The organism is Gemella morbillorum (assembly GCF_900476045.1).
GTDB lineage: Bacteria > Bacillota > Bacilli > Staphylococcales > Gemellaceae > Gemella > Gemella morbillorum.
The window spans coordinates 634,385-690,568 of the sequence record NZ_LS483440.1 but is presented as its reverse complement, the minus strand read 5'-3'; the positions used below and the strand labels follow the sequence as shown (position 1 = coordinate 690,568).

Annotated in this window: 71 protein-coding genes and 1 tRNA gene (1 of these 72 running past the window's edge); 7 read left to right on the top strand and 65 right to left on the bottom strand. The window is 32.7% G+C overall.

What is annotated here, in order from left to right:
* Positions 1-50: 50 nt before the first annotated feature.
* Positions 51-1,136, top strand: a complete 1,086-nt coding sequence (locus DQN46_RS03415; protein WP_111743025.1) for a branched-chain amino acid aminotransferase — start codon at positions 51-53, stop codon at positions 1,134-1,136.
* A gap of 76 nt (positions 1,137-1,212) precedes the next feature.
* On the opposite strand, the gene DQN46_RS03410 is transcribed toward DQN46_RS03415, so the two are convergent.
* Positions 1,213-2,013: a formate/nitrite transporter family protein gene (locus DQN46_RS03410; protein WP_004632240.1), complete on the bottom strand. Its 801-nt coding sequence runs from the start codon at positions 2,011-2,013 to the stop codon at positions 1,213-1,215.
* A gap of 298 nt (positions 2,014-2,311) precedes the next feature.
* Positions 2,312-3,865, bottom strand: coding sequence for a ribonuclease Y (gene rny / locus DQN46_RS03405; protein WP_004632243.1), 1,554 nt, complete (start codon positions 3,863-3,865; stop codon positions 2,312-2,314).
* Positions 3,866-4,233: 368 nt separating this feature from the next.
* Here rny and rplK point away from each other — a divergent pair, with 368 nt between their 5' ends.
* Together rplK and rplA are read left to right on the top strand one after the other, a co-directional pair.
* A complete protein-coding gene (rplK, locus tag DQN46_RS03400; protein ID WP_004632244.1) occupies positions 4,234-4,659 on the top strand; it encodes a 50S ribosomal protein L11 in 426 nt (141 codons plus the stop codon).
* A 13-nt stretch (positions 4,660-4,672) separates the two neighbouring features.
* On the top strand, positions 4,673-5,365 hold the full coding sequence (gene rplA / locus DQN46_RS03395; protein ID WP_004632247.1) for a 50S ribosomal protein L1: 693 nt from the start codon (positions 4,673-4,675) through the stop codon (positions 5,363-5,365).
* Positions 5,366-5,496: 131 nt separating this feature from the next.
* Here the strand turns inward: rplA and DQN46_RS03390 are convergent, their stop codons facing one another.
* Genes DQN46_RS03390 through DQN46_RS03380 form a run of 3 tightly spaced genes read right to left on the bottom strand, consistent with a single transcriptional unit; the run spans position 5,497 to position 7,313 of the window.
* Positions 5,497-6,228 (bottom strand): hypothetical protein, encoded by a 732-nt coding sequence (locus tag DQN46_RS03390; protein ID WP_004632248.1) that lies wholly within the window; start codon positions 6,226-6,228, stop codon positions 5,497-5,499.
* A complete protein-coding gene (locus tag DQN46_RS03385; RefSeq protein WP_004632251.1) occupies positions 6,221-6,937 on the bottom strand; it encodes an ATP-binding cassette domain-containing protein in 717 nt (238 codons plus the stop codon). The genes DQN46_RS03390 and DQN46_RS03385 overlap by 8 nt, the downstream gene beginning before the upstream one ends.
* A complete protein-coding gene (locus DQN46_RS03380) occupies positions 6,918-7,313 on the bottom strand; it encodes a GntR family transcriptional regulator (RefSeq protein ID WP_004632253.1) in 396 nt (131 codons plus the stop codon). Before DQN46_RS03380 ends, DQN46_RS03385 begins: the two co-directional genes overlap by 20 nt.
* A 154-nt stretch (positions 7,314-7,467) precedes the next feature.
* Between DQN46_RS03380 and DQN46_RS03375 the strand changes: the two genes are divergently transcribed.
* From DQN46_RS03375 to arsS, 3 genes are all read left to right on the top strand, one after another.
* Positions 7,468-8,151: a TIGR04283 family arsenosugar biosynthesis glycosyltransferase gene (locus DQN46_RS03375; protein ID WP_004632255.1), complete on the top strand. Its 684-nt coding sequence runs from the start codon at positions 7,468-7,470 to the stop codon at positions 8,149-8,151.
* A 135-nt stretch (positions 8,152-8,286) separates the two neighbouring features.
* Positions 8,287-8,625: an arsenosugar biosynthesis-associated peroxidase-like protein gene (locus DQN46_RS03370; RefSeq protein ID WP_004632256.1), complete on the top strand. Its 339-nt coding sequence runs from the start codon at positions 8,287-8,289 to the stop codon at positions 8,623-8,625.
* Between the two features lie 8 nt (positions 8,626-8,633).
* A complete protein-coding gene (gene arsS, locus DQN46_RS03365) occupies positions 8,634-9,578 on the top strand; it encodes an arsenosugar biosynthesis radical SAM (seleno)protein ArsS (protein ID WP_111743024.1) in 945 nt (314 codons plus the stop codon).
* Positions 9,579-9,717: 139 nt separating this feature from the next.
* Here arsS and DQN46_RS03360 read toward each other — a convergent pair whose 3' ends face one another.
* From DQN46_RS03360 to DQN46_RS03305, 12 genes are all read right to left on the bottom strand, one after another.
* A complete protein-coding gene (locus DQN46_RS03360; RefSeq protein ID WP_111743023.1) occupies positions 9,718-11,547 on the bottom strand; it encodes a trypsin-like peptidase domain-containing protein in 1,830 nt (609 codons plus the stop codon).
* 213 nt (positions 11,548-11,760) lie between these two features.
* Positions 11,761-11,991, bottom strand: coding sequence for an acyl carrier protein (locus tag DQN46_RS03355; RefSeq protein WP_004632261.1), 231 nt, complete (start codon positions 11,989-11,991; stop codon positions 11,761-11,763).
* Between the two features lie 3 nt (positions 11,992-11,994).
* Positions 11,995-12,981 (bottom strand): phosphate acyltransferase PlsX, encoded by a 987-nt coding sequence (gene plsX / locus DQN46_RS03350; protein WP_004632262.1) that lies wholly within the window; start codon positions 12,979-12,981, stop codon positions 11,995-11,997.
* Positions 12,974-13,609 (bottom strand): class A sortase, encoded by a 636-nt coding sequence (locus DQN46_RS03345; RefSeq protein ID WP_111743022.1) that lies wholly within the window; start codon positions 13,607-13,609, stop codon positions 12,974-12,976. The genes plsX and DQN46_RS03345 overlap by 8 nt, the downstream gene beginning before the upstream one ends.
* A 9-nt stretch (positions 13,610-13,618) precedes the next feature.
* On the bottom strand, positions 13,619-15,628 hold the full coding sequence (gene recG / locus DQN46_RS03340; RefSeq protein WP_111743021.1) for an ATP-dependent DNA helicase RecG: 2,010 nt from the start codon (positions 15,626-15,628) through the stop codon (positions 13,619-13,621).
* A complete protein-coding gene (gene sdaAA, locus DQN46_RS03335; RefSeq protein WP_004632268.1) occupies positions 15,621-16,493 on the bottom strand; it encodes an L-serine ammonia-lyase, iron-sulfur-dependent, subunit alpha in 873 nt (290 codons plus the stop codon). Before sdaAA ends, recG begins: the two co-directional genes overlap by 8 nt.
* 10 nt (positions 16,494-16,503) lie before the next feature.
* Positions 16,504-17,172 (bottom strand): L-serine ammonia-lyase, iron-sulfur-dependent subunit beta, encoded by a 669-nt coding sequence (gene sdaAB / locus DQN46_RS03330; protein ID WP_111743020.1) that lies wholly within the window; start codon positions 17,170-17,172, stop codon positions 16,504-16,506.
* Positions 17,173-17,174: 2 nt separating this feature from the next.
* Positions 17,175-18,845, bottom strand: coding sequence for a ribonuclease J1 (gene rnjA, locus DQN46_RS03325; protein WP_004632272.1), 1,671 nt, complete (start codon positions 18,843-18,845; stop codon positions 17,175-17,177).
* The gene (locus DQN46_RS03320; RefSeq protein WP_004632275.1) at positions 18,838-19,056 is read right to left on the bottom strand and encodes a DNA-dependent RNA polymerase subunit epsilon; all 219 of its coding nucleotides are present in this window, start codon (positions 19,054-19,056) and stop codon (positions 18,838-18,840) included. Before DQN46_RS03320 ends, rnjA begins: the two co-directional genes overlap by 8 nt.
* A complete protein-coding gene (locus DQN46_RS03315) occupies positions 19,056-20,633 on the bottom strand; it encodes an aminotransferase class V-fold PLP-dependent enzyme (RefSeq protein WP_111743019.1) in 1,578 nt (525 codons plus the stop codon). Before DQN46_RS03315 ends, DQN46_RS03320 begins: the two co-directional genes overlap by 1 nt.
* 193 nt (positions 20,634-20,826) lie before the next feature.
* Complete coding sequence (locus DQN46_RS03310; RefSeq protein WP_004632279.1) at positions 20,827-22,017, bottom strand: NAD(P)/FAD-dependent oxidoreductase; 1,191 nt, start codon at positions 22,015-22,017, stop codon at positions 20,827-20,829.
* Positions 22,018-22,047: 30 nt separating this feature from the next.
* The gene (locus DQN46_RS03305) at positions 22,048-22,407 is read right to left on the bottom strand and encodes a HesB/IscA family protein (RefSeq protein ID WP_004632282.1); all 360 of its coding nucleotides are present in this window, start codon (positions 22,405-22,407) and stop codon (positions 22,048-22,050) included.
* A 154-nt stretch (positions 22,408-22,561) separates the two neighbouring features.
* Between DQN46_RS03305 and DQN46_RS03300 the strand changes: the two genes are divergently transcribed.
* Positions 22,562-22,816 carry a NifU family protein gene (locus DQN46_RS03300; RefSeq protein WP_111743018.1) on the top strand — a complete coding sequence of 85 codons (255 nt, stop codon included), beginning with the start codon at positions 22,562-22,564 and terminating at the stop codon, positions 22,814-22,816.
* A gap of 73 nt (positions 22,817-22,889) precedes the next feature.
* Here DQN46_RS03300 and DQN46_RS03295 read toward each other — a convergent pair.
* The 48 genes from DQN46_RS03295 to DQN46_RS03075 all read right to left on the bottom strand — a co-directional run.
* Positions 22,890-22,963: transfer RNA gene (locus DQN46_RS03295), tRNA-Arg, on the bottom strand.
* Between the two features lie 323 nt (positions 22,964-23,286).
* The gene (locus DQN46_RS03290; protein WP_111743017.1) at positions 23,287-23,466 is read right to left on the bottom strand and encodes a hypothetical protein; all 180 of its coding nucleotides are present in this window, start codon (positions 23,464-23,466) and stop codon (positions 23,287-23,289) included.
* Entirely contained in the window at positions 23,459-24,190 is a 732-nt protein-coding gene (locus DQN46_RS03285) for a hypothetical protein (RefSeq protein WP_111743016.1), read from the bottom strand. Before DQN46_RS03285 ends, DQN46_RS03290 begins: the two co-directional genes overlap by 8 nt.
* Positions 24,191-24,585: 395 nt before the next feature.
* The gene (locus DQN46_RS03280; protein WP_111743015.1) at positions 24,586-25,431 is read right to left on the bottom strand and encodes a CHAP domain-containing protein; all 846 of its coding nucleotides are present in this window, start codon (positions 25,429-25,431) and stop codon (positions 24,586-24,588) included.
* Positions 25,432-25,433: 2 nt separating this feature from the next.
* Entirely contained in the window at positions 25,434-25,727 is a 294-nt protein-coding gene (locus DQN46_RS03275) for a phage holin family protein (RefSeq protein ID WP_111743014.1), read from the bottom strand.
* A 1-nt stretch (position 25,728) separates the two neighbouring features.
* Positions 25,729-26,118 (bottom strand): phage holin family protein, encoded by a 390-nt coding sequence (locus DQN46_RS03270; RefSeq protein WP_197712530.1) that lies wholly within the window; start codon positions 26,116-26,118, stop codon positions 25,729-25,731.
* 36 nt (positions 26,119-26,154) lie between these two features.
* Complete coding sequence (locus tag DQN46_RS03265; protein WP_111743013.1) at positions 26,155-26,337, bottom strand: hypothetical protein; 183 nt, start codon at positions 26,335-26,337, stop codon at positions 26,155-26,157.
* Positions 26,324-27,112, bottom strand: coding sequence for a hypothetical protein (locus DQN46_RS03260; RefSeq protein WP_111743012.1), 789 nt, complete (start codon positions 27,110-27,112; stop codon positions 26,324-26,326). Before DQN46_RS03260 ends, DQN46_RS03265 begins: the two co-directional genes overlap by 14 nt.
* Positions 27,112-27,312, bottom strand: a complete 201-nt coding sequence (locus DQN46_RS03255; protein ID WP_111743011.1) for a hypothetical protein — start codon at positions 27,310-27,312, stop codon at positions 27,112-27,114. Before DQN46_RS03255 ends, DQN46_RS03260 begins: the two co-directional genes overlap by 1 nt.
* Positions 27,302-28,903 (bottom strand): gp58-like family protein, encoded by a 1,602-nt coding sequence (locus DQN46_RS03250; RefSeq protein ID WP_111743010.1) that lies wholly within the window; start codon positions 28,901-28,903, stop codon positions 27,302-27,304. Before DQN46_RS03250 ends, DQN46_RS03255 begins: the two co-directional genes overlap by 11 nt.
* 3 nt (positions 28,904-28,906) lie before the next feature.
* Entirely contained in the window at positions 28,907-29,236 is a 330-nt protein-coding gene (locus DQN46_RS03245; RefSeq protein ID WP_111743009.1) for a hypothetical protein, read from the bottom strand.
* An 8-nt stretch (positions 29,237-29,244) separates the two neighbouring features.
* Positions 29,245-29,955: a phage upper tail fiber protein gene (locus DQN46_RS08840; protein WP_111743008.1), complete on the bottom strand. Its 711-nt coding sequence runs from the start codon at positions 29,953-29,955 to the stop codon at positions 29,245-29,247.
* Positions 29,956-31,905: a phage tail spike protein gene (locus tag DQN46_RS03235; RefSeq protein WP_170120629.1), complete on the bottom strand. Its 1,950-nt coding sequence runs from the start codon at positions 31,903-31,905 to the stop codon at positions 29,956-29,958.
* On the bottom strand, positions 31,905-32,630 hold the full coding sequence (locus DQN46_RS03230; protein ID WP_111743006.1) for a hypothetical protein: 726 nt from the start codon (positions 32,628-32,630) through the stop codon (positions 31,905-31,907). The genes DQN46_RS03235 and DQN46_RS03230 overlap by 1 nt, the downstream gene beginning before the upstream one ends.
* Entirely contained in the window at positions 32,627-35,890 is a 3,264-nt protein-coding gene (locus DQN46_RS03225; RefSeq protein WP_111743005.1) for a tape measure protein, read from the bottom strand. The genes DQN46_RS03230 and DQN46_RS03225 overlap by 4 nt, the downstream gene beginning before the upstream one ends.
* Positions 35,891-35,917: 27 nt before the next feature.
* On the bottom strand, positions 35,918-36,496 hold the full coding sequence (locus tag DQN46_RS03220) for a bacteriophage Gp15 family protein (protein WP_111743004.1): 579 nt from the start codon (positions 36,494-36,496) through the stop codon (positions 35,918-35,920).
* A gap of 2 nt (positions 36,497-36,498) precedes the next feature.
* Positions 36,499-36,861 (bottom strand): hypothetical protein, encoded by a 363-nt coding sequence (locus tag DQN46_RS03215; RefSeq protein ID WP_111743003.1) that lies wholly within the window; start codon positions 36,859-36,861, stop codon positions 36,499-36,501.
* Between the two features lie 17 nt (positions 36,862-36,878).
* On the bottom strand, positions 36,879-37,334 hold the full coding sequence (locus DQN46_RS03210; RefSeq protein ID WP_111743002.1) for a phage tail tube protein: 456 nt from the start codon (positions 37,332-37,334) through the stop codon (positions 36,879-36,881).
* A 14-nt stretch (positions 37,335-37,348) separates the two neighbouring features.
* The gene (locus DQN46_RS03205) at positions 37,349-37,738 is read right to left on the bottom strand and encodes a minor capsid protein (RefSeq protein ID WP_197712529.1); all 390 of its coding nucleotides are present in this window, start codon (positions 37,736-37,738) and stop codon (positions 37,349-37,351) included.
* Entirely contained in the window at positions 37,735-38,079 is a 345-nt protein-coding gene (locus DQN46_RS03200; RefSeq protein WP_111743000.1) for a minor capsid protein, read from the bottom strand. Before DQN46_RS03200 ends, DQN46_RS03205 begins: the two co-directional genes overlap by 4 nt.
* Positions 38,079-38,417: a putative minor capsid protein gene (locus tag DQN46_RS03195; RefSeq protein ID WP_111742999.1), complete on the bottom strand. Its 339-nt coding sequence runs from the start codon at positions 38,415-38,417 to the stop codon at positions 38,079-38,081. The genes DQN46_RS03200 and DQN46_RS03195 overlap by 1 nt, the downstream gene beginning before the upstream one ends.
* Entirely contained in the window at positions 38,407-38,796 is a 390-nt protein-coding gene (locus tag DQN46_RS03190) for a head-tail connector protein (protein ID WP_111742998.1), read from the bottom strand. Before DQN46_RS03190 ends, DQN46_RS03195 begins: the two co-directional genes overlap by 11 nt.
* 28 nt (positions 38,797-38,824) lie before the next feature.
* Positions 38,825-39,079: a hypothetical protein gene (locus DQN46_RS03185; protein ID WP_111742997.1), complete on the bottom strand. Its 255-nt coding sequence runs from the start codon at positions 39,077-39,079 to the stop codon at positions 38,825-38,827.
* A 12-nt stretch (positions 39,080-39,091) separates the two neighbouring features.
* On the bottom strand, positions 39,092-39,979 hold the full coding sequence (locus tag DQN46_RS03180) for a phage capsid protein (RefSeq protein ID WP_111742996.1): 888 nt from the start codon (positions 39,977-39,979) through the stop codon (positions 39,092-39,094).
* 16 nt (positions 39,980-39,995) lie between these two features.
* Positions 39,996-40,562 carry a phage scaffolding protein gene (locus DQN46_RS03175; protein WP_111742995.1) on the bottom strand — a complete coding sequence of 189 codons (567 nt, stop codon included), beginning with the start codon at positions 40,560-40,562 and terminating at the stop codon, positions 39,996-39,998.
* A gap of 129 nt (positions 40,563-40,691) precedes the next feature.
* On the bottom strand, positions 40,692-40,880 hold the full coding sequence (locus tag DQN46_RS03170) for a hypothetical protein (protein ID WP_111742994.1): 189 nt from the start codon (positions 40,878-40,880) through the stop codon (positions 40,692-40,694).
* On the bottom strand, positions 40,873-42,576 hold the full coding sequence (locus DQN46_RS03165; RefSeq protein ID WP_111742993.1) for a phage minor capsid protein: 1,704 nt from the start codon (positions 42,574-42,576) through the stop codon (positions 40,873-40,875). Before DQN46_RS03165 ends, DQN46_RS03170 begins: the two co-directional genes overlap by 8 nt.
* On the bottom strand, positions 42,560-44,005 hold the full coding sequence (locus tag DQN46_RS03160; protein WP_224207439.1) for a phage portal protein: 1,446 nt from the start codon (positions 44,003-44,005) through the stop codon (positions 42,560-42,562). Before DQN46_RS03160 ends, DQN46_RS03165 begins: the two co-directional genes overlap by 17 nt.
* A gap of 61 nt (positions 44,006-44,066) precedes the next feature.
* On the bottom strand, positions 44,067-45,371 hold the full coding sequence (locus DQN46_RS03155) for a PBSX family phage terminase large subunit (protein WP_111742991.1): 1,305 nt from the start codon (positions 45,369-45,371) through the stop codon (positions 44,067-44,069).
* Positions 45,364-45,789: a terminase small subunit gene (locus tag DQN46_RS03150; RefSeq protein WP_111742990.1), complete on the bottom strand. Its 426-nt coding sequence runs from the start codon at positions 45,787-45,789 to the stop codon at positions 45,364-45,366. Before DQN46_RS03150 ends, DQN46_RS03155 begins: the two co-directional genes overlap by 8 nt.
* Before the next feature lie 220 nt (positions 45,790-46,009).
* Positions 46,010-46,399, bottom strand: a complete 390-nt coding sequence (locus DQN46_RS03145; protein WP_111742989.1) for a sigma-70 RNA polymerase sigma factor region 4 domain-containing protein — start codon at positions 46,397-46,399, stop codon at positions 46,010-46,012.
* A 27-nt stretch (positions 46,400-46,426) separates the two neighbouring features.
* Positions 46,427-46,651, bottom strand: coding sequence for a hypothetical protein (locus tag DQN46_RS03140; RefSeq protein ID WP_111742988.1), 225 nt, complete (start codon positions 46,649-46,651; stop codon positions 46,427-46,429).
* A 14-nt stretch (positions 46,652-46,665) separates the two neighbouring features.
* A complete protein-coding gene (locus DQN46_RS08555; protein ID WP_170120628.1) occupies positions 46,666-46,809 on the bottom strand; it encodes a hypothetical protein in 144 nt (47 codons plus the stop codon).
* The gene (locus DQN46_RS08550; protein ID WP_170120627.1) at positions 46,809-46,985 is read right to left on the bottom strand and encodes a hypothetical protein; all 177 of its coding nucleotides are present in this window, start codon (positions 46,983-46,985) and stop codon (positions 46,809-46,811) included. Before DQN46_RS08550 ends, DQN46_RS08555 begins: the two co-directional genes overlap by 1 nt.
* Before the next feature lie 75 nt (positions 46,986-47,060).
* On the bottom strand, positions 47,061-47,321 hold the full coding sequence (locus tag DQN46_RS03135) for a hypothetical protein (protein WP_111742987.1): 261 nt from the start codon (positions 47,319-47,321) through the stop codon (positions 47,061-47,063).
* Positions 47,322-47,332: 11 nt separating this feature from the next.
* Entirely contained in the window at positions 47,333-47,536 is a 204-nt protein-coding gene (locus DQN46_RS03130; protein WP_111742986.1) for a hypothetical protein, read from the bottom strand.
* Complete coding sequence (locus tag DQN46_RS03125; protein WP_111742985.1) at positions 47,533-47,916, bottom strand: YopX family protein; 384 nt, start codon at positions 47,914-47,916, stop codon at positions 47,533-47,535. Before DQN46_RS03125 ends, DQN46_RS03130 begins: the two co-directional genes overlap by 4 nt.
* 4 nt (positions 47,917-47,920) lie before the next feature.
* Complete coding sequence (locus DQN46_RS03120; protein ID WP_111742984.1) at positions 47,921-48,319, bottom strand: hypothetical protein; 399 nt, start codon at positions 48,317-48,319, stop codon at positions 47,921-47,923.
* Positions 48,320-48,330: 11 nt separating this feature from the next.
* Positions 48,331-48,789 carry an HNH endonuclease signature motif containing protein gene (locus DQN46_RS03115; RefSeq protein ID WP_111742983.1) on the bottom strand — a complete coding sequence of 153 codons (459 nt, stop codon included), beginning with the start codon at positions 48,787-48,789 and terminating at the stop codon, positions 48,331-48,333.
* Entirely contained in the window at positions 48,779-49,015 is a 237-nt protein-coding gene (locus DQN46_RS03110; protein WP_111742982.1) for a hypothetical protein, read from the bottom strand. Before DQN46_RS03110 ends, DQN46_RS03115 begins: the two co-directional genes overlap by 11 nt.
* Positions 49,016-49,019: 4 nt before the next feature.
* A complete protein-coding gene (locus DQN46_RS03105) occupies positions 49,020-49,235 on the bottom strand; it encodes a hypothetical protein (RefSeq protein WP_111742981.1) in 216 nt (71 codons plus the stop codon).
* 5 nt (positions 49,236-49,240) lie between these two features.
* On the bottom strand, positions 49,241-49,426 hold the full coding sequence (locus DQN46_RS03100; protein ID WP_111742980.1) for a helix-turn-helix domain-containing protein: 186 nt from the start codon (positions 49,424-49,426) through the stop codon (positions 49,241-49,243).
* A complete protein-coding gene (locus tag DQN46_RS03095; protein WP_111742979.1) occupies positions 49,423-50,814 on the bottom strand; it encodes a DEAD/DEAH box helicase in 1,392 nt (463 codons plus the stop codon). The genes DQN46_RS03100 and DQN46_RS03095 overlap by 4 nt, the downstream gene beginning before the upstream one ends.
* Complete coding sequence (locus DQN46_RS03090; RefSeq protein ID WP_111742978.1) at positions 50,811-51,092, bottom strand: PDDEXK family nuclease; 282 nt, start codon at positions 51,090-51,092, stop codon at positions 50,811-50,813. The genes DQN46_RS03095 and DQN46_RS03090 overlap by 4 nt, the downstream gene beginning before the upstream one ends.
* 386 nt (positions 51,093-51,478) lie before the next feature.
* Positions 51,479-52,894: a virulence-associated E family protein gene (locus DQN46_RS03085; RefSeq protein ID WP_231941209.1), complete on the bottom strand. Its 1,416-nt coding sequence runs from the start codon at positions 52,892-52,894 to the stop codon at positions 51,479-51,481.
* A 287-nt stretch (positions 52,895-53,181) separates the two neighbouring features.
* Entirely contained in the window at positions 53,182-53,880 is a 699-nt protein-coding gene (locus tag DQN46_RS08630; RefSeq protein WP_197712527.1) for a hypothetical protein, read from the bottom strand.
* A gap of 16 nt (positions 53,881-53,896) precedes the next feature.
* Positions 53,897-55,870, bottom strand: coding sequence for a DNA polymerase (locus DQN46_RS03080; protein WP_111742977.1), 1,974 nt, complete (start codon positions 55,868-55,870; stop codon positions 53,897-53,899).
* A 48-nt stretch (positions 55,871-55,918) separates the two neighbouring features.
* Positions 55,919-56,184 carry the final stretch of a DUF2815 family protein gene (locus DQN46_RS03075; RefSeq protein WP_111742976.1) on the bottom strand. 445 nt of this gene lie beyond the right edge of the window, so only the last 266 of its 711 coding nucleotides appear in the window; its start codon lies off the right edge, out of view; its stop codon occupies positions 55,919-55,921.

Genomic DNA, 56,184 nt, shown 5'->3' with positions numbered 1-56,184 from the left:
TTATAATACATATTAAGTAAATTAAATGGTTACATGAAGGAGATTTATATATGACAAAATTAACAGTAAATGATATCAGAGTAGAGCTTACTACTTCCCCAAAAGAAAAGACACCAGATGATAAATTAGGTTTTGGTAAAGTATTTACAGACCACATGTTCGTTATGGACTGGACTCCAGAAAAAGGTTGGTATGATCCACGTATCGTTCCATACGGTCCAATCCCAATGTCTCCAGCTCTAAACGTCCTACATTATGGTCAAAGCATCTTTGAAGGAATGAAGGCGTATATGGCTAACGGAGAGCCTGTTTTATTCCGTCCTGAGCAAAACTTCAGACGTTTAAATAAATCTGCTGACCGTATTGCTCTTCCTGAACTTGATGAAGAGTTTGCATTAGCAGCATTGAAAAAATTAATTTCTATAGATAAAGATTGGATTCCAAAGTCTGAAGGAACATCATTATATGTTAGACCATTTGTTTTCGGAGCTGAAGAAGCTTTAGGAGTTCATCCAAATAATGAAGTTAAATTTATCATTATTTTATCTCCATCAGGAAGTTACTTTAAAGCTGGTTTACAGCCTAATAAAATCTTTGTTGAACACGAATATGTTCGTGCAGTTCGCGGTGGATTTGGTTTCGCTAAAACTGCCGGTAACTATGCCGGGTCTCTTAAAGGACAGAAAAAAGCACAAGAACTTGGCTATTCTCAATCACTATGGCTAGATGGTGTTGAACAAAAATACATTGAAGAAGGTGGTGCTATGAATATCTTCTTCAAAATTGATGGAGTGTTTGTTACACCGGAACTAAATGGATCTATCCTTCCAGGTATTACGCGTGCATCAGTAATCGAACTACTTAAATCACTGGGAGAAAAAGTAGAAGAAAGAAAATTATCTTTAGACGAAGTTTACGAAGCGTATGACAATGGTAAACTTGATGAGGTATTCTTATGTGGTACTGCTGCTGTAATTGCTCCAGTTGGAGAATTATTCGATGGAACTAAGAAATTAGAAATTATAAAAGATGGCAAACCAGGTGAATGGACAAGTAAAATTTACGACCTACTTACTGGAATCCAACTTGGAAAAGTTGAAGATAAGTTTGGTTGGGTAGTAAAAGTAGAAGAATAATAGATAAAAGAAGCTTAGAAAAAATATTCTAGGCTTCTTCTTTATTTATAAATACTAATTTAATCTTACGTTTTAATTAACTATTACTTTCTGTATTTTTCTTTTTATATGCTAATGTATATAGCCCTGCTACTAAGATAGCTCCACCTAAATAGTTTCCTATAAATACACCTACCATGTTATTTAAAAATTGTCCCATAGTAATGTTTGCTCCTCCAAACATAGCTGCTGGAATTACAAACATATTTGCCACAACGTGTTGGAATCCAATAGCAACGAATGTCATTATAGGGAACCAAACACCTATAATTTTTCCACTCGTATCTTTAGCACAGAATGCAAGCCAAGCTCCCATTCCAACAAGCCAGTTACAACCTATTCCTGAACAAATCATTTGAATATAATTTGCATTAATCTTTGCCTCTGCTGTATGTACAGTTTTTTCAAAAACTGCTCCTTCTGTAAGACCTGTTAGATGTCCTAAAAAGTATGCAACAAATAAAGCTCCAACTAAGTTAGCTAGTGTAATAACAATTAAATTTTTTAATAATAACGACGGTTTTAATTTTTTATCAAATACAGATAACGTAACGGCCATCATATTACTTGTAATTAATTCTCCCCCACCTACTAAAATACATATAAGTCCAATAGGGAATACAGCTGCCCCTAAAAGAGTTCCTAATCCACCCCATTCATGTGGTAATGTCCCTGCTACACGAATATATGCCAGATAACCAACTGAAATAAATGCTCCCCCTAAGAAACCTAAACTAAGCATATATTTAAGATTAGCAGTAGCTTTTGCAACACCTTTCTTACTAGTATATTCATAAATTTCCTGCGGCTCTAGATATGTTTTTGTCATATTTGCCATAATAATTTTTCTCCTTATTTATTTATATAAATTATTATACATTATAAAAACGTTTTTTTCAAACTGTTTTATAATACTTTATTTCTCACCAAATAATCAAAAATTATTTACAAATATTATTCTATTGCTAATAATTTAATATTATTTATATAACAATATCTTTTAATCCACATAAATAAAATTTTACATATATTTATAATCTATTAGATTTCAAATTCTAACCATTACTATATTCAATATTATTACATTAATAAAAATAAAAAAGTGATTGAATTTTAAATCAATCACTTTTTTATTTTTATCTTGCTAGCTTAACAGCTCTTACTTCGCGAATAACATTGACTTTAATATTACCCGGATATTGCATCGTTTCTTCGATTTTATTTTTTACTTCTTTGGCAATTTTATAAGTTTTCGTATCGTCAACTTCTTGAGGGTTTACAATTACACGAATCTCACGACCCGCCTGAATAGCAAAGGTCTTCTCAACACCTTTATGTTCATTTGCAATTTCCTCAAGTTTTTGTAGACGTTTAATATAATGTTCTAATGACTCTCTTCTTGCTCCTGGGCGAGATGCTGAAAGTGCATCCGCAGTGGCAACTATAACTGAAATAGGATTTGTTGGTTCTGTATCTCCGTGGTGCGAAGCAATTGCATTAACCACAATCGCATTTTCCTTATATTTAAGAGCTAACGCAACACCAATTTCAACGTGTGAACCTTCAACTTCATGATCAAGCGCTTTACCAATATCATGAAGCAATCCTGCACGTCGAGCTAATGCAACATCTAAGTCCAATTCAGCAGCAATAAGCCCAGAAATATAAGCTACTTCCATTGAGTGTTGAAGTCCATTTTGTCCATAACTTGTTCTATATTTCAACTTACCTACTATTTTTACTAAATCAGGATGCATATTATGAATACCTAAATCAAATGTAGCTTGCTCTCCTGCATCACGAATTACTTGATCAATATTTCTTTTTGCTTTATCTACAGCTTCTTCAATTTTAGAAGGATGAATACGTCCGTCATCAATAAGTGATTTAATAGCTGATTTAGCCACTTCTCGACGAATTGGATCATATCCTGATAAGATAACTGCTTCTGGAGTATCATCGATAATTAAATCTACCCCAGTTAAAGTTTCTAAAGTACGGATATTTCTACCCTCACGTCCAATAATACGTCCTTTCATATCATCACTGGGAAGATCTACTACTGATACTGTTGTCTCACTAACAACATCTGTAGCAAAACGTTGTAATGACTGAACAATAAGTTCCTTAGCACGTTTATCCGCTGTACTTTTTGCTTCTAACTCTTTATTTCTAATATAGATTGCCATATCTTTGGCCATATCAGCTTCCACTGTAGCCATAATCTCTTCACGAGCTTGTTCTTCTGTTAAGTTTGCAATTCTTTGCAACTCTGTTTCTTGTTGAATCTTAAGTTGACCAACCTCATTACTTTTTTCATCAAGTAATTGAGACTTTTCTTCCAATTTCATCTCTCTAGAACTTAACAATTCATCTTTTTTGTTTAAAAGTTCTGTTTGACGTTCTAATGAAGATTCTTTTTGAAGAATTCTATCTTCTTGTCTTTGAATATCTTGCTTTTTAAATTCTACTTCTTTATTTGCAATATTAATTATCTCTTCAGCTTCTTTTTTTGCAATAGTAGTTTCTTTTTCTACTATATATCTTGCTTCTTTTTTCGCTTCACCAATAATATGTTCTGCATCTTGTTTAGATAATTCTAATCTTTTTTGAATCGAATTTTTTGAAATAATATATCCAAATAAAAGTCCAACAAGTAAAGCTGCAACACTGATTATTCCATAAATCATCTTGCAACCTCTTTCTATTGAAAAAATTTCTTATGATATACTAAATTATTTTATTTAAAACTATACTCAATAAAACGGTTAATACACCATAAGTATAATTTTACACTACTGACACTAAAAAGTCAATACAAGACAAACTTTCAAAACTTACTTTTAAGTATTATTAATCACATAATATATTAATTAATATTTCTGAATTAAAATTAAATATTTCTCATAAAAATATCAACAAAATACTTGCAATATAATTGTTGGTATGTTATCATATTCAAGTATGTAAAAATACAAGACTTGATTGAGTGGGAGAACGTAAATTTATACAACGTTCAAATGACCACATCACGAAAAATATATTAGGAGGTTTTATCGTGGCTAAAAAAATTATAAAAGTAGTTAAATTACAAGTACCAGCAGGTAAAGCTAACCCAGCTCCACCAGTTGGTCCAGCGTTAGGTCAAGCTGGTGTAAACATCATGGGATTCTGTAAAGAATTCAATGCTCGTACACAAGACCAAGCAGGATTAATTATCCCAGTGGTAATTTCAGTATATGAAGACCGTTCATTTACTTTCGTTACTAAAACACCACCGGCTCCAGTATTACTTAAAAAAGCTGCTAAAATTGACAAAGCATCTGCTGTCCCTAACCGTGACAAAGTTGCTACAGTTTCAAAAGCACAAGTTCAAGAAATCGCTGAGCTAAAAATGGAAGATTTAAACGCAGCTTCTCTAGAAGCAGCAATGCGTATGATCGAAGGTACTGCAAGAAGTATGGGTATCTTAATAGGAGAATAGGAGGATAGTTATAATGGCAAAAAAAGGTAAAAAATATCTTGAAGCAGCTAAATTAGTAGATTCTTCTAGTCTATACTCTGTAGTAGAAGCAATCGAATTAGCTAAAAAAACAAGTACAGTAAAATTTGACGCAACTGTAGAAGTTGCATTCCGTCTAGGAGTTGACACTCGTAAAAACGATCAACAAGTTCGTGGAGCTGTTGTACTTCCAAAAGGAACTGGTAAAACTGCTAAAGTTTTAGTATTCGCTAAAGGTGATAAAGCAGCTGAAGCTGAAGCAGCAGGAGCTGACTACGTAGGACAAGGTGAATATATCACTAAAATCCAACAAGGTTGGTTTGATTTTGACGTAATCGTTGCTACTCCAGATATGATGGGAGAAGTTGGTAAAATTGGTCGTGTATTAGGACCTAAAGGATTAATGCCAAACCCTAAAACTGGTACAGTAACTATGGACGTTACAAAAGCAGTTAATGAAATCAAAGCTGGTAAAGTTGAATACCGTGCTGAAAAAGCTGGTGTTGTTCACACTCCAATCGGTAAAGTTTCATTCTCTACTGAAGATTTAGTAGAAAACTTCAAAGCTGTTCAAGAAGCTTTAGCTAAAGCTAAACCAGCTGCTGCTAAAGGTACTTACTTCAAATCTGTAGCTGTTACTACAACTATGGGACCTGGAGTTCGTGTTAATACAGCTGAATTCAAATAAGAATTTAATTTAAAGAGTATTTCTTCGGAAGTACTCTTTTTTATTTCTAACTAATTCAATCCATTATAAGTTAAAAAGCAGAATAATGATATTCCTCTTCATTCAAAATATCTTACTCTGCTTTTTTATGCTTATTTACCAGCCCAATACATACCTTGATACAATTGTAGTGCTAGTGCTAAGGTTATCGCACCTATAAATATTATTTCGTAGCGCCTACTTATAGTTTCTTTTCTTCTTGAATCTGTTATAAATTTGGTACTAAATACTTGAAATATTATTGCCAATACTATTAACATCAATATTTTTACTAAATTAAATTTTGTATTATCAAATGTTGTTAAATACAATCCATTTAATATTATTGTTATTATTTTCACAGCTAATGCGTATAGTAGTAAATCCATTGCTATAAAATTCCAAAATGAACGTTTAGTCAGAATCATTTGAATAATTGCTAAATTTGATATTATTATTACTGCTAGTAATACATATACATATTCTATAATACTTGCTTGGTAATAAGTATATCGAAATGTAAAATCTACTAATACTGCTGGTACTAAAAATATATACGTTGTGAAATATATTTGTTTTACTCTTTCTTTAAATGAAATTGGCAAGTATTCAGTTATAAGCCTTTCTCTATCTTCATACTTTCTTCCATTTATCACAAAGACTATAGATGCTAAAATTGATAATATTACATAATTTTTATTAAACAGTGTAGCAAATATTATCAACAATGTTAGAAAATAATATCCAAAATAAAAGATTTTATAAATTTGTGGGGTGGAATAGTTTCTATTTGAAATAATATTTAACAATGCTCCCCATTTTGTTTCATATTTTACTTTATTCATTTTCTACAACTCCCTTCAATATAGAAATCAAAATTTCCTCAATATTTTTATTACGATATCTATCTTGTAATTCTACTACATCTTCGTCTATAACTATCTGTCCATCTTTTAATACAAGTATATAATCTGCTAAATTTTGAATTACACTAGGATCTTCTGTAACTATTATTGTAATCTTATTTTCTTCCATATACTCTCGAATCAGCGAAAGCATCTCTCTTTTAGCTATTAATCCTACTCCCGCCAATGGATTGTCTAAAACTAAAGCTTGTGAGTCAGTAAAAATTCCTATACCAAAAAGTAAAATCTTTCTTTCTCCTTGAGATAATTCATAAATCTTTTTGTGTTTATAAATATTGTATTTTTTTAAATATTCATAACACTTCTGTTTATTAAATCTAGAATCTAATTTTGAAATTTTACTTATGATTGTTTCCACACTTAATTTATCTGAAAATAATGGATTATCTGCTACGTAAGAATACTTAGATTTTATCTCTATTTCATTTTCATAAAAATTCAAGTCATTATATAAAACCATCTCTTTTTTAATATCTATGCTTCCTAAAATACTTTGTAATAATAGTGTTTTACCACTTCCACTGTTTCCCGTTATTGCATAAACATAACCATTATCAAATGTATAATTAATAGCTCCTAGCTTAAAGCTTCCTTTTTTCACCTCTAAATTATTTAGCTTTATTACCATAATCTCTCTCCCCCAATACTATCTCTATAATTTCCTTTACATCTACCTTTGTTAAACCATCATCAAGTGCCTTTTCAAAAACTTTTTCTATTTCTTTTAAATATTCTCCCTTTTTAATCACCAATATTTCTTCCCTATTTATCTCATTTACAAAATATCCTACTGCTCCTTTTGAATAAATAAGATTTTCTTGTAGCAATACTTCATAAGCTTTTTTTATAGTTATTATCCCTACCTCTAATTCTTTAGATAAAGCTCGGATTGAAGGAAGTTGCATATTTGACATAAGTTCATTTGATAAAATTTTATTTCTTATTTCACTTGCAATTTGTTGGTAAATTGGTATTGATGATAAATTAGAAATTTTTATTTTCATTATTCCACCTCTCTTGTATCTACTGTGATTATACAATAGATACAGTTGTTTGTCAATATTTTCTAAAAACATTTATTTATGAAGATTTTATTTTTTTGTGACTAGATATATGCTATAATATAGACATTAATTATCATTTTTATGGAGGAATTTTATGATTTCTATTATAGTTCCTATTTATAACGAAGAAACAACTATTCGAGACTTTATTTTCAATTTATACTGTTTATACGACATTAAGAAACATGAAGTTATTTTTGTAGATGGTGGCAGCAAAGATAAAACTTTAGATATACTAGAAGAACTTTCTTATTTTGGGTATTCGTACCATGTTTCTGTTAGGAAAGGACGTGCAAATCAGATGAATTTTGGAGCGGAAATTTCTCGCGGTGATATACTTTGGTTTATTCATGCCGATAGCGTTCTTCAAAAAGATGTTATACAAAAAGTTATTGATTGCCCTACTGAGGTTGGCTGTCTAAAAATTAAATTCTATCCAAATAGTTTTCCTATGCGTGTTAATTCTATTGTTTCTAATATGCGCGCAAGTATTACTAACCTAGCTTTTGGGGATCAAGCATTGTTTCTTTCTAGACAAGCTTTTGAAAAAGTTGGAGGATATAAAGATATGCCAATTATGGAAGATTATCGAATTTCAGAAGATTTAAGCGCTAATGGATATAAAATTACAGTTATCGATTCTTCTGTGACAACCTCTACACGTCGCTATAAAGGCCACGTAAAAACAACTATGTGGCAAATGCAAAAATATCAAAAAATGTATCGTCGTGGTGTACCTGTAGAAGAAATCGCCAAGATGTATCGTGATATAAGATAAGTTTTAATAAAAGATTTCCTCCGATTTAATTGAGAAGAAATCTTTTTTATTTTATGTATAATTTGTCATTTCTTTGATTATTTTTCTATTCTGATTTATAATGGAATTATATATTTTTTAAAGGAGAGAATAAATATGGCTGATTATTTTAAAAAGAAACATTTAATAGAGTTTGGAGAAGGTAAATTCGGTGAAGATGCTGCAGAGCACTGGAAAAACTTTATGAATTATTACAGTAACGTTATGGCAGAAGGTGAGTTAACATCACGTGAGAAAGCTCTTATTGCCCTTGCTGTTGCACATTCTGAAGCTTGTCCTTACTGCATAGACGCCTACACTAGTACTTGTTTAAGTGAAGGTTGTGATCAAGATCAAATCGCTGAGGCTATTCACGTTGCAGCAGCTATGAAAGCAGGAATTACTTTAGTACACGGTCTTCAAAGTAAAGAGCTTTCTGACAAACTTACTAACTAGGAACTATTATGTCAGAGTTAAACATTCCTAAATTCTTCGATATGGTAGAAGACAAACAATACTTACTTACCGAAGAATATCCTGATACAATGCAAATAAATGTCGGGAGTTTATGTAATATAACTTGTAGTCACTGTCACGTAGATGGTGGTCCTCACAGGAAAAATAATATGGTTCGTGAGACTTTCGAACAAATTGTTGAAGCATTCAAAGTTGGTAACTATAAAATTATGGATATAACAGGCGGAGCTCCTGAAATGAACCCTAACTTTAGATGGTTTTTAAAAGAAATTTCAAAATACGCAAAAACAGTTATGGTTAGAACAAACTTAGTTATTTTAGCTGTACCCGCATATAGTGATATTCCTGAATTATATCGTGATTTAAAAGTCCAAGTTATCGCATCTCTCCCCTATTATAATGAAAAAGTTGTTACTAGACAACGTGGTAAAGGAGTTTTCCCTAAATCTATAGAGGTATTACAACGTCTAAATGAACTTGGTTATGGTAAAGAAGAAGATTTAGTTATTAATTTAGTCTACAATCCAAATGGAGCATATTTACCACCAAAACAAGAAGCTCTAGAAAAAACTTATAAGAAAAAACTTTTCGATAACTTTGGAATTGTATTTAATAACTTATTTGCAATCACAAATAATCCTATCGGTCGTTTTTCTGAATTTTTACATCGTGAAGACTTGTACGAAGACTATATGAATAAACTTTTCCGTGCATATAATCCAGATACATTACCTGGTCTTATGTGTCGTAATATGATTTCTATTGGTCCAGATGGCTCTCTTTATGATTGTGATTTTAATTTAATTGAAAAACTAAACGTTTCTGGAGAAATACAGCATGTTAACCAACTCGCTAAAGAACATATTGGTGTTCGTAGAATTAGAACAGGTATGCATTGCTACGGTTGTACAGCTGGAGCTGGTTCTTCTTGAGGTGGCGAAACTTGTTAACATAGGTTATGTTAATTATTAAAAATAAAACGAGAAATATTCATTTTCCACTAGTATTAAAATGAATATTTCTTGTTTTTTCTACATTCTCTAATTATTTAATATGAAGTTAAGAGTGCTCTTAATTTTGATATTTTTCTTCTTTTTTATCTTCTTTGGGGCGTTCTATCTCATCATATTTTGGAGTTATCTCCTTACCTTCAATAATGCTTTTAATCCATTCTAATTGATTTGGAGATAGAATTAATCCACCTGAGCGATTTTGTCCCCCATTTTGGTGAATACCTATCACTTCTCCTTTATCATTAAGTATTCCTCCTCCACTCATACCTGGTGCCCCACCTTGATACTGTACACCATATGTATTTTTTGCATATTGTTGTTCTAACTCTACTGACACATCTTTAAGATGAGTATATTTTCCTTTAGGATAACCATAAACATTTAATTTATCCCCAACATTAACTTTATTATAATTTGAAGTCAAACTAACATACTGATTATTATTAACATTTGGTAGTTTTATCACAGCTAAATCATTAATATATCCTTTAGGATACTCTTTTTTATTATAAAAATGAATATCTTTTGCACTAAACGTTCCTTTTTTTCCATCTGGTGTTATCCACTCATAAATATTTTCTTTTTCAGATCCTATTAGCTCCCCTGTCATATTATCTTTAGAACTAGTAATAAAGTTATGCGCTACTGATAAGAGTACATTAGGCGATATAAAAGTTGCTGAACCTACACCTGAATTTTCTATATTGTTTGATATAAATCTCATATTAAGCATTGCACTAGCATTCTTTTCCATAATATTTTCTTTTGGTAATTTATCTGTTTCAGGTTTTAATGGTTCAATCTTTTCAGTATATTCTGGTTTTTCTAACTTCTCTGGTTCTACTATTGCTCCTGATTGTTCTCCTGTATATTCTGGCTTTTCTATCTTCTCAGGTTCTACTATTGCTCCTGATTGTTCTCCTTTGTATTCTGGTTTTTCTAACTTCTCTGGTTCTACTATTGCCCCTGATTGTTCTCCTGTATATTCTGGTTTCTCTAATTTCTCTGGTTCTACTATTGCCCCTGATTGTTCTCCTGTATATTCTGGTTTCTCTAATTTCTCTGGTTCTACTATTGCTCCTGATTGTTCTCCTTTGTATTCTAGTTTTTCTACCTTCTCAGGTGCTACTATCGCTCCTGATTGTTCTCCTTTGTATTCTGGTTTTTCTACCTTTTCAGGTGCTACTATCGCTCCTGATTGTTCTCCTTTGTATTCTGGTTTAATTATATTCCTATTTCTTGAACCCTCACTAGAATCACTATTCCTTATATTCTCCAATGCCTTATCAGTTTTATTTATTTTAAAATTAGTATATTCATTTTTTATAAATCCTACATAATTATACCCAGGAATTTCTAGTGGATTTGGTAATTTTCCACTTTTCAACACACTAAAATCTGTATTATACACTGATAACTTTAGACTATCCATTGCGATAACAGGACTTTGCAAAATACTTATACCTAAACTTGTAACCAACATTACTGATAATACTTTATACTTTTTATTTTTTCCACGAGTAACAGCTACTACTAACATACCTACTACTCCAGCAAGTAAAATACCATTTACTCCAGTATGTATTCCTGTATTAGGGAGAGTACTTAACTTCATTTGTTGAGAAGGTTTATAAACTAAATAATAAGTTTCTTCATTCGATTCTGCAACTTTAGGAAGCTCTTTTACTATTAATTCTTTTTCTTTTTGTGTTAATTCATCGTCACTAACATATCTATAATGTATATTTAATTTATCTTCTGCTTTAGCATAATTATCACTAATTTGTGTATTATCTAATATAAATATTCCAAGAGTAGCTGAAATGATTCCTATAGTAAATTTTCTAATAGCAAACCTACTATATTTTTCTCCAAAAAAGTTTTTCATTTATATTCTCCTTTTTCCATAATTTATGATTACTTATGATTTCTCATAATTTAACATATTAATTTTAATTCTTTCATTTTAAAAAATCAAGAAATCAGTATTATGTAAAAAGCATAAATATTAAAAAAAAGAATTTAGTTTTTTATAATACAAAACTAAATTCTCCATATAATATTTAATTTAACTTCTTGAGATAGACTCATAAAGTTTTTATTATTTTCTTTCTTCTATTACTTTTACTAAATCTTTAATAGCAACAATATTTTCTGCATCTTCATCAGAAAATTCAAATCCGTATTTTTCTTCAATATCCATTACTACATCGGCAATATCAATTGAATCAGCATCTAAATCCTCATTAAGTTTTGATTCTAATGTGATTTTTTCTGGTTCAACTTTTACATATCTTGTAATTATTTCTTTTACTTCTTCTAAAATTGCCATTTTTTATTCTCCTTTTTCCATTGTTTCTATCATTATATCATAAAGTTTTGTTTTGTGTATTTGTTTTGCTTGTTGAACAGCATAATATAGTGCATTTTCATCAGCAGCACCATGAACTTTTATTGTAGGTTTCTTTATTCCAAGTAAAAATGCTCCACCATATTCACTGTAATCAAATTTTTTCCTAAATGCATTAATACCTTTTTTTACTAATAATGCCCCTATTTTAGTTTTTAAGTTCTGTAAGAAAATTCCTTTTATCATTTTTCCTAATGACTTCGCAACTCCTTCTATAGTTTTTAATAAAACATTTCCTGCAAAGCCTTCAGCCACTACTATATCAAATTGATGCTCTAATATTTCTCGACCTTCTATATTCCCCTTAAAGTTTGCTACTTCGGCCTTCATAAGCTTATGTGCATCCTTATAAACTTTGTTACCTTTACTTTCTTCAACACCTACATTCAACAATGCTACGCTCGGTGTTTCTATATTATAAATGTACTTCATATACAATTGACCAAGTTTTGCATAATTAAGTAGATCGTCCGGTTTTGCCTCAACATTCGCCCCAAGATCTGTTAATAAAAACTTATGATCTGACCTTGTTGGTAGTAGAGAAGCTAAGCCTGGTTTTGAAATACCCTCGATACGACCAATCATAAATACTGAACTTGCCATAAATGCGCCTGTACTACCCCCAGTAATAGCTACATCTATTATTTGATTTTTTAAATCATCTAGCATTCTAATCATAGAAGAATCTTTTTTCTTTCTATGAACTCGCGCCGAATCATCTGACATATATACTTCTTCTGTACAAACATTTTTTACAATATTTTCGGTTTTTGTTATTTTTATTAATGTTTCTTCCAATCCATAAACATATAATTCTACTTCGCTGTCTTTATAGTTATTTACAAAGTTAATAATTCTTTCTGGGTTATCTATCCCTAAAATATCTATTCCTATTTTCATAATATTATGCACTCTCTTCTCCTACTAATTTAGCTTCAACAACAAATCTACTTTCCCATTCTCCTGTTTTAGGATTATAATTATCGCAAGTGAATAATGTAAGTTTTTTAGGTTGATCTTTATGTTGCTCTAGTATTTCTACCTGGGTTGCAGCCACATCATATAATTTACTTACCTCATATGTACGTAGCTTATCTTTTGAAATAACCTGAACTTTGTCACCCATTTTTATTTTGCTAAGATTATTAAATCTTATACCTACTCCTTGAACACTATGCCCAGCTATCACAACATTTTGAGCATCTAATGTTGAAGGTTCTTGCGCTGTCGCAACACCATTAATCAAGTTAATCTCTGTGACATCTTGAAATATAGGTTCTTGAATATTTACAGAATCAATTTTTAAAATTCCTAACATAGAATCTGTTAATTTTATTTTCGAGGCATTATCAGTAAATAATTTTTGCCACCAAGGTATATCTACCTCTCCTTTACCATTTTTGTACGCAGTTATTATTTTATTGTTAGCATTTCCTGTTAAGTACTCTCTAATTTGATTTTTAAAAATAAGTACTACCGAGGTAAGTAATAATACTGCAATAAGAATATTTATTAATCTATTTTTCCACTTTTTGCTCATCTATTCCTCCTATATTGTTGTTTCTTCTAAACCTACATACTGAAGTAACCTATTCTTATTATCTGTTACTTCTATAATTTTTAGAGCTAATCTTTTAGCTAAATACATAAGATCTACATCATTAATTAAATCTGCAACTTTAAAACTTGGAACACCGCTTTGTTTCGTACCAAAAAAATCTCCAGGACCTCGTTGCTTAAGATCAAACTCTGCAATCTTAAATCCATCATTTTCCAAACACATAATATCTATTCTCTCACTTTTTGAATCAGTTATCAAGATGCAATATGATTGAAACTTACTTCTTCCTACGCGTCCTCTAAGTTGATGCAATGTCGCAAGTCCAAATCTATGTGCATCAACCACAATCATAAATGTTGCGTTAGGAACATTTACTCCTACTTCTATTACCGTTGTTGATATTAAAATATGTATCTCTTTATTTAAGAATCTTTCAACTATCTCATCTTTTTCTTTATTACTCATTTTACCATGTAGAATAGCTATTTTATATGAATCTGGCAAGTATTCTTTTATCTTCTCATAAATATCTTCTACATTTTGAAGATCCATCTTTTCTGATTCTTCTATTAATGGGCACACTACATAACCTTGTCGACCGCTGTCAAGCTCCATCATGATATTATCTAAAACTTTATAAAAACTCTTGTTATTCGCTTTATATGTTTGAACTTTTTTACGACCTGCTGGAAGTTCATCTATTGTTGAGACTTTTATATCAGTAATTAATGTTATCGCAAGACTGCGAGGAATTGGCGTTGCAGTCATCATTAATGAGTTTACCGCCTCTCCTTTATTACTTAAAATTTTCCGTTGTCTAACACCAAAACGATGTTGCTCGTCAGTAATTACATATTTCAAATTTTTAAATATGACATCATCTTGAATTAAAGAATGTGTCCCAATTAATAATTCTACTTCACCTACTTCAAGTAAACTTAAAATTTTGTTGCGTTCTTTTTTAGGTGTGTTACTTGTTAGCAGTGCTATTGATATATTTAGTTCTTTGAAAAATTCAAAAAAAGTTTCAAAATGTTGATTAGCAAGAATTTCTGTTGGCGCCATAATAGCTGCTTGATATCCAGATTTTATAACTCCATACAAAGTTGCGGCTGCTACAGCTGTTTTTCCACTTCCTACATCACCTTGCAACAATCTATCCATTTTATAAGGTGTATTTAAATCAGCTGCAATCTCGTCTATTACTCTCTTTTGAGCATTCGTCAGACTGAACGGAAGTTGTTGTGTAAATTCTTGAATATCATTGTTATTTATACAAATTCTGTATCTTTCATCTTCTAACCTACTATTTATATTTTGCAACTGTAATTTCAATTGATAATTAAATAGCTCATGAAAAGCATACATTTTACGTGCTTTATCAAACTGCTCAACATCTTTTGGGAAATGGAGTGTATATAAGATTTTTTCCAGTTTCCAAATTCCTTTGAAGTTTTCAGGGACTAAATCTAAAATAACATTTTCTTCATCAATCATATTAAATGATTCTTCTACAAGCTTTATAAATCTTTTTTGAGTTATTCCTTGTTTTAAATGATAAAACACTTCTATTTTATCATTATTTTCCGCTTTTTCTTCTTTTCCGAAAGAAATGCTAGAAGCAGTTATCGTATTATTAGCTTTGTTATAGATTCCCTTTACTACGATATCTCGGCCTTCTAAAAGATTCTTTTTAAGATAATGTTGATTAAAAAACACTATTTTTATACTTCCTGTTGGGGTAGATAATGAAAAGAATGAACGACTTCGTTTATTTCCATAAAACTGTGTACTAACACGTGTTTCTACTTTCCCTGTTGCAACTACTTTTTCATTATCTTTAACAGACATAGAAAAATCAGTAGAACTAGACACTCTGTAAGGAATATTATACAATACATCACGAATAGTATATATCTCTAATTCGTTCAATGTTTGTAGATATTTTTTTCCTACGCCTTTTATAGTTTCTACTGATTTTTCCAATATATTAATCATTACCGAATAATAAACTCCTATATTTTTCTCCAGTTTTTGTAATTGCCAAGCCTCCTCTGGCAGTTTCCTTTAGTGTTGTCGACATTTCTAAACCAATCTTATACATGGCTTCTAATACTTCATCTGCAGGTATACGACTCTTAATACCTGCAAGTGCCATGTCTGCTGCCATCATTGCTATAGATGCTCCTGCAGCATTACGTTTTACACAGGGAACTTCAACTAATCCTGCTACAGGATCACAAACAAGACCTAGCATATTTTTTAAAGCAATTGCGAAAGCATGCGCACTCGTTTCTGCATCACCACCCATAGCCTCTACTATCGCGGCTGCAGCCATTGCACTAGCTGAACCTATTTCAGCTTGACATCCACCTTCTGCTCCCGAACAAGATGCATTATTGGCTACAACAAAACCAAAAGCCCCTGCTGTAAATAGCATTCTTAATTGTGTTTCTTCATCTATATTAAACTTTTGCTTTAAAGCATGAACACAACCAGGTAACACACCTGCTGAACCTGCTGTAGGTGTTGCACAAATCAAGCCTAGTGAAGCATTAACCTCATTAGTAGCTATTGCAGCTGCAACCCCCGTCAAAAAATCACCACCAGTAATTGATTGGCCACTTTCTATATAATTTTGTAATTTTTTAGCATCTCCTCCAGTAAGTCCTGTCTTTGAACTTACCCCTGCTAGCCCCTCTTCTACGGCTTGCATCATTACTGATAAGTTGCGTTTCATTAATTTTTCCACAGCAGAACGACTAACTCCATTCAACTCCACTTCTTGTTCAATCATAAGCTCCGAAACAGGTTTCTTTTCATATTTTGATTTTTCCACTATATCTTCTAAACTTGTAAACATAACGGTTCCCCTATAATCTATCTGCGAATTTTACTTCATTAACATATTCTAAACTAGCTATTCTCTCTATTTGTTTAGTACTAATTTCTTCCAAAACTTCCACTACTAGTAAATTTACTCCTTCTAATATTGAATCAGAAAAATTATCACTTACTTTATTATCTCCAAATATATTATTTATTTCTGAAAGTAAATGTATTTTATTTTTTTCACTAAACTTGTAAAAAACAAAGTAACTAGGAAAGTCTCCAGAGAGATTTACGTCAAATCCTAATAATTCGAAAATAACCATTTTTCCTCCACCGATTGATTTTCCTATTAAATCCAGACTATGTCTACCTGCCTCTACTTCAAGTTTGGCGGTATTTGGATGAATATGCTCAACTTCACTTTCTATAAATTCGAAATCTATTCCTGCTTCTTTAGCGTCTTCTAAACTAGTTCTAATGCGCTTATCTGAGGTATTGTATCCTAACAATCCCCCTATTAACGCTATATCTGTTCCATGTCCTTTATATGTCTCTTTAAATGAGCCATATAATGTTATTTTTATTTTTTCAGGCTGATGTCCAAATATATATCTGGTAAATAATCCTATTCTTACAGCTCCAGCTGTATGTGAACTCGACGGACCTACCATTATTGGTCCTATAATATCAAACACACTTCTATATTTCATATTTACACCTCCAATATTGTAGGTAATATTACAGGTTTTCTCCCAATCTCTTGTTCTAAAAATTCTCCTAATTTTTCTACTATTTGATGGCGTATTTGATACACTCCAACTTCTTCATCGGAAAGTATATTTAAAACTGTATCTTTTACAACGCCTTTACATGCTCCAAACAATTCCATAGATTCATTTATATTAACAAATCCTCTGCTAATTATATCCGGATTATTAAGTAATTTTTTATTTTTAAAATCTAGTGCAACTGATACGACAATTACACCTTCTTCTGATAGTTCTTTTCTATCTTTTATAACAACGCTTCCTATATCTCCAATTCCAAGACCATCTACGTACACATCAGATGCCTCAAATTTTCCTGCAATACGAGCGCTGTCACTTGTTAAGGCTAGCACCTCACCATTTTCCATAATAAATGAATTTTCTAATGGAATATCGCATTCAGCAGCTGTTTGAGCATGAATAACTTGCATACGATATTCACCATGAATAGGCATAAAATACTTAGGTTTAATTAATCTAAACATTAATTTTTGTTCTTCTTTTGATCCATGCCCAGAAGTATGGACATTATTGACGCTAGATGTAATTACATTAGCACCTAGTTTTGACAATAAATCTATATTCTTATTAATTGATAATGTATTACCTGGAATAGCTGAACTTGCAAAAATTACCGTATCTGTCGGCATAATAGTTATCTTTTTATGCGTACCGTTAGCAATTCTACTAAGCGCAGCAAGCTCTTCACCTTGAGTCCCTGTACACAAAATAAGAAGTTTGTTTGGGTCTACTTGGTTTAAATATTTGCTATTAACAAATGTATCTTTTGGTGCTTTGATGTAACCTAACTCTGTACCTATTTTGATAGCTTTCTCCATTGAGCGACCAAAAACAACGATTTTTCTTCCGTGCTCTATACATGCTTCAACTACTTGTTTTACACGATAAACGTTAGAAGCAAATGTAGCAAATATTACACGATGTTTTTCTTTACGAAGTATATTAGAAATTGTTTTCCCTACTTCTTTCTCACTTTGGGTAAACTCTCCTCGTTCTGAGTTAGTTGAGTCTGAAAGTAAACATAATACACCTTCATCACCGATTGCTGCCATTTTGTGAAGATTTGTTCCTTGCCCTACTGGCGTAAAGTCAAATTTAAAATCTCCTGTATGTACGATATTTCCTTGTGGTGTATTAACTATAACTCCGAAAGAATCTGGAATAGAGTGCGTTGTATTATGAAATGACACTTTTAAATATTTAAACTCTAAAATAGTATCTTCATCAATAACATTTAATTCTGCTCTTGCCAATAAATTATGTTCTTCTAATTTTGATCTTATTAATCCAATAGCAAGAGGTCCTCCATAAATAGGTAGACTCACTTTTCTTAGTAAAAATGGTAAGCCGCCTATATGATCTTCGTGACCATGAGTTATTACTAAAGCTTTTATTTTATCTATGTTTTTTTCAATATATGAGTAATCAGGAATTACATAATCGATTCCTAAAATATTATCTCCAGGAAACTTCACTCCCGCATCGATAATAATTATTTCATCACGATATTGAATAGCGTAAGTGTTTTTCCCTATTTCGCCTAGTCCACCAATAGCAGCTACACCTACTTCATTTTTTTTAATGATTTTATCCATTAACTTTCTCCACTTTAAAATCTTCCGCTTGTTTTTCAAATTCTAAATAAGCATCGCTTAATTCTTGAACAAGCTCTATGTTGTAATTTCTGTCATCCAAGTATTTTCTAACTGCAGGAACTCCATCAGCTTCTACAAATAATACTTGCGTATTCTCCCTTACTGGAATTTCTTTTGAATTTTCTTGGTAAAATACTTTAAATACTGGCATTAATTCTCTCCTATCATTTCTTTTAATATACTTAATGTATAATCTATTTCTTTTTTAGTTGTGTTTATGTTTATAAATGAAAATTGAATTATATTTCTTTCTGCTAAGTATGAGCTCTTATAATGAATAAATACATTATTTATCGCAAGTGAAGCCCCTATATTAAGCGAAGAAATACTTTCAGGAAGTTCTACCGTTATTATAACAGGTGATACTTCATTTTTCTTAATTTTCATAATCGGAAGGCCTAAAGCTTCTAACCCTTCTTTCATATAAGCATACTTACTTTGAACTTTTTCATATCTTTCATCAGTTTCAAATGCATCTAAAGCTGTGTTTAAAGCTTCCATTAAAATTGATGGTTGTGTAAATGGTATAGAAACCATCTTATTCGCATAATGCAAGTCTAAGTATAATGGTGTATTCTCCAACGGTACCAATTCACAATTAGATCCAACCACTGCAAGACCTGCAACAGAACAAAATGCTTTTCCTGATGAACATGCAACATAATCTACATTTCTATAACTGTACTTGATCGCTCCAACCGCTGATACAGCATCAACAGCTAAAACCTTATTATGTTTTTCTTTTACAATTTCTGTTATTTTATCTAAATCATTTAAAATTCCAACACTAGTTTCATTATGAACTAAATAGACAAAGTCATAATTGTCCTCAGATAACTTTCTATCTAATAATTCTAAATCAAAACTCTCTCCAAAACCTACGCTATAATCGTCTATATTTAGACCATGGCGCTTGCTTTCACGTATTAGTCTATTTCCAAATTCACCATTTGCAAGAACTAATCCATTACTAAGCCCACGTCCCTTTAACTGAGCCATAATAGCTTCATTAGCTAAAGTAGCTGAACCATGAAGTATAGTTGCACACTTAACATCAAGGATTCTTTCTAATTTGGCCAAAGTATCTTTTGTCAATGTAACAAACTCATTACTTCTATGTGAATACAGTTTTTTTGATAATTTACCAACCACATCATCCGATAAATCTACTGGACCAGGTAAAAAATTGATACGCTGAGCTGCTGCAAGTCTATTAATAATTTTATTTTCAGCAGTCAAATCTAAATACATCGGCATATATTCTGCATCTTTAGTACCTACATTTTCGTGGAACTGAACAAAACCTATATGTTTGTATAATTTTTCTTGTCTCACTGTTCCCGAAATAAAGACGACATCATAAGAGTTTTGAATAATATAATTAAATGTTCTTTGAATTAATTCTGTAAAGACCTTTGTTTTTCTATATTGATGTTTTATTGACAATAATCGAATCTCTACGGGTTTTCTATATTCCTCTTTGTAATATGTATCTATATTATTCAACTTATCATCTAAAGAAAATGGACGTGTATCAGATAGCGAAATCATTCCAATTACTTCATTCTCTTTTTTTGCTATTATATATATGTTTTTATCATGAAATTTATCTTTTAATTTTTTAGCTTCATTTTTTTGGTGCTGAGGAATTTCATCAACAAATGTTTCATAATTTAACTTGAAAATTTGTTCATATTCTTCTTGTGTATTTGCTATTTTATATATCATAATTTTTCCTCATTACTTTATTGGTTAAATTTTCCCTACACTATATCTTACCATATTTATGACTATTTTTCAATTAAGCGTGCTAGAAAACTTGATAATTATTGTCCAAACTGAATCCCACTTCATAGCTATTTGTTTTTATGATGAAAAATAAAAAAACCCAACAAAAAGTTGAGTTTTTTTCTCATTAAAATTAAAGTATACGTTGATTTTTTAGAGCTGTAATAACGTCTGTTAATTCATAGATAGCTTTTGCTTCGATGATTTTTTTCAATTTAGCAGCTTTAAATCCTTTAGATTTTTTACCACCCATAACATCTGCAATACCATCTTTATGTCCTAGAGAACATACAACACCACGGTTGATATATTTGAAGTCTCCAACTGGTTTTCCACTAATACGAGCACCTACGTAAGCTCCCATTTGGTTAGCAATTTGTGCTGTAGTTGGATATGGTCTTTCTTGACCTGTTTCGATAAACGCTGCACAGTCACCTACTATATAAATGTCTTCCATTCCAGGAACAGTTAATTGTTGAGTTGTTACTAAACGACCACGTTTCGATAATTCTGGGAAAGTTTCATCCATAAGTTTATTACCACGAACTCCAGCAGTCCATACTAATGTACTAGCTTTTAGTTCTTTTCTTTCTCCTTCAACTTCAATAATAAAGCTGTCTGCAGTTGCACCTTTAATTCCAGCACCTAAAATAATTTCAATTCCGTTATCTTCTAAGTATTTTCTAGCATAATCACTATATTCTTTAGTAAACATTGGAAGTAATGTTGGAGCCGCATCTAATCCATAGATTTTAACTAATTTTTCATCAATTCCATATTTAGAACATAATTCTTTTTTACGGTGTACCAATTCACCTAAAAACTCCATACCAGCAAGACCTGTTCCACCTACGATAACAGAAATATCTTTAACATCTTTTTCTTCACTAGTAGCATATTTTCTGAAGTTATCTTCTAGTGTAGCTGCAATTTTTTCTGCTGCTAATACGTCTGCTATTGGCATAGCATTTTCTGCCATTCCCTCAATACCAAATGTTTCAGGTTGGAATCCTAATCCAATTACTAATACATCATAATCAATTTCATGTTTTTTAGTTAATACTAATTTTTTCTCAGTATCAATTTTAATAACTTCATCTTGTACAAAACTAACTCCTGGTGTAACTACATCTTTAATATCGATACAAATGTCTCTTGATGGAATGTTTCCAGCAGAAACTTCGTGTAAGTTAACAGTATCATAGTGATATGAATTTTTATTAACTAATGTTACTTTTACCTCTCCAGCTTTAGCAGCTTTTTTTAATCCTTTTAATGTTGTTAGTCCTGCATAACCAGCACCTAAAATTACTACATTTTTCATAGTATACTTTCTCCTTTTAATTATTTGTTATTAGCAGCAGCAGCCACTTCCGCAGCAACCGCCTTCTTCATCATCATATATTTCTATCATGTTAGGATTGTGAAGTGTGAATTCACTTCCAAATTCATCCTGTACATAGTCAATTTCAAGACCTTTAAGAAGCAGCTCGTCTTCTTCATTTACAAGAACTTTTAATTCTCCAAAGTTATAGACTTTATCTCCTTCTTCCACTTCATCTTTTATATCAATAGCATAGTGCATTTGAGTACCTTCTAAAGCAATAGCTATTTTCAGATAACTATCACGTTTATCAGCATCAAACAACAACTCTTGAAATTTCTCTACAGCTATATCTGTTATTAAGATTAGTTGCTCTCCTGTATTTGTCATAGAATTTTCCCTCTTTATTTTTATTTTCTATATATTATTATAAACGTTTTTATAAGAAAATAATAGTAACTTGCTTACTTTTTATTAATTTATTTAATATGTTGATTTTTTAAAACTTTACAAGTATAATTAGATGGAGAGAGGTGTTTATATTTTGGATAAAAAATATTATGATACAGTGGATAAAATTAAGTTAGAATTAGAAAAAATTCGTCCTAAATTAATAGCTGATGGTGGAAATATTGAATTTATTAATTATAAAGATGGTATTTTAAAAATAAGATTTTTAGGGGAGTGTGCGCATTGTGAACTTTCGCATATCACTTTGAAATTTGCTATTGAAAAAAACATAAAAGAAAAAATACCAGAAGTGAATAAAGTTATCGAAGTCAAGATGAGTGTTGTTTAATTTCTCATCTTTTTTATTTTGATGTTTATTTTTCATATAAAAAAAGCAGGATAAACTACCCTGCTTTTTCAGACGTCCCAGAAGGGATTCGAACCCCTGACCGACGGCTTAGAAGGCCGTTGCTCTATCCTGCTGAGCTACTGAGACATTATTTAATTAGTACTTAATGAAAGTACCTTAATAGTATATCAACATTTCTATATTATGTCAATACTTTTCTAAAGAAATTGGAGAAGTTTCTAAACCTCTCCAATTTATAAAAAATTATCTTCTTAATCCTAGAGGATATTTTTTATATAATATAGAAGAAACTAATATTTTCTAAAGTCTATTTTATAAGGTTTTTACTTAGTGTAATTTTTTGTAAAACCTTACAATTTATTAAATATCGTTACAAGTTCGTTACCAAAACTAAATTAATTATCTAGCACATATCAAAAAAATTAATAGGGATTTTTTAAAAAAAAACATTAGTCTTTTCTTTCCTTACGCTCCTGGATTAACTGCTCAAACTCCTCGATATCCTCACGATCCATATTCTTGATGAAATTTCTAGCTGTAGAGCGCTTGTTGATATAATTCTTACGCTCCTTATTCTTATCATCCCATTTCTTGTTTGCTTTTCTTTTTGCTTCTGATAGTTTATTCATGTCTAACTCCTACTATTTCTTCTGGTTTAACTTCTGCGACGATGTATTCTTCATATTGTCCGCGGTTAGAATCGTTAGGTGCAATTTCATTTCTGTAAGCCTCTACTTCAACTTCAAGGACCACATCTCCATATTGTGTGAAGCTTGTAACATCTGTTGTTGGATTGAACAAGTAGACTACTTCTGTTGAGTTATTAGCTCGTCTATTACCTTCCCAGTTATCATTCCCAGTTTTTGAAATTGGAAGAATACCTTCTTTTAAGATTTTTTCTAAGTCTTCTGAACTGACATTTTTGTATAATTTCATTTTTTTAGATTCTCTAAATTCAAAAGGAACGATTGTAGAAGAGTAATCTTTATCTCCGATTTTTACTCCACCATTGAAAATTTTAGTCACTCCGTAATAATCAAGTTTTAATTCATGTAAAAATTCGAATACGTCGATTCTATCGCTCCACTCATTTTCAGAGTTAATATATTCTTCGTCATTTCCTCTCACAATTACTGTTACCATTTTAACCTCTGGCTTACTTAAATATCTGCTGCAATGAGAAATACTTACCATTTCAAGGACTGTATGGTCATTTTTTCTTATGATATCAAATGTATTAGTGTAATATCTTGATGCTTTTACAAATTTAAAAATTGATTGTGCTCTAAGCAAACGCTCTTTTGTTACTTCTTTCATTAGAGATCTACCGTTTTTTTCTATGAATTTTCCCATTTCCTTGTACCTCTTTTCTTATTTCGTACTTTAATTATAATATACACGCTCAAGCGTGTCAATAGTTTTTTGAAAAAAGTTTTAAAAAGATCATAAAAAATACCCCTCAACTTTCGTCAAGGGGGAAATGAGCTGACACCAGCTCAGCCTAATGGCGTTTTAGATAAATCTTTATTTGAACTCGAATGAGTTAGATTCAAAATAAACATTCTCTCAAATAATAAAATACCGTATTTATCTATGATTTTATAATACTATTAATTTTCAATTTTGTCAATAAAATATCCCCCTAACCGAAGTTAAAGGGGGAATGGTATTTAGGTATTATTTATTTTACAATCATTCTTTGTATTTGTCAACAAAAAAATAACCCCCTAATTAAAGGGGGTGTAATATTATTCTAGCACTTTTACTGCTCCATCTTTACCAATTTCAATTTTCTTATCAGCTAACATTTCTCCGTTTTCGTTGAACATATACCATGTATCGCCAATTTTTCGGTATTCTTCTGAAACCATATCTCCATTACCGTGATTTAAGTAATACCATCTACCTTGATATTCTATCCAACCTGTCGCCATTTCTCCGTTTTCGTGGAAATAATACCACTTATTATTGATATATCGCCATGCTTTACTCGCCATATATCCGCCTTTATTCAACCAATACCAACGGTCTTTTTCTTCATCATGATACCATTGATTTTCTAGAACATAACCTTCTTCATTGAATTTAAACCATGAACCATTGATTAATTTCCAACAATCTTTATAATAGTCTCCATTTCCTAAATCGTACCACCAACCAGTTTCGTTTTTAACCCAACCATTTTCAGAATAAGCTGGACGAATAAATCCAACTAAACAGCTATCATCACGCGTACGAATGCGAGCGTATCCACCTACTCCGACTGCTGCTCCATCCACATTTTGCTCAACAGAAGTAACATATCGACCATTAACAGAAATAACGATACCGATGTGTCCGTATATATCCCAGCTACCCCATTTCCAAATAGCGAGGTCTCCCGGTTGAATTTCTCCACTAGAATGATGTGTCCATCTTTCAGGAATAGCATTGTTTAAATAATCAATAGCGTTGCCATGTGGTATCATTCCACCAAATACTTGACAATATTTCATTGCTAAATCAACACATTGCGCACCGTAAGCACCATCTACATCAATCCATTTATTCTCTTGAGCCTTCGCCCAATTAATCATTTCTAATTGTGTAGCCATAATTAATTACCTCCCGGATAACGTTGTTCGTTATCGTTTTTAGGTTTCTCTTCTTCTTTCAAGAAACCTTTGTATGCTTGATGTACTCCAGTAGCACTAAGTCCACTAACTACACCAATTATTAAATTTTGACCGCTAAATCCGTTCAATACGACCATTAAAATAGCACCTATCAATCCTAACGCTAACGGAATGTAATTGTTAGGTAACTTAGGTACGCTTGATTTTAGGGTATTTCCGATTAACCAGCATATCCCAACTACCGCTGGACTTATAAATTGTTGTAACTCTGTCATATTATTTACCTCCCTTATTTTTACTTAGTAAATCTATAATATCTTTCAATGTTTCTATGTCCACTCCCATTTTACCTAAGTTTTCAGCGATACTTTTTAACTCCATTACTAAATATCCGATATATAGGGTATACACTAACGCTACTCCCGCTCCCGCTGGTATTAATACTGATAACGGAATGAAAAATACCATAATTGAAATACTAGCCAATTTCCTCAAAATACCATTAATTCCAGCTTTCGAGTTGAAGGTAATATTGGAGTTGACTTTTGCTGCTATCGTTCCTGTTAGAAAATCAATAATCATTGCGGATACTATCATTGTTAATATAAATAGTATCTTCCCATCTTCCGTTTCTATAAACTGTCTTAACCACTCAAACAAATTCATTGTCCTCACTTCCTTTATAAATTTAAAAGAGCAAGATTATTCTTGCCCTTTTTTCTCTTCCGCTTCTTTTAAAATTCTATCTACTTCTTGTTGAACAACTTCTCTAAGATTACCAATATTAGGTACATCTTCAATCGTACGTCCACCGCCGATTATTCTTTCTACATGAAGTCTAACTAAAAAATCAGTAGGTTTAAATCTTAATCTACTTGGTCTCATTACTCTCAATACCCCCTTCGCTGTGTGATACCCCATTGCTAGCGTGTTCAGTATTTCCATTTTCTTCTCCTCCTTCTTCTTCCTCAAACATTTCTTCTACAGCTTTCATAACTGCTTGAAATACTCCTGCCATTGCATCATTTAATTGTGCTTTTGTGATATAACGTCCTGCTTCATCTTCTAAATCTTCTTTCTTGTCCGTTTCCTCCCTCGTTAAAATTATTTCTTTGTACTTAGTAGGCTCTCCTGTAGGTTTCCATACTTCTACTGATGTATGCTCTTCTAACACTTCAAATAGTCGATTATCGTATTTGAATTTATCTCCTACAGAATAATCAACCCCTACTTCGTAAGAGTCAAAAGTATCAATAATAATATCTCTATTATCATTGATAGTTTTAGCATCCAGTACATCTAACAGCAAGATCATAAGCAATTTATCATTACCTTTATTGACCTTATTAACTAGTTTATGTAGTGCTTTTTCCCTTGCTTTATGATCTACATTACCACTTCCTAAAACAATCATTTGACGAGTTAAATTAGCATACTCTGTGATTAATGCCGGTGTAGAGTCGCCTTCGTACATTTGAATTGCTAATTGACGTTTTATTTCCTCTAATATTTCATTATCTGATACTGTAGCGTATTTACCCGGTAAATCAGCTCCGCCAGTTAAAAATACACTACCTTTTCTCAATGAAAAGTTAACAGATACACTTTTGTATCCTCCGGCTTCCGGTATTGCCGCTCTGTCAATAAGTTCTAATGCCATTATTTATCCTCCTTAGACTTTATCTCCTCTACCAACTCTTTTAGTTCCTTGTTAGAGTCAATCAATTCTTTTAACCCTTTTAGTTCTTCCACCTCTTCATTAAGTTGTTGATAAGCTACCTTGTAATGAGCAAGCTCTACTGTTTTCTCGCTTAATTCTTGAGCTATTAAATGTATTGGTAGTACCTCGTTATGCTGCATGTATTTTTTCCTCCATCTGTTTAATTCTTTTTTCTAACTTGATTAATTTTTTATCTTTTTCTATATCACGATAATAAAGTTCTTGAGTTGCTTTTAGATTAAAAGTTAGCAAATTGAAATGATCTAGTGTCATATACTCGCCGACCAACTTCACAAAAGTCTTATCTATCTTTTCTACATCTTGAGCTATTAAACCTATTTCTGTATGAGGTTTAATTCCAAAATTTTCTCTTTCTTTCCAATCAAAACTCTTGAATGAAAATAATTTTAATTTAGCAAGAGCATTAGCTTCTGAATTAATAATATCAGTTTTCAACCTAATATCAGAAGTAGTATCAAAATATTGTTTAACAATTTCCCATAAACTATAATTTTTACCGTTGTAATGGTAAAACATATCATTATTTTCTCTATCAAAAAGTAAGGCTACATTTCTATCCCAAACCCCAACAGACGTACTGCCATCATGATGATTAGCAAATTTTAGGTTGTTGACTCCTTTTGTATTAATAAAACCTTTAACTGTCAATAAGTATGCGTTTGTATCTACAGGAGTATTACCTCCTACAGTAAAATCACTGTCTTGGTAAATAAACATTCCGTAAGGAACATCTTTTCCTCTATCACGTCCACCTACTATCTGAATGCCTATGCCATCTTTACTTGAATAGTTGTGAGGCGAATTAATTTGAAGCCCTCCACTTTCTGTAGGCTGCATATATCCATATTCGCCTAATGTAATTCTGCTTCGCCCAGTAATTTCAGCTCCGATTATAGTTTTACCTCTAAGGCTTTCTGTATCTATTTGAGTAGAATTTATCTTGACTGTTTGTAGTTGGTTAATAAATGCTTTTTTAGCAAATAATTCTGTGATAAAAGCACTATTAGCCAAGAATTTAATAATCATCGCATTATCAACATATAGATTGTTTGATTTAACTGCATTAGCTGCAAGTATTTCTGTAGTTATACTTCCCGCTTTGTGGTGTCCTGTCTCCAAAGTATTAGCTTTGATTTTTCTACCTTCAAGCGTTCCATCTAAAACCATATCTCCGGTAACTCTAATAAGAGGACTTATCAAGTCTATACTGTCAGGTTGAACTTTCATAATACTAGCAATAGTTCGTCCATCAATCGTTTTTCCGCTTCCTAATGTTATCCCATTAGATGTAACAGAAACATCTGATTTTTTTAAAACTTTATTATCAAGTTCACTAATTGCTAAATTAACTTTACCAGCTAACGTTGTTAATTGAGTTTTAATGTTTTCATTATAAAAATCTAGGATAGCACCAGTATTATTAAGTTTAATTTTCCCCCAAAGCTCGCTGTTTTGGTCTCGCATCTGAACATCTAAATCTCTTAATTGTTTAAATATCCCACTTAAAGAATTGACTTTCTTGTCCGGTGCAACGAAATAAGTAACTTCTGTTCCTTGTTCTAACTGAATGTGATTTAATCTAGTATCTCCAACACATCCCATGTGATGTATTTTAATTTTTTCTGTAGGAAGTTTAGGGATAAATGTAAATTGATATTTACCATTTTTAAAAAGTGCTTCATTTTTTTTATTTTGAATTTCTATATCCATACACTACCCCCTTCCCCAAAACTCAACAATATTTATTCTTCCTTCTTTTAACTTTGCCATTTCTCCGTCTGATAGCTTTAATTTAAAATTAGAGCGTTCCAATCTTAAAGAGTTAAATTCAGTCAATACTAAGTCATCTAACACTATTTTGGTAACATTATCGGTATTCATTTCCCCTCCGTATAATGTTATTAACATCACTTCTCCTCTTCTTTTTAAAACCGTTGCATAATTCAACCTCAAAATCAAAGTGATACCTTCCCAAACTAACCTATCTCCTACATATCTTTTCGCTATTTCTTTACCACCTACTATTATTTTTAATCTTTCCATAATAGCACCTACTTGAATACGTCGTATATTGTGTTAGCATCTTTGGTAGGAATAGCGTTATATTGAGCTTCTGTACCCGCCCAATACTTCATAGGTTGATTATTTTGTTGGTTGATTATATTTTGTCCGGGTTTTCCGTCTACACCCGCTCTTCCGGTTGCTCCTTGTAAGCCTTGCAATCCGTCAGCTCCTCTGAATTTCGACCATTTATAAGAAGTGTAACTATTTGGTGGTGTTGAACTTGTTCCCGTATATATACCAATGTATAGAGAATTAGCATCATCACTCATTCCGTATCCATTAGAATTATTAGAATATTTAATATGAGTGTAACTACTTACCCCATCGCGCCCATTAATTCCCGGTGTTCCATTTATTCCATCTCTTCCGGGTTGTCCAGGTAAACCACGTTCCCCTTGTTGCCCTCGCTCTCCTTTAAGTTCATTTTTTTGTTGTTGAGTTAAAGCAGCAAAAGTAACTTGTCCATCTCTCCCTGCCGGGCCTTGTGGTCCAGTTAAACCACGCTCACCAGTAGCTCCTCTAGGTCCTGTTAAATATTGCAACTCACTAAATCTACTTCTACCATTACCAACTTTTAAATATCCTGTGTCGCTCTCTACACCTATTTCTCCATCCAGGAGGATAAGGGAGCTGTTTCGCCACTCATTAGCTGCCATTCTTTTATGTTGCACTCTTAAAGGTATTTTTTCTATTGACATCTAGTTGACACCTCCATCTATTATATATTGCGGTTGTTCGTTCCATTCTCCTTGCCACTCTTTCATCCAATCTTCTGTAAACTCTGGATGGTCATTAGCATCCGCTATCTTTTTAAAAATTATATTGATATTCAAAACATTTTTATTAGATATTTCTACTGTTGTATATACCATTTCCAACCAATCGCTAAGTAATAAGTTGTTATATGTAGAACTATAGACGTGAAGTAAGTCCACTTCTTTTGTTCCTTTTTCTAGCACTTTATCTATTCTAGGATATAGGTTGTTTTTCGATACTAAACTTACTCTTGCGGTAAAAGGTAATGGTTTGTTAAATACTACTTTTATATCAGTAAAATCGTGGGTTCTACACTCTGCTTCCCAGCTTATAGTGTATTCTTTCCCCACTTCAAAACCATCTCCATTGTGAGATAATTCTATGTAAGCTGTTCCTAGTGGTATCTCTCGCTCGGTAGCACCTTCTAATCTGTTTTTGTTATAAGTGATACTATCATCTGTACCTACCATTTTTACTGTAGTTTCAGCTATTTGGTTAGTCTCTTCAATTTTCTTTCTAAGTTCATCTAAATTACCACCATCAAAGCTGGATAATTTGCTGTTAAACTCTTTTATAGTTGAATTGACTTCTGTTTTGAAAGTGTTTATTTTATTTTCTAATTCAATAGCTTTTTCTCGTTGGTTTTTCTCGACTTCAAGTTTTGCTTTTTCTATCCCAGATTTTACAGAATCCTCAATTTCTTTTGATTTTTCATTAAAGTATTTTTGAAATATTGCTTCTTGTTCTTCCAGTAGGGCATTAATTCTAGCGTTTAAACTATCTGTTTGAGTTTGAAGAGATTCTATTTTTGCATTAGCGCCACTATTAAAGCTAGCTCTGCTGTCTCCAACCTCTATTTCGTGATTTTCTTCAAGAATGACATCCCAGACTACTTTTACTACTTTAGCATTTTCATTAAGTATATTTAGATCTTGGTAAAATACTTTTAACCTATCACATAAATCTACTTCTTCAAGCGCAGGAGTATCAAATATACCCTCTACTTTTGATAAGTCCTGGTAATTTAACTTAAGATTTACACTAGGCACTCCTACATTATTACTTTTAATATAAGAATTAGCCTTATTTCTCAAATGCTCTACAGTTTTTAAATCTTCATCATTAGAAAAGTCAATCTTTAATATTCTTTTGTGCGTAAATTTTCCCACATGTGGACTATCAATTAAAATCTCGGGAAGAGTGATTAACTGTTCTCGATTATTGTCGTCTGTATATTTTTTAAAAGGGAATACGGTGGTATAAGTTTCTAAAATCGACTGTTCCTGCTCTAAATCTAATAAGTTTTTTCCGTAAGCAATTATTGTAGGACTATCTACCCCCATTTGTTTATGGAGTTTGATATTCAAATTATCGAACTCATACTCTCCGCCCCATACATCAAGAATAGATCCCGCTTTACCTCCAAGCGCTTCTCTTGCATTATCGATACTTTCAATTTTCCAGGTAGTCTTATTATTGGTTAAAATATCGGACCATACAAAAAACTCTTCTCTACTATCAAGCAAATTATCTCTCCAAGTCAATAGTGCTCTTGTAGCATCACCATCAACTGAAACATCAGGTCTGAGAGCGTTCTTCGATGTTTTTGCTTGTGAGATATGTTGGCAATAGATTTTGTAACCTTCTTTTGTTTTAGTTATTTTAGAAACTTCAAATCGTTGATTTTTAGTTCGATATCCAGTATCGACCTTTATCAACATTCCCTCTTCTATCTTTTTAATATCCTTACCGTTGACGGGGTAATCAAATTCCAGGATATATATACCATTCTTTTCTTTGGTCACATAACATTCAGAAGCATCAGAAAGAACCGATACTCCCAAATGTTCAAAGTTTGTTTCATTTGCTTTGTATAAAATCGGATAGGCCATTAAACTAACGCCTCCCATCTTGGAGTGATTTCAACCACAAAAGAATTATTATCCCATGTTATTGTGTTATCTCCTATTTCAAGGTGTGGAAATGGATAAGTGAACACTTTATCGTACTGCGGTTCTTTATTATCCCAGTGGGCCGATTGAGTTTCACAATCAATATTAATGTGTCCACTAACACCTTTCAACCTAAATATTTGAGAATTAATATTCAAATTAATATCTCCTGTTCCTCTTAATTTAATAAGAGGATTAGCTTTTCTTCTTTCTGGGTTTCTTAATATTTGGCCATTAGAAACTGATATCTTATTAAGTCCTGTTTTCAAGTATTTAACAGGATGAATTTTGAAATTTAAGATACATTTTTTCTTACTAGTTAAAGTCCCTTCAATTTTAAAAGTTTCAAAGAAATACGCTTTATAAAGATAATTACTATCCCAACTCAATCCAAAATCATACCATTTCGGCTCTATATTAACGAGATAATCATTTAATTTTTCAATAGTGGTTTCTACGTTAGCTTTTTCATCGTATATTTTGAAAGGAAAAGCACGTTCTACCACATTCAATCTTTTATTATCTTTAATTTTAGCCCCGTTAACACCGTCTATCTCTATTAATTCTACTGAGTTAGAAGAAGACTCTAACTCAATATCATCAACTAATCTTAGTCCTAATTCTTTTGTATTAAGCTTATCATAAGTAATATATTTAGTTATCAAAGTCTATCTTCCTCCTCTTTTACTAAGAATTTAATCTGATTATAGATTTTTCTAACATCTTCTTTACTATTTGTGTGTAGATTTTCAATGTGAAGAAGTGATCCATAATTATTAGTTTTATTGTTCGTTACGCTACTATTAGAGTTACTTCCAACAGGAGCAAATCTTAACGAATTAGTTCCTAAACTCAACATTGCTTCCGGCGGTTTAGGTTTAAACGCTGAAATAGTGCGTTGATACATATCAAGCGCCTTATTTAACACAGGCATATTCTTAACCATTCCTCGAGCAACACCTCCAGTTAAGTGTCGTCCGGTTCGTTTATCAGTAAGTCTTGAAGGTGAGTGAATTTGAGCTTTTGCTCTTAACGCTCTATCAACTTCACTTATAATAGCATTTGCTGCAGCAGTAACAGCTCCTAAAGCCGAATACATACCTTGAGCAACACCATTACTTACCTGAGCACCAATGTTTTGAGCAACCGGTACAATACTTTGTCCTATACTTTGGATAGTATTCTTGATACTTTCCATCGCTGAACGAACATTACCCTCATTACTTCTAAGTCCTTCAGCAATATTCTTACCACTTTCCTGCCCGGCTTTTCTTCCTTCCATTGCCATTCTACTAGCTGTCTGTTGGAGAATAGAGGTCATTTGCTGACAAGTTCCTTGAACCGCACTTTGCGCACTGCTCATAGCACTTGATATAGAAGTGGCTAAACCGCCCATTGCAGAGCCAACGCTCGCTAGTGTTGAAGTAAATCCGCTTACAACTCCGTTTACATTAGATAGTGTTGAGCCCATTGTAGATATTTCAGAATTGAACGAACTTATATATCCACTGGCGCTCATTAATCCGGCTAGAGATGCAACAACACTAACACTGAACGTTTGAACCGCTGTTGATGTTGAAATTAGCGTTGCAGGTAATCCGTTTAATGATGTATTTAGGTTTGTAATTAAAGTAGGAATAGAAGTCAAGGCCCCCTGAACAGAGTTGGCTGCTTCTCCTAAACTTAATAAACCTTGTGCCATCGTTTGCATTCCGGTTCCTGCTGTAGTCATTTCTCCTGCGTGTGCAGAAATTTTCCCCACACCTAAAGCAGTTGCAGCTAAAGTAGCGACCAAATCACCTAAATTTAAATCAACTAGAGTTTTCACCCCTTCGGCAAATAATCTGAATCCATTTCCAGCTTTTTCTGCTGATTCTCCGATGCTTTTAATAACGTTCGCTACCCCATCAAGAATTTTTCTGATTGAGTCACCTATGCTATCAATTACTGTTTTTACACCTTCACACACAGTTTTTACGGCAGTACCGAACTTTTCAAATGCAGTTCCTAATCCTTCAAGAACTGATTTAATAGCAGTCCCTACTGATTGAATAACACTTGCCACTCCTTCAAGAGCAAGTCGTACCCCATTACCAAATCCAGTAAATGCTAGAGCTAGACCCTCTAAAGTCCCTTTAATAGCGATACCTACCGATTGGATAATTGTTCCTATTCCTTCAAATACTAATCGTATTCCATTACCTACGCTTTGAATAGCTGTTCCAACCGATTGAATAACACTACCTAATGAAACTAAAACGGCTGATAAGCCAGTTCCTAAAGCAAGAATAACTTGTGACACGGCACTTCCTAAGGCTTGAAAGACCTTAGCAACTCCATCACCTTGAGTTCCTAAAAGCGCAAGTCCTACACAAACTAATGCAATTCCAGCCCCTAATGCCAACCATGTGGTTGGTGGTACTATTGCTATAGCTTGACCTAAACCTCTAAATGCTATCGCTAATCCAGTTCCAATCCCTTTAGAAGCTGTTGCAACAGCAGTTCCTAAAGAACGAATTACCGAACTAACTCCTTGTAGCGCTTTTCTTATTCCATCTCCAAGCCCTTGGGAAGCTTTTTGAACTCCTTTACCTATCCCTTCAACAGATTTACTAATTCCTTTACCTGCACTTTCTAAAGTGCTAACAGCGTTCTTCTTAAACAATTTAAAAGGATTTAAACTTTTAATAAAATTTAAACCTTTTGTTGCTAACTTAATAGCTTTTAACGAACCTACTATTGCTAGTAGGGCATATGCAATGCCACTTATAACACTTGGTGGTAAAGATGCGGTAAATTTTGCACAAGCACCAACAACTCTAGCAATTACGTTAACTAATACACCAAAAGCTTGCGCTACTGTGCTTATTACCCCGCTATTTGCTAAAGATTTAATAACGTTGCTAATTGCCCCATTAATGTTTTTGAATGCACTAATAACTGCACTAATTGCTCCGCTATCGTTTAATCCTTTCCACAATTCTTTTGCTACTGTTACCACATTTCTTATTGAGGATGCTATTCCATTGATTATCCCTTCTATGTCTATCCCATCGAGGAACTTTCCAACTTTATCAGCTAATGCACCAAAATCGAGCTTTTCTAAAGCTTCTGTGATTCCTACAATAGCTTTTATCCCGAACTTGTTGAACTTTTCAAAAGTGGGCATTAATTTATTTGCTATCGATTCTCTTGCTCCATCAATTGCCTGGTCTACAGTTTTAAATTGTGTCGCCATTTTAGAAAAGTGATCATTATTTCCAACTTTCTTAATCGCGTTGAAGAAGTCTTCTGTTTTAACAGTCCCATCTTGAACACCTTTAACAAGCTCAGCTAATGACATTCCCATTTCTTTTGCAACGGCAGCCATTCCTGCGGGAGTTTGTTCCATCATTAACTTAAAGTCTTGCCATGCTACTTTCGGTTTAGCCGCCATTTGAGTGGCTTGCGTACTTAAAGTTTTCATTGCTTGCTGTGGATTTTCTGCAGCAGCTGCAAGACCACCGAATCCAGTTACTAACTTATCTGTTTCCTTAATTCCTACCGCTGCTAATTGTGAATAGGTAGAAGCCATATCGGAAGCGCTATAAATAGTTTTTGTAGCATAATCTTGCATAACAGACTTCGCTTGAGCAATTTCATCTGCAGACTTACCTATCATCTGCATATTACCTTCGAAAGTCTTCCACGCTTTCGCAGAGCTGTTTAATTCGTTAGTCATGCTTTTAACGCTGTTAGATATTCCTCTAATACTACCAACAATAGCTGAGTTTACTAAATTAGCTCCTAACACACTTTTAAAAACAGAACCTACTTTATTTCCAGCTCCTTCAAGACCATTTAATGCTCCTTTTAACCTACCTATACCGGCGGTAGCACCTTTCTCATTAAGGTTGACATCTATTTTAACTTTACCTTCTGCCAATATATTTACCTCCTTTCTTTTTAAATTTTAATCGTCGATAGGAAGTTCATATAAGCGTTGAAGTTTTCTCATGTGATCTTTATATTCCGAACTATCACTCTTACTTGGTTTCCAAGAACGAATTTTGATAACTTCTACAAATTTTGTCCCGTCTGGCAAACCGTTTAATAGTGCATTAAACTTTTTCCAATGTAATTTACCTTGTTGCTCAATCAAATCTATGTTATAAGCCTGAAAAAAAGAAGCAAATATATAATCTGAATCGAATTTCAAACTATATAATTGCTCCTCTTCCTCTCCCCTGCGCTCCGGCATTGGATTACCGGCTAAATCATATTCAATAGGATTGAGTTTTTCGTTTTCAATATGCTCTTGAAAAATTTCTTTTAAGATAGTATCTATATCTTCAAAATTATATTTTGTGAAATTATCAAGCTCTTGTTTGGTAAATATAACAAGGGCAAGATAAGGTTTAAATTCATCTGAGATTTCCTCATCTTGCAGCATATCAAACACCCTTAACACATTGTCAAAAGATAAATCTAGCTCATATCTTTCACTACCAACGATTAATTCATCTTTTAATTTGTGAGATAAATCAAGCATGGTTAGTTGCTCAGATATTTAGTTAACGTATTCTCATTTACCAAATTAGGAATTTCGTCTGCTAACCCCCTAATTGTTTGAATACAAGCAATAAAAGTTGGGATAGTTGATTTGTTACAGTACTCGTAAATTTTAATAAAGGTCTCTTCATCAAATAATTCAATCCATAACTCTTTTGTAAACTCTAAAATAGATTTTAAATCATCTATCGTTCCTTTTAAATTTTTGAATGTTTCTTCTACTTTATTAGCTTTTTCACTCAACTTAACTAGATTTTGCAAATTTTCATCACTTGCCACATATCTTAACTCGAACTCTCCAAAATCAATCGGAATTGTATTTTCAAACTTCTTAATTACTACCATGCTTTTTACCTCCTAAATTATGCTACTGGTGTTTCTTTTGGTAAAGTTATCCATTTAATCGTTACTTCAAATTTTTCGTATTCATTCGCATCGCCTTCTCCAGTTTTTATTCCGGATACATTTGCAACTGCAGTCCATTGTTTCTTATTATCCGCCGAAACTACTTTAAACCAAACTTTACGCGCATCTCCTACTTTGTATTTTAAACTAGCAATTAATGCTTGCGCTTCGTCTTCAACGTCAAAATCTCCTTCAAACGAATATCCAGGTTTTACAGAATTAACCTGTTCTTCTGGTGTACCGTCGCCGTCGTACCAAGCTACATCATCTGTATCTTCATCAGTTTCATCATTAACAGTCTTAATATATTTTGCTAATAGTTTAAACGCTTGTTTCTCAGGCTCCGTTGTTGGGTTAGCCGGATTAAATGGTGCTATAAAATGTTTTCTCAGCGCGTTTTTTTGTCTTGTCATATAGTTTTCTCCTTTTATACTTCTAATTTTGATTTTATGTTTAACGTGTAAATAAAAAAGTCTTGTTCATCTCTTCCATTTATGGCTGGCTTACCAACTTCAAGACTTAAAAATTGATAAGAACCGTTTAAACTAGGTAATTGTATATTAAAATCAGATAAAGCAGAGTGGATAGTCCACATTATTGAGTTTGCTTTTTGATTGTCTTGACTTTTTACGGCAATTTCAAAAGGTAAACTAATTTCTTGTGATCCGTCCATATATAATTGTTCCACTTTCCCTCCAGAAATCAGATTGATGACTAAATCGTCTGATTCGTTAAAGTAATCCAACCTTGCTTTTAGAGGTAAGTTTAATGAGTTTAAATAACCACAAAGTACTTCTTGAAAATCGTTGTTTATCATGATATCCCCAATCCTTTCTTAGCTATTTCTTCCCAACGTCCCATATTAACGTCAGAAGCTTTTTCAGTCCACTTACTGCCGGTTCCCGGAATAGTGTATTTCCTAAACGTTACTATCCCGTTAGTACCATAGAAATGCGCTCTAGCATAGACAGTATTCCAAATAGCTGCGCCATTACTAGCATGGCCACTAGCTCTTAATACCCCTTTTCCATCGCTTGGGATATATTTATCGCTGTCTATTACTATTTGATTAGCTACCATGGTTTTAGCGTTTTTCACATTGCCTGGACCAAATTTTTTCTCTAATGGTGTTAAATCGTATGATACTTTTAAACTCATTAAATCACCGTTAATTCATAGGAAAATACCTTTCCCCTAAAGTAATTAGTCTCTATCCCAATTACTTTATATTCTCCGTGATAATCATTAATTTTGGCTTGTAGCCAACTATCATCAACCTCAACGTTTGAATATTTTGGATAAATAAAAATAATCCCCGATTTTAACCTTGTAATGTTAGTTAAACTTTGAGTGTTTATTGACTTATCTATTGAACTTCTATCAAATCTAACATTTTCAACCTCGAAAGTTTGTTGATATTTAACTTTCCCCCAACTATCTTTTTCTCCTGCTAAACTTACCGAAATAGAATCTTTAAGAAGTCTTTTATCTATCATAACAAACTCCTCTATAACCAAATCCTACGCTTTTTAGTAAGTTCATAGTGTCTAAAGATAAATTAAGCTTACTAGCTTCTTGGTTAGCGTTGTTTTCGTTCCCATAATTAAAAGTGGTACGTCCAATACTTACGCTATTAAACGTTACTTTATCTTCGGCAGTGAGAATGCCGGACTCATTTAAATAACGTATTTGATTAGCAATAGCAAGTTTAACTGCTTTTTTTCTAGGGGGAATATCATCTTCTAAATTGTTATTTTGATAAAAATAATTTGTAAACAAGTCAATTGCCATTTCTGCTCTTTGCCTTAAATCTGAAAAATCTTTAATTTCTGCAAAACCTAGTTCTTTAAATTCTTCCAAAGTTAAATAATTCATTGTTTAACCTCCTAAAAAAGAGGCTGAATTACTCAACCTCTTTATCATCTTCTTTTACATCTCCTGGAGATCTGTTCTCTCCTTCTTTAATAAGAGCTTCTTCAATATCTTCTTTTACATCTCCCTGAGTTCTGTTCTCTCCTTCTTTAATAAGAGCTTCTTCCCCTAATACGTTGATGATTTCTTCCGCTCTTTCCTCTGTTAATTCTAACTCTGTTCCTTTCGGAATTATTTCCCAAGTGTATCTGTCTTTAAATTCTACATTTGTTATATATTTAACCATTTATTTTTCCTCCTAAGCCAATGGTGTAGTGCTTGTTACTTTGATGATAGCTTTTTTATTATCATCTAGAACAAAAGTTCCGCCTTTTGCAGCTGCTTGTAGTTTAACACCGTCAAACTCCTCTGATTCAACCGCTCTTGCTGTTTCAATACCAACAAATGGAATTACAATACCGTCAGGAGAGAAAATAGCAACTACGTTATTCTCAAAATATTGTTCAGGAGTTTCAACTAACTCAATGCTTTTATATTTTAATAAACCGTTAGAATCTAAACTTACATTTGATCCTTTTGATTTATTTGTTGAAGCCATATCTACAATAGCATTGTAAAGTTGCGGTCTTAAATAACATTTAACAGGAGCGTTAATCTCCGTGTTAACAACGTATACATTAACCGTATTGAATAGCTTTTGAATAGTTACTTCTTTTAAGTCAGCTAAAGTTTCTGTTTTCCCTGCATTAGTAGACAAGTATTTACCCACACGTTTGTTTATTTCTCTCGTTTGTGCTTCTGAATGTAATCTTAATCGGTCTGCTACTGCAGCATTTAAATCATTGTTAACTGTGTAACGGTCGATACCTTCGTGGATTGCTAAAGTGTAATCATAGTTTACCTCTGTGTCTCCATAAATTACTTCTTTTAACTCCCCAAATCTACTTCCTTTTCCAGTTCCTGTTCCAAATGCTGTATTTGCATCGGTATTATACGTCCCTACTACTACAGGTGTTCCGTTAGTTTTAACCATAAAAGCTTTTGAGTTGTGTTGTACACCGTCTAATGTTTGAATAGGTGCTAACGCTCCTTCAAATGCTTTCTTTACATCAAATACTGTTGATAAAACTTGTTTATATTGAGGCGCATATTGGCGCACAGGTAAATTATTATTTTCTGTTCCCATTTATTTTTTCTCCTTTTTATTTATATAAATCTATAATTGCTTGGAATGGATCTTTTGTATTTTGTCCAGTTCCACTAGGATTGCCCCCTACTGAAATTTGAGGTGTGTTCGCTTGTTGTTCCTGTTCAAATAAGAAAGGTTTACTTTCTCTTAACGAGTTAACTACCTCATCAAGTTTAGGCTTTCCATCTTCTCCTAACTCAATCTTATCCACATCGATAAGTTTCATCAGAACATCGCTATCGTGTGCCTTAACATCTTTTAGTGCCAAAGCAATAGCATTTGTTTTATTTATTTGTGCCAACTTGTTATCACTATCAACCTTGAATTGATTGTATTCTTCTTGTAATTTTTCTAAAGCCTGTTTAACCTCTGAATTAGCATCATTACTTTTAGTAAGCTCTTCAAGTTTAGTTTTTTGTGATTCAAGTTGTGATTTTAATGTTTCATTTTCAGCAGTCAATTCTGTTTTCGCTTGATTTTTTGCGTTTTCCAAACCTGCACCGTACGCTTGCATGATTTTATCAATCGCATCCTTATCTGTAACCCCTGCTTCAACCAACATTTCTCTTTTTAGGCTCATAAATTTAAGCTCCTTTCGTTTTACGTCCTTTAGACTTTATTTAGCACTGTTACACCGTGCAAGGCATAATAAAAAGACCTTTTAACGTCATGTCTAGGACGAAAAATTACATAATAAAAACACCTAGTATTATTTACTAAGTGCTTTATTTTCGTGTAACGGTCTTACTTTTGAATTTCTATCAGGATCAGGAAGTCCTACTCTTTTAGCAAATTGGCGATATTCCTCAAATTCATTATCAGTCTTATTATAATTAGGGATGTGTCGTAAATAACTAAATCTTTTAAATTCGACTTCTGTTAATTTCTTTTTACTCATCGTTATGCACCTCCAAAATCATTCGGTCCCCATCAATTTTTTTAACCTTATATTTCAATTTGTTAGAAAGTAACAATTCTTTTTCGTTAACTTCATAATTTGTATTCGCTCCAATATATAAAGCTTTTGTACCTTTAGGGACGTGAATTTCTAAAAACTTAGCTTCCTCCTCGTAATAATCTTTTATATCAGTATAGAAAGCCATTGCTTGATCTTTATCTAAACTTGTTGAATAGAATACTTTACCTGAAATAATATCCCCTTCACTAACACCTTTAAAATATTTAGCTTTTGTACCTCTAAAAGTTATCAAATCTTTATCTAACTTAAACTTTCTAATGGCAGAATCAATATTTTTAACATCTTCCCCACGTTTATAGTATTCATCACCAACTAAATAATCATTAATTTGTTGATAGCCGCCTTGTGTATAAGATTTTAAAGATTTCAATTCTTTATCAGTGAATTTATTATATACAGTATCACTATTTTTCTGTAATTTCTCAATTTGAGAAATATTTAAAACCTTATAATCTCTCCTATCTTTATTATACACCTTTTTCGGCTTATCTTCAACATTTTTAGCAGGATACTTATCAACTACTGTGGGATTCTTTTCTATAAGATTCTTACGCCCGCCTAAAAGAGTTTTTTCTCTCAATTTCAACTTTTGTAACATCTCTTTATCATCTAAATTCCTTATTAACTTTTGCTTATCTCTGTTAATTCTAATCTCACGATCAAATGCTTTTAATCTCGCTTTATCAAGAGCGTTTTGTTTAGCTTCCGCTTCAGATAAGTGTTCTAAATAATCAGGTAAATCAGGTTTATAATTCACACCTACTACAAATGGTGTCAAATAGTGTCCACAGTTTATTCCTAAACAACCTCCGGGACTGCCGTATCCATAGTCCGGTAAACTTAACACTCTTTCACCATTAATAGTTCTTGCTACTCCTTTAGTTACTATTTGATGTTGTAGAGGTGCACACAATTCTCTAGCACTTGATTTAGTGCTGTAGTAAAATGTATCCACTCCTAATTCATCTGCGGAGCGTTCCCTCATTTCTCGATAAGTCCTAAATGTCGTTGTGCGTATTACCGTTTGTGCGTAACGCTCTACAGTCCAAGTTTTTCCACCTCTATCTCTAAAGGCTGTAAATCCTCGCTCGTACATTTTTAAAACCGCTTCTGATAATGCTTTATTGTGCGACTTTGTACCAGACACTACACTAGCAACCGCACTCTCTAAAGTCTTTTTATAATTATTTTGTAGAGCTTTCGGCATTGTTGTATTAATTAGATTATTAAGTTCAAACATTGTCTGTTTTGCTAACGAGTTCAAACTATCTTGAACTAACGGATTAGGTTTAACATTAGTTTTTAAAGCCTGTGCCAATTGTTGATGACTATCTCGATAAATCTTATACCCCTCGTTAGCAATTACATCTTTGAACACATGCTCAGCTACTCCTGTTCGTTTTGAAATATCTCTTACACTTTCTTCTGTTAATAGGTGCATATCATTTAATTTTTCTAATTGCCAAATATAAGGATTATCGATTAAATCAGCCGTCCCACGTTGCTTTAATCTCCTGATAATATTGTTCATCATCTGCATCGTTAATTCGTGGTACAATTTTTCAACTTCTTTTGATTTTACCCAATATTTACCGTCATTATTCTTTATCTCCATAGATTACCTCGTCAGTTCTTTCAAGGTCTGGTTGTGCTTCATCATTAATTTCGGATAACATTTTGCCAGCTTCTTCATCAGTTACTCCTAACACTTTTGAAATAGCATACTGCTTACTAACAATTCCACTTGCTAATGCTTTAACCCAATAATCAAGCTCTGCATTTCTATCTGTGAACACTCCATCATCAAGGTTAACAGATATATCTTCAAGTTTAGGTATTTCACCGTTATATATTCCATGTGCCTTACCTAATTCACAAATAGATACTACAAGCTCTTTGATTGAATGTTCTACTAGTGACACAATGCTGTTTCTTAGTTGGAAAGTGTCTGAATTTTCGCTGACAACCTCTGTTGCTGTCTTCATTGTCTTTCCGTCAAAACTAAACATTCCACCACTAACTCCAACTTGCATTTCAAACATTGCTAATCCTTTGTTAATAGCTTTGATATAATCATCAGCTCTGATTGGTGTAGTTAAATCAACGATTTTATTATCGTCAAGTCCTCCTCCTATTTGAACAAACACATTTTGATCAGTTTCAAATCTTCGTTTAGTCACGAACTTATTGTCTTTGCCAGCTTGAAAAGTCATGTTTGTTAATCCATCAGGAACAGCAACTCTTCTTTGTCCCATTTTTATTTCCCACATGAATTCATCATATGTTCTATTAATGAAATCAATCGTTGTTTTAGCATTGTCAAATATTGAAAGTCCTAATGGGCTGTTAATATCCTTGTTGTTCATTCCTGGTGTTTTTAAATAAGTAAATAACGGTCTACTTAATCCTTTAATCACAATGTTTTCTTCAAGATTCTCATATAATTCACTTAACAACGTTTGACTACCTATTGTTTCTGAATTAGTAGATTTATACAACTCATTAGTTATCGTTAAGTCTTCATTATTCCATTCGTGAAACTCAATTAAGGTGTAATAAGTATTAGTCTTACCTTGGCTTTTAACTGTTTTAGTAACAATAGCTGCACTGCTTACATCTTGCATATTGCTTTGCAATGGTAAAAATACTGGTGCTTGAATGAATGCTATCTTAATAGTTTTGCCATCAAAATAAGGCCTCATTGCCATTCCACCTAATGCTAAACAACTCTCAAGATATCGTTCAAAATTCTTGTTAAATCTGTCATTTAAAAGAATATCGTTAACAAACTCATTAATTGTTTCATTATCAACTGTGATCTCTGCTTGTTCGTTATAAACTAGTCCAGCTATCTTCTTACAAGCTGTTCTTGCTAATGGTAAGTGATTAAACTTCCTTGTGCGCTGTTCTCCGTCCGTGTTAAGGTAGGTAACATCTTTAAACTTACTCTGGAAGTATGTTAAATTGTTCTTTATTCGATTGTATTCTTCTGAAGATACAACTATCTTCGGATGGTCTAATATGCTTGTTAAACTACCTCGCATTGTGTACTTGCTCCTTTTAAAAAAATTCTTAATAATTTGTATAAGCCCCATTGTTAAACTCCTATACTTTTAATCCTAATAATTTTGCATTGTCCAAAACAAAATACTTAAATTCGTCAACCGTGTGATCATCTTCTTTAATTACTTTTGGTTCTGGTGTTTTAATAGTTTTCTCATCATATCTGTATATTTTGTGTTCTTCAATGAATATCTTATTGTTTTCGTTATCTAAATAAAAAAATCTTCCTTGCGCTAATAAACTTGTTACTGTATCAATCATGGTTTGATTTTTTCTTTTAGCAACTGGGTTCCATCTAATCCCAAAATCTTTAAAATACTGATTCCTTAATGCTCCCTCTGCACTATCTATTGTTAATTTAATAGTTGGCACATTGTAGAGATCTTGCACTCTAGAAATAAAATCATTAATCATAATAGTTAAATCACTAGGCGCAGCTTTAACAGCTCTTCCTGCAGGAGAATAATAAAACGTATCAAGTAATATTACGTTACCTTTAGCAGTAATACCATAAGCGCCACACGCTGTCGCACTTTGTTGGTGTCCTGTATCGAGCGCATAAGATATTCCTATGATTTTATCATTGCTAGGTAACTCTTGTAATGGATGAAAGCAAGTCATATTGTAGACATTATTCCCTATTCCCACTGGTTTACCTAAATAAATATAAAGATAATAATCAAAGTCATTTTCTTTAATTCTGTTGATATCTGCTAACATTTGATCAGTTACAAATCCTAATTCATCATTCAAATAACTTGATTCATGCACTAGATAATTTTCAACTGTTTTCATTTCTTCACTCCACTCATTAATCCATGCATAAGGATTTCTAGGGGGATTATAGCTCCAGTAAAATTTCACGAACGGCACTAATTTATGTTTCTGCCTCATAAAAGTAATGTTAGTTTGGTCAAACTCCTCCTGGCTGTCAAATTCTGCGGCTTCCTCATACCATACAGCTATTATATTGTTAATATCATTCGATTTTAACTTTTGAAAGTCATCTGCGCCATAGAAATAAAAGCTTGAACCTGTGACTTTGTGAGTTATTTTAAACGGAGATACTGTGCTTTTGAATGAATCTGTTAAGCCGTACATGTTTATGGCCCAATTTATCTTATTAAAGACACTATCTCGAATAGTATTTGCCACTTTCCTGATTACTACAACATTGGCTTTCTCACCTTTAGCAATCATTTTCGACACATCTTTAATTAATTTTAAAGCTATTACAGAAGATTTAAAACTGTTCCTTCCGCCTTTTAACACATTGTAAGGCACTTTAGAAAGCCAAACATCTTTGAAATGTGGATTCACGTTCTTTTGAACATCAAACTTAGCCATCTTCCCACCTATCCACAATTACAATATTTTCAGTGGCAGTAGCACTCTTCTCTTCTCTCGCCATATGAATCTTGTTGAGAATATCGGCAGCCTTTAATCTGTCTTTGGCACTTACTGATATATTAGTGATCTCTTGAAATCCCTGACCACGTCCTATAAGCGTTTGTTCTTTATGCTCTCCTCTCATTACTGAGGTTAAATACTCAAGTACTTCTTGTTGCGTTGCTGTTTTTTCTGATTCTATCTCTTTGAGTCGTTCGTCTATGTAGGATTTTATGCCAACATTTGCCAACAATTTATGCGATTGACTTCTTGAGTAATTAGCCGAATAACCCGCATTTAATGCTGATTGTTCAATGTTTCCACTAATGATGTACTCATCAGCAAATTTCCGTTGTTTTAATGTCAATTTTGCCAACTTTCCACCACCTTTCTTGACAAAATAAAAAGACAATCTCTCGACTGTCTTTAAAAATATGATTTGAATTTAGGTAAGGATTAACTATTTCTACAGCTTGATCTTGTTTCGTAAATTAATAATAAAAAATATGTTGGAGATTCTTATGAAAAATTTACCTCACCTAAAATTCCCACACTACCATTTTAACACATGAAAAAGGCTCATTGGGCTCATCATTTTAGAAATTATTTAAAATTTTTAAAAAATCGTCCATTAATCGCTTGACAATCCTTTTAACAGTTGAAATATCCATATGGTATTTGTTAGCTATATCATAGTTCTTCATACGATTAAAATATTTAGCATATATTATTCTGTAACTCTCGGGATCTAGAGATTTTAGAAACTGCTCAATACATTTCAACACACGTCTATTCTCTTGATATACCTTGTTATCAAGCTTTTTAATGATGTTTCTCTCATTTTCCCTACCTGTCTTTTGCGTGCTAACCTCGTTCTTGTCTGCCGGTTGATAAGCATTTAATAAAAAATCGTTGCATTCCATTTGTATGTTTTTATAGTTCTTTAAAAAAAATTTTGCGTCATCCACTGTATATTCTCTATTCATTTTTTCCTACCTTTTCATAATCTACAATCATACTTCTACTCCTAACTCTTTTAGTTGTTCTGCTAAATTACTTTTAATCTTCTCTAATGCGTTTATTATTTCGTGTTCTTGACCTTTTTTAATACCCATACTCCAAATTCCGTTATCTATTGCAATACTTTTTGAATTTTCATTGTATGTATCAATAAAATCATCTATGCCGTTAATATATTGCGTTAAAATGTTAACTTCTTTTAAATCCTCAATTTTCATTACTTGTCCTCCTTTTACAAACGACTTAAACTATGCAAAAAGAATATAAACGCTATTAATACTAACAAACCTAAAAATGTAAATGTTGTTCTAGGGTGTGTATCTATTCCGTTTGCAATTTGCTCTAATTTTTTTTCTATCTTATCTAAAATCTTCATTAGCAAAATACCTCCAAAATTTCATCACCAAATTCATCAATGCAAGCTTGGGTTATTTCTTCTGATTTGAAATAAGGCAGTTTTTTAAACTCGGTTACAGTGTGGGCGGCAAAGATATTAAGTTTCTTCTCTATTCCAGAATAATATATGTCGTATTTAGTAATGTCTTCATCCAAATCAAACTCCCAATCCCCCTGCTGTTCTTTCGCCCAACATTTTATCTTCTTAATTAAAGTTTGTTCTTTTAGGAATTACTCGGCTTGTTGTTCTGTTTGAAAAGATAGACCTATTTCGTATAAATATTTATCATAGCTATGGTCTATATCAAATAACCTTTTTTCTATCTCTCCTGTGTAATCGTCAAAGTAATACACTTCTGCACCATCTTTCGGATAACTTATTTTATAAGGTTTCTTTTGTAACTTCTCTAACTCTTTCTTTAGTTCGTCTATCTCTGCTTGAGAATTTTCTATTCGTTTAGTTAACTCTTGTATCTTTTGTTCTTTGTTCATTTTTATACCTCCTAAAATATCCCCGCATCAAAATCAACTTTCGCATACTTATAATTCTCTATCTCACTAATCTTAATAAGTTGACCTACTATTTCAATGGTTGAATTTTTGTTTCTAATTCCATATCGAAGTTTCAGTCTATTAATAGACCTTATGTCCGTTAGAAACTCCAAAACTTCTCCGTTTTTCATCTTGATTATTAGTTTATACTTCACTCCACCAACTCCTCACTTTCGCATATGTTACCTATGACCGTTATATCTTGATATGAATTTATTAGATTAGCCATATTAAAACCGTGATATTCTAAATAATAAGATGTTCCACACTGTTCTTTGACTACTATAAAGATACTACCTTTTAAATCTTCATCTTCTCCATCATCATGATACTTGACTATATCGTATTCACAGATACAGTTGCCGTTTTTATCTTTATATCCAGTGTTTTTTAAAAATCTCACTTCATCAAAATCAAACTGCACATAGTCTGCATTGTCGTTTAAATAAACTTCAACTGTTTTTTCATGAAAATTAATAATTTCCACTGGCAATACTAAATCTAATTTTTTAATATACACTTTTGGCTGTAACATTTTCTTATCCTCCTAAAATTCGACATGCTGCAACTAATGTTAAAACTATTAATGTGAACATTATCATTGCGATTAAAAATCTTTCTTCTATACGTGTTATGTAATCGTCGAATTTATATTTTATATCATTAAATTCATCTTCTATCCCATTTCTTTCTTCAATCTTTACAGTTGATAATGGTTCGTGTATTGTAAACGGATAATCGCGACAATATACCCCTTTTTCTACATCATCGACATAAAATGTTTTATTTGAAACAGTGATTTTTAAATCCTTGTTTCTTACTGTTCCTTGCCGCACCCTGTCACAAGCCTTCTTTATATCGATAACATCAGCGGCATCAATTAAAGTTTCTAGAAATTCACCATTTTTAAACCAAAGTTTTATTCTAACTTCATTCATTTCCTACCCTCCTACTTTTTCTTCTTACTTAACGTGTATATTAATTCGCTCAAATCAACACACGATCTCATTAATTCTTTATCTTTTAAGATATGTCTATATCTCCTGTTCAGAATTAATAATGCTCCTCTGGATATAAGTTTTAAATTATCTATATCAAAATTTCTATTATTTCCATCAAGAAAAATAATTACTTTACCTTTTGGAACTTCCTTTTTATAGTGCTGTTCCCAGATATATCTGTGTTTACCTAGCCACTTATTTCTTCCCACTTTTATTTCAATATATCCATCTTTGCTTAATCTCTCTGAATACATTTCTCTTGTATTATGAGGTAAGTTTCCTTTCTTGAAGCTAGTTCTATTTGCTCCCGTAAGTCCTTTTAAACCTTTATTCCAGGGTATGTTTCCTTTTTTAAAACTTGTCTCATTTGGTTTACACCCTTTTTTAAACCATCCACTATTTTCCATTTTCAATCATCAACGGTAACGTTGTTCCCCTTCCAAACTCATCTTTATATTTTTTAGCTTCTAAAGCCAAACTTGCGTTGCTGATTATAGTATTTCCAATTTGAGTTATAGTCTTGGCTCTAGCCATTTCTTCTTGTAGTTTTTCACCCTGTAGCTCGTCGTCGTTAATTCTCTCCAAGACTTCGAATAAATGATTATTTAAATCTAATAGTTTGTTTTTTGTCATTACCCTAACCCCCTACTCCATTTCTCTCTGCTGTTCTTTTTGTTTGTTCTGCTTGCTCTTCATAAAGTTTCAATAGTTTTTGTTCTAATTTATGGTTTTGTATTTTTAGTTCTTCATTTTCTTTTTTAAAAACAAATGAGTTACTTGCCATAAGTATTGTTCCTATCAATACCCCAAAAAGGAATAGTGATAAACTTATTCTTTCTTTGTTTCCTATCATACTCCTTAACCTCCTATATCCTTTGGACTACATCCTAATACATCTGCCAGCCTTTTCAACGTTTTAAATCTTGGACTCAGCCTTTGTCCAGTTCTGATTAGTTTAATCACGTTAAAATGTACTCCTGATACTTTGTGTAATTCTTTATCAGTTATTTTCATCTGATCCATTATTTTTTGTAGGTTGGTCATTTATTAACCCCCTCTTTAACTTTCTTAATTCTTGCTTTCAAGCTTTGCATAATCTCTTCTTGCACATCTGCTTTGCTGTCTAAGGCCCTCATTACATCTTCATCTCTCGTTCCCTGAGTCACTAAGTGGTGAATTATTACTTTTTCCTTTTGGCCTTGTCTATGTAGTCGCTTATTAGCTTGTTGGTAATGTTCTAAATTCCACGTCAAACCGAACCAACAAACATGATTCCCGCCTTCTTGCAAATTAAGTCCGTAAGCTGCACTTGCCGGATGAGTTAGTAAAATGTCAATCTTTCTTGCATTCCAATCATCCTCATCTTGAACCGTCTTAAGTTCTCGAACTACTAAATTGCTTTTCTCTAACGCTTTCTTAATTCGTTCTTTGTCGTGTTGAAAGTTGTAAAAAACTAATAAACTTCGGCCTTGCAAACTTTCTACCAACTCAAGAAAAGAATCGATTTTTGCGTTGTGAACTTCGGTGTACACTCCTGAACTATCATAGACAGCCCCATTACTGATTTGTAATAGCTTATTAGATAAGGCTGCTGCATTGACTGCTGTTATTTCTTCTGCTGCATCTTCAATCTCCAGGACAAAATCTCTTTCCATTTTGTCATAATCTTTTCTAGCTTTGTCACTTAAAATAACTGGAATTTCATTATAAGATAAGTCTGGAAGTTCTAAATAATCCTCTGTTTTCATGCTTATACAAATATCTGAAATCTTATTAATAATGTGGTCGTAGACTCCTTCTTTAACTTTATAATCAAAAATTTGACTCCTATTCCTATTGTTTGGCTCCATATATCTATTTCTAAAATGAGTGATATATTTCTCTAATCTCTCTCCTTGATCAAGTAAATATATTTGGGCCCACAAATCTTCAACTCCATTAGGACTTGGTGTTCCTGTTAACTCTATCAACCTATTAATCTTAGGTAGCACCATTTTCAAAGCTTTAAATCTCTTACTTTGACTATTTTTAAAACTACTGCTTTCATCAATCACAACCGTATCGAAATACCAATCATTCCTCAGATAATCTACTAACCATGGAATGTTTTCACGATTGATAATATATATATCGGCACTTACACTTAAAGCTTTAATCCTCTTTTGTTGACTTCCTAATACTAGACTTACTCTGAAATCTTTTGTATGACTCCACTTATCTTTTTCTTTCGACCATGTTCCCTCTGCCACTTTTTTCGGTGCAATAATCAACACTTTGTTAACTTGAAACCTATTGTATTTTAATTCTTTAATTGCTGTTAAGGTTGATACTGTTTTTCCCAACCCCATATCAAGAAATAATCCGCACTTAGGAACATTGATTACATGATTAATTGCCGTTAATTGATATTTATGTGGAATAAAATCTTTCACTTTATCAACTCCTCTACTAACTTATCTACCTCTTCTTTATTTTTTACTTTATAAACTTTTTGACCTAACCTATTAAAATCTCTCTCTACTAATTTTTGCCTTGCTGAATATCTACCACCTATAGGTCTTTTCAATTCAACAAAAGCAACGGGTTTATTTTTTAAAATAATAATCCTATCTGGTACACCCGTATATCCAGGTGACTCAAATTTCAAACACAAACCTTTTAAGTCTTTAATTTTCTTTGTTAAATATTTTTCAATTTGCTTTTCTATCATTTATCTTTATTCAACCTAATCATCAATTTCAGATTTTTTAAATTTGTAACTTGTAACTTTATTTTTCCTATACATTATATAAAACATAGAATTTATAGAATTTATAGATTTATTTATTTCTATAATTTCTATATTTCCTTTATTTTTATATTATATATAGTATTTAAAGTTACAAAAGTATATATAAAATATTAATTAGAGTTATTATATCAACGTTTATGAGGTGTAACTTTAGGTGTAACTTTCTACTTTTAAAGTTACACTTGGTATGGATAAACATTGATATAATAATGTTTTATATTTTTTGAAAGTTACACCAAAGTTACACTTGATTTTTAGATATGTAACTTTGATTTTTGAAAGTTACACCAAAGTTACGCCCAAAGTTACACTCTTTTAAATCCTTTTTGAGGACCGTAAACTCCAAAACGTGATGATTTTTCTTCCTTAATCCACCCAACTATATTACTAATTATTTGGTTTATCTCTTTTGCATCACTTCTTTTCATGAATCGTAAATCACCTTTTAGGCATTCTTCATAAACTTCAACTGCACAAACTTTTTGCCTGTAAACTACTGGTGCATCATTATCAAATTTACCTGATAAAATCTGTAATCTTGCACCCTTATCAAGAGAATACCAGTTCTCAGTAATAGGTTTATCAAGGTAATCACGTATCAAGCCTTCTTTCGCGTTAGACTCTTTATGATGTTCCCGTGCAATATTGGCCAACTCTTCGGCCGCCTTACTAAGTTGCAAGCTTTCACCCATTACAAACAGGGTATATGCTTCGGCCCATACCTGGTCAACCTCTTTTGGTAAATCCTCCCAAACACTTTTTTTAATATCACCTAAGCAAATATCAATAGGCCAAAAACGTCTATTTCCAGTTGGATCTTTTAAAAATTCATCATCATTTGACGTACCATAGAAAACACATCTTCTGGGATACTTGCTTGTACGTCTTCCATACGCTTCCCTGTATATATCTTCTCTTTTACTCAAGAATTGCTTAATTGCATTAGTATCATGCCTGTTCATTGCGGTAAGTTCTCCTACCTCGACAATCCAGCTTCCTTGGATAAGTTCAGAAGCCTCTTTACCTTCGAAAGTTTGTAAGCTGTCGTTAAACCACTCTTTGCCTAATATAGAAAAGAATGTACTTTTCCCAACTCCTTGAGGACCAGCAAGAATTGTCATAACGTCAAATTTAACTCCACCAATAATGGCTCTTGCTACCGCAGCGACTAAACTTTTTCGAATAGCTTCTCTTGTAAATGCGTTGTCTTCCGCCCCAAAATAATCTATTAGTAAGGTGTCTATTCTTGGTACACCATCCCATTTTAAATTGGTTAGATATTGTTCCACATAATTAATTCTGTTGCTATCACTGACTATTAAAAGTGCCTTGTCTTGCTTATCTTGACCTGTTATTTTATAGACACTTTCCAAATATCTTGAAAAAGATGCATCGTCCACCTCTGACCAGTCCCTGTGGTCTTTGCTTGCGTCGTAATGCTTATCCCACGGAAGCTTGCCAAAAACTAAGCCTCTGTTACTGAATGTGTCTATGGCAATTTTCCCTTTTAAATTTGGATCATGTTCCAAGATTAATACTATGTTATTTATAGTTTTTTGAATTTTACCTTCTTCACTTCTTTCTAGTTGAGAAAGCCAGTCTAATTCGTCATCTTTAGAGGTTTCTTCACCAACTACATTAAATATATCTTTAGCGTTGGCCACCATTTCACTATTCATCAAAACTGCTACATTAGCATCTTCAAGAGCTAGTTTTTTCATTGCTGTATATGATGGATATTTGCTTACTGGTGTACCGTCTTTTACGTTATCATCTAAATTGCTAAACTTGTGTATTCTTATTAGGTCAAACGAGTTAACAAGTTGGCCACAACATGGATCCGTCGCGTGATGAGAATATAAGAATTTATTATCATAAATCACAGCACCGCCAGATGTTGTTCCGCCCGTGAAAGTGTATCTATCAGGAGTGGCCGTTGATTCATACAAAGCAGGAATAAACGTTTGTATTGCAGATGTAATATCGTAAACTTTACAAAATGAACCAACTAAACCATTTTTAGTAGAGGGTCTTGTTGTCTAGCTAAAAGTTGTTTTTGTCTGGTGTCTTGTCCTGGTACATGTGGCCAGGTATTAATGTCAGTCCAATCATCATACATGTTAAGTATGCCTTTGCGGCTGCAAAATTGACCTGGGTAAAATTGATAAATAAAATCACTATCCACCGAACATGAGGGATAATACATAAATCGGTTAACCTCGAAAGTAGTCGGGTCACAATTTTCAATTCCTAACAAGCTACCTAATTTTCTAGCAATCGGTTCATACTCATCTGGAGAACAACTCTCATCAAGTGGAATAAGAACCCTGAGTCTAGGTGTATAATTGCTGTGTTTTCTAGTTGAATAAACAACCGCTGTACACCCAAGCGAACCAACTCTTTTTAAAATATCGTCCGTCATATTTGGTTGAATGTTATCTAAATCCAAACAGACAACATCACGACTGATTATGTTCGTTGCTTTTCTTCGGCCATCTAAAAGCTTAGCCCCAGTGAAGCCCCCAACATCTTTTAACTCATCTTGTTCTGATTTTTTAAGTTTGAGAAATTCCTCATATTTCTCTTGTGTTCTAACCGGAGATTTTAAAGTTTCTACAAAATCAAGCCAGCTAATGTCTGTATTTTGCCAAACAGTCGCTTTTCTGTGATTTGCTTTTGCAATTCCTAATAATCTATTTGCTTGCACTTTTTAACCTCCTTTCTTAATCTTTCATATAATATTTAGTCTCAAATCCAGCGCCTTTTAATATTAATCCTGGAGCCCAATTAATTGGCTCGGCTAAAATATTATTTACATCTTCTAGTTTTTCATCGTCGTAAGCATCAATAACCACTTCGTCGTGGATGTGCATTACAACGTCATAATTTTTCTCGTACAATCTTAATAATGTTTCTGCCAAACAATCTCTAGCTATTGCTTGCACTATGTTCTCGACAAGCTTACCTCCGTAAGTAGAGTTGACTTCCCATTTTTTAGTTGTTTGGTTGACCCCATAATAATGGAGTGCATCTTTTCCAAATTGATTAGTCTGTAAGAATGGTTTTGGATAATACAATTTCCGATCACTTGGCAGTTTAATTGTTATAAAATCTAAACCGTACATCATATCCCATTCACGTTGGATCTCTAACCCTCTTACATATTGAGTGCCGTTGCCGTTCATAGCTTGAATTACAGCATCTCCGACGGCATACCACAAGCGAACAATGTTCTTGTTAGCTTCTCTCCAACGAACTTTAATATCCGTAAGTTCGTCATCAGATAGCCCCATTCTGTCAGCCCCCATTGCTATTAAAGCTGACTCTCCGCCTTGATATCCTAATGCTAAAGTTGCTACTTTCCCACGCTGTCTAAGTTCATATTCAGGATTACCTTTTTTAATCTTATCAATCGGAACATTAAACATTTGACTTGCTGTTGCTTCATAGATTTTTCCGTGAGTTGCGAATACTTCGTTAACCCACTCTTCACCAGCAAGCCAAGCAATTACCCGTGCTTCAATAGCACTAAAATCACTTATTATAAACTTATCTTTACTTGTTATAAAAGCTGTTCTTACTAACTGACTAAGTGTATCAGGAACGTTATTATAAAGAATTTTAAGCCCCTCAAAATTTCCTAATTTTGCAAGCTCTCTAGCAGTGTCTAGTGTGCTTATGTAATTTCTAGGTAAGTTCTGAACTTGAACAAGTCGGCCGGCCCAACGGCCAGTCCTGTTTGCCCCGTAAAACTGCAATAATCCTCGAACTCTATCATCTTCACACATTGCATTTTCCATAGCAGAATATTTACTTACACTAGTTTTACCAAGTTGCTGTCTAATTTCTAACACTCTTTTAACTTTTAAAGGCAAATTATCTCTAGAAAGTAAATTGGAAATAACATCTTTTGTTAAACCAGGTAAATCTTCATCAAGCTGACTTTCTACCCAAGATTTAAGTTGTGAAATACTGTTAGGATTTTCAAGTTCTGTAATTTGATAAGCTTCTTCTGTTAATTTCTCTGTGCTTTCAGCATCAATTTTTAAAATAGATTCAACTAACGCCTTATCAATCTTAACTCCTTTAGAGTTCATTAAAATATCCATTTCCCAAAGTCTTTGTTCTTTTGATGGAACTTCAAAAGCTTTTAAATGCTGGTAAATTGTATATTCTGCCTCGACGTCTTGCATGTTGTATTCACAGTATAATTTCCACTTATCTAAATCATGATGTGGGTCGTTCCACGTTCTACCACCATTAGTCTTTGTTGGCTTACATGGAACAGAAAAGTATTGAATCAACCTGCTTCCAGTTGTTAATTTCTTTTTATCATCAGCAATCCCTATTGCATTACCAGTCATGCTTAATCCTGCAGGAAGCCCTAAATACGTAGCATGCACCATAGTGCATCTCCACTGAGATATGTTGGTTTCATATCCTGCTTGATTTAAGCAAAACCATTCAAAAGCAGCATTATATGCGTGCTTAATACAATTTTCATCATCAAGCAATCCTACTATATAAGGGGGGATCTTCTCACCTTGTTTTAAATCCACTAATTGTACTGGCAAATCATTAAGCTTATAGGAGAACATTAATATTTCAAAGTCATCTGACTGGGCATATTTATAGGCCCCACTCTTGGCAATATTGACGCTGCTTCGAGTTTCTATATCTATACTTAAATGCTGCATAGTCTCCTCCTATTAATAGGGGGCTTAATAACCCCCTAAATTTTAAATTTAAAGTGGAAGTCCTGTAATTGGATCTACACCGAAAGTATTTTGTTGAACAGGTTGCTGTTGCATTGGTTGTTGATATTGTTGAACAGGTTGCTGTTGCATTGGTTGTTGCATTGGTTGTTGGTATTGTTGAGGATTAGGGAATGGATTAGCTGATTGTTGAGCACCACCTAACGCGTTGAATACTTTATCTGCCGACACAGGAGCGCCACCTAAAACTTCTCCATCTCTAACTTTTTGAATGTGAGTTAAACCAAACCCTACAC

Coding starts and splice junctions, on each gene's coding strand:
- DQN46_RS03090 (WP_111742978.1), bottom strand. CDS start 51,092: ATGATAGAAAAGCAAATTGAAAAATATTTAACAAAGAAAATTAAAGAC.
- DQN46_RS03370 (WP_004632256.1), top strand. CDS start 8,287: ATGGCTGATTATTTTAAAAAGAAACATTTAATAGAGTTTGGAGAAGGT.
- DQN46_RS03235 (WP_170120629.1), bottom strand. CDS start 31,905: ATGGCCTATCCGATTTTATACAAAGCAAATGAAACAAACTTTGAACAT.
- DQN46_RS03355 (WP_004632261.1), bottom strand. CDS start 11,991: ATGGCAATTTTAGAAGAAGTAAAAGAAATAATTACAAGATATGTAAAA.
- DQN46_RS03125 (WP_111742985.1), bottom strand. CDS start 47,916: ATGTTACAGCCAAAAGTGTATATTAAAAAATTAGATTTAGTATTGCCA.
- recG (WP_111743021.1), bottom strand. CDS start 15,628: ATGATTAATATATTGGAAAAATCAGTAGAAACTATAAAAGGCGTAGGA.
- DQN46_RS03115 (WP_111742983.1), bottom strand. CDS start 48,789: ATGGAAAATAGTGGATGGTTTAAAAAAGGGTGTAAACCAAATGAGACA.
- DQN46_RS03315 (WP_111743019.1), bottom strand. CDS start 20,633: ATGATATATAAAATAGCAAATACACAAGAAGAATATGAACAAATTTTC.
- DQN46_RS03105 (WP_111742981.1), bottom strand. CDS start 49,235: ATGATAGGAAACAAAGAAAGAATAAGTTTATCACTATTCCTTTTTGGG.
- DQN46_RS03305 (WP_004632282.1), bottom strand. CDS start 22,407: ATGACAAATACAGGAGAGCAACTAATCTTAATAACAGATATAGCTGTA.
- DQN46_RS03385 (WP_004632251.1), bottom strand. CDS start 6,937: ATGGTAATAAAGCTAAATAATTTAGAGGTGAAAAAAGGAAGCTTTAAG.
- DQN46_RS03135 (WP_111742987.1), bottom strand. CDS start 47,321: ATGAACAAAGAACAAAAGATACAAGAGTTAACTAAACGAATAGAAAAT.
- rnjA (WP_004632272.1), bottom strand. CDS start 18,845: ATGGATAAAATCATTAAAAAAAATGAAGTAGGTGTAGCTGCTATTGGT.
- DQN46_RS03200 (WP_111743000.1), bottom strand. CDS start 38,079: ATGAGTTTAAAAGTATCATACGATTTAACACCATTAGAGAAAAAATTT.
- DQN46_RS03085 (WP_231941209.1), bottom strand. CDS start 52,894: ATGAAAAAACTAGCTCTTGAAGATGCTAATGTAGCAGTTTTGATGAAT.
- DQN46_RS03210 (WP_111743002.1), bottom strand. CDS start 37,334: ATGACAAGACAAAAAAACGCGCTGAGAAAACATTTTATAGCACCATTT.
- DQN46_RS03260 (WP_111743012.1), bottom strand. CDS start 27,112: ATGGCATTAGAACTTATTGACAGAGCGGCAATACCGGAAGCCGGAGGA.
- DQN46_RS03390 (WP_004632248.1), bottom strand. CDS start 6,228: ATGAATAAAGTAAAATATGAAACAAAATGGGGAGCATTGTTAAATATT.
- DQN46_RS03415 (WP_111743025.1), top strand. CDS start 51: ATGACAAAATTAACAGTAAATGATATCAGAGTAGAGCTTACTACTTCC.
- DQN46_RS03185 (WP_111742997.1), bottom strand. CDS start 39,079: ATGGTTAAATATATAACAAATGTAGAATTTAAAGACAGATACACTTGG.
- DQN46_RS03255 (WP_111743011.1), bottom strand. CDS start 27,312: ATGCAGCATAACGAGGTACTACCAATACATTTAATAGCTCAAGAATTA.
- DQN46_RS03195 (WP_111742999.1), bottom strand. CDS start 38,417: ATGATAGATAAAAGACTTCTTAAAGATTCTATTTCGGTAAGTTTAGCA.
- sdaAB (WP_111743020.1), bottom strand. CDS start 17,172: ATGAAATATAGAAGTGTGTTTGATATTATAGGACCAATAATGGTAGGT.
- DQN46_RS03110 (WP_111742982.1), bottom strand. CDS start 49,015: ATGACAAAAAACAAACTATTAGATTTAAATAATCATTTATTCGAAGTC.
- DQN46_RS03375 (WP_004632255.1), top strand. CDS start 7,468: ATGATTTCTATTATAGTTCCTATTTATAACGAAGAAACAACTATTCGA.
- DQN46_RS03190 (WP_111742998.1), bottom strand. CDS start 38,796: ATGAATTATTTAACTTTGGAAGAATTTAAAGAACTAGGTTTTGCAGAA.
- DQN46_RS03250 (WP_111743010.1), bottom strand. CDS start 28,903: ATGGATATAGAAATTCAAAATAAAAAAAATGAAGCACTTTTTAAAAAT.
- DQN46_RS03215 (WP_111743003.1), bottom strand. CDS start 36,861: ATGGTAGTAATTAAGAAGTTTGAAAATACAATTCCGATTGATTTTGGA.
- rny (WP_004632243.1), bottom strand. CDS start 3,865: ATGATTTATGGAATAATCAGTGTTGCAGCTTTACTTGTTGGACTTTTA.
- DQN46_RS03265 (WP_111743013.1), bottom strand. CDS start 26,337: ATGAGACCAAGTAGATTAAGATTTAAACCTACTGATTTTTTAGTTAGA.
- DQN46_RS03180 (WP_111742996.1), bottom strand. CDS start 39,979: ATGGGAACAGAAAATAATAATTTACCTGTGCGCCAATATGCGCCTCAA.
- DQN46_RS03170 (WP_111742994.1), bottom strand. CDS start 40,880: ATGAGTAAAAAGAAATTAACAGAAGTCGAATTTAAAAGATTTAGTTAT.
- DQN46_RS03320 (WP_004632275.1), bottom strand. CDS start 19,056: ATGCCAGTATTTAAAGTATTTTACCAAGAAAATTCAAAAGAAATTCCA.
- DQN46_RS08555 (WP_170120628.1), bottom strand. CDS start 46,809: ATGAAGATTTTAGATAAGATAGAAAAAAAATTAGAGCAAATTGCAAAC.
- rplA (WP_004632247.1), top strand. CDS start 4,673: ATGGCAAAAAAAGGTAAAAAATATCTTGAAGCAGCTAAATTAGTAGAT.
- DQN46_RS03080 (WP_111742977.1), bottom strand. CDS start 55,870: ATGCAGCATTTAAGTATAGATATAGAAACTCGAAGCAGCGTCAATATT.
- DQN46_RS03310 (WP_004632279.1), bottom strand. CDS start 22,017: ATGAAAAATGTAGTAATTTTAGGTGCTGGTTATGCAGGACTAACAACA.
- DQN46_RS03280 (WP_111743015.1), bottom strand. CDS start 25,431: ATGGCTACACAATTAGAAATGATTAATTGGGCGAAGGCTCAAGAGAAT.
- DQN46_RS03155 (WP_111742991.1), bottom strand. CDS start 45,371: ATGGCTAAGTTTGATGTTCAAAAGAACGTGAATCCACATTTCAAAGAT.
- DQN46_RS03290 (WP_111743017.1), bottom strand. CDS start 23,466: ATGAATAAACTATCAGAAGCAAAAAGAAAAGCAAACAAGAAATGGGAT.
- DQN46_RS08840 (WP_111743008.1), bottom strand. CDS start 29,955: ATGTCAATAGAAAAAATACCTTTAAGAGTGCAACATAAAAGAATGGCA.
- DQN46_RS03270 (WP_197712530.1), bottom strand. CDS start 26,118: ATGAATTTGTTTGAGTGGTTAAGACAGTTTATAGAAACGGAAGATGGG.
- DQN46_RS03120 (WP_111742984.1), bottom strand. CDS start 48,319: ATGAATGAAGTTAGAATAAAACTTTGGTTTAAAAATGGTGAATTTCTA.
- DQN46_RS03245 (WP_111743009.1), bottom strand. CDS start 29,236: ATGGAAAGATTAAAAATAATAGTAGGTGGTAAAGAAATAGCGAAAAGA.
- DQN46_RS03360 (WP_111743023.1), bottom strand. CDS start 11,547: ATGAAAAACTTTTTTGGAGAAAAATATAGTAGGTTTGCTATTAGAAAA.
- DQN46_RS03410 (WP_004632240.1), bottom strand. CDS start 2,013: ATGGCAAATATGACAAAAACATATCTAGAGCCGCAGGAAATTTATGAA.
- sdaAA (WP_004632268.1), bottom strand. CDS start 16,493: ATGTTTACAAGTTTAGAAGATATAGTGGAAAAATCAAAATATGAAAAG.
- DQN46_RS03220 (WP_111743004.1), bottom strand. CDS start 36,496: ATGCTTGATTTATCTCACAAATTAAAAGATGAATTAATCGTTGGTAGT.
- DQN46_RS03100 (WP_111742980.1), bottom strand. CDS start 49,426: ATGACCAACCTACAAAAAATAATGGATCAGATGAAAATAACTGATAAA.
- DQN46_RS03345 (WP_111743022.1), bottom strand. CDS start 13,609: ATGAGCAAAAAGTGGAAAAATAGATTAATAAATATTCTTATTGCAGTA.
- DQN46_RS03140 (WP_111742988.1), bottom strand. CDS start 46,651: ATGAAAATTGAGGATTTAAAAGAAGTTAACATTTTAACGCAATATATT.
- DQN46_RS03175 (WP_111742995.1), bottom strand. CDS start 40,562: ATGAGCCTAAAAAGAGAAATGTTGGTTGAAGCAGGGGTTACAGATAAG.
- DQN46_RS03285 (WP_111743016.1), bottom strand. CDS start 24,190: ATGGGAAAATTCATAGAAAAAAACGGTAGATCTCTAATGAAAGAAGTA.
- DQN46_RS03145 (WP_111742989.1), bottom strand. CDS start 46,399: ATGAATAGAGAATATACAGTGGATGACGCAAAATTTTTTTTAAAGAAC.
- DQN46_RS03380 (WP_004632253.1), bottom strand. CDS start 7,313: ATGAAAATAAAAATTTCTAATTTATCATCAATACCAATTTACCAACAA.
- DQN46_RS03275 (WP_111743014.1), bottom strand. CDS start 25,727: ATGACAGAGTTACAACAATTTATAAGTCCAGCGGTAGTTGGGATATGC.
- DQN46_RS03165 (WP_111742993.1), bottom strand. CDS start 42,576: ATGGAGATAAAGAATAATGACGGTAAATATTGGGTAAAATCAAAAGAA.
- DQN46_RS03160 (WP_224207439.1), bottom strand. CDS start 44,005: ATGCGAGGTAGTTTAACAAGCATATTAGACCATCCGAAGATAGTTGTA.
- DQN46_RS03205 (WP_197712529.1), bottom strand. CDS start 37,738: ATGATAAACAACGATTTTCAAGAAGTACTTTGTGGTTATTTAAACTCA.
- arsS (WP_111743024.1), top strand. CDS start 8,634: ATGTCAGAGTTAAACATTCCTAAATTCTTCGATATGGTAGAAGACAAA.